Below are 57,671 nucleotides of genomic sequence, written 5' to 3'. Positions count from 1 at the left end.
CACCTAGTGACATCGCTTTTCTACAGCTTTCTGGAGGAAGCACAGGACTTTCTAAACTGATACCGAGAACACATGATGAATATATTTATAGCTTGCGCAGGAGCAATGAAATATGCGAGCTAAACGAGAAGAGCGTCTATTTGGCTGTTTTGCCGATTGCGCATAATTATCCGTTAAGTTCACCGGGGGTGCTTGGCGCACTTTATGCTGGTGCCAGGATTGTTCTTTCATCTGGTCCGAGTCCGGATGAGGCCTTTCCACTGATTGAAAAGGAGAAAGTAAGTATTACAGCACTTGTTCCGCCACTAGCAATTATCTGGCTGGAAGCTGTCAAGACACGGTCTTACGATTTCTCCAGTCTTCAGGTTATTCAAGTCGGTGGTGCACATTTCAGTTCAGAAACTGCTAAAAGGATACGGCCAGCATTTGATTGCAAATTGCAGCAGGTATATGGGATGGCTGAGGGATTAGTGAATTATACCAGGTTAGTTGATCCCGATGAAATTGTCATCCATACCCAAGGGCGCCCGATGTCCCCTTACGATGAAATCCGGATTGTTGACGAGGAAGATCGTGAAGTAGCACAAGGAGAAGCCGGAGAATTGTTAACTCGTGGCCCATATACAATCCGGGGATATTATAAAGCAGATCAACATAATGCAAAAGCATTTACTTCAGATGGATTTTACCGTACAGGGGATTTAGTGAGTTTAAATGAAGCAGGATATATCGTTATGGAAGGCCGTGTCAAAGATCAAATTAACCGTGGTGGTGAAAAAATAGCAGCAGAAGAAGTGGAAGATCATCTGATTGCACATCGTCATGTATTAGATGTCGCGATTGTCTCCATGCCCGATAAATTTCTCGGTGAGCGGTCTTGTGCATTTATTATCCCTTTTGAGCAAACACCGTCTGCCGCTGAAATAAAGGCGTTTCTGCAAAAGAGAGGGATTGCAACTTATAAAATTCCTGATCGAATCGAGATTGTTAATTCCTTTCCGCAAACACCTTTCGGGAAAGTCAGTAAAAAAGCTTTACGTAAGATGATTACAGAAAAATTAGCAAATGTATAAAATCAAAAATATGAAAGGAAGTGTTTTAATGGGTATTCCTAAGATTCCATCTTATTCAATGCCGAATGTATCGGATTTTCCAGAAAATAAAGTTTCATGGCAGGTGAACCCAGACCGGGCTGTTCTGCTTATTCATGATATGCAAGATTACTTTTTAAATTTTTATGACAGAGGTCAATCACCGGTAACGGAGCTGGTAGACCATATTGAATTACTGAAAGCACAATGTAAAAAACAATCTATTCCAGTAGTTTATACAGCACAGCCAGGTGATCAGAATCCAGAGGATAGGGCACTGTTAACAGATTTCTGGGGTGAAGGGCTTTCGGATGATCCAGCGCAGACTAGCATTATTGATGCACTCACACCCGAGGAAAATGATTTAATGCTTACGAAATGGCGGTATAGTGCATTTAAAAGATCAGACTTTCTGGATATTATACAGAAACAAGGGCGTGACCAGTTAATTATTTGTGGTGTTTATGCACATATCGGATGTCTTCTAACTGCAGCTGAAGCATTTATGTATGATATACAGCCTTTCTTTGTTGCTGATGCAGTTGCAGACTTTTCATTGGATGAGCATAAAATGGCGATCGAATATGCAACAAAACGATGTGCAGCTACAACTTCTACTGCTGACATACTGCGAGAATTGCAAGTGAGTGAGGGGAGCTATACAAAGGAAGAAACACACATGACAGGATCATTTACTTTTGAAGCAATGCGCCAACAAGTTGCCGAACTTCTGGATTTGGAGGCTGAAGAACTTTCAGATACAGATGATCTGTTCGATCTAGGGCTCGATTCCATTCGGCTAATGAGTTTGGTTGAGTCGTGGAGACAAAAGGGGTTAGAAGTTAATTTTATCAGGTTGGCAGAAAAAGGTAACTTATCAGCATGGTGGAATTTAATCGACAGGGTAAGAGACAAGGTATAAATGAAAAAGGAGGTTTAAAGATATGCCTAGATCGATAGTGGCGCATCATTCATTGACTGGTGCTCAAGCCGGTATTTGGTATGCACAACAACTGGAACCGGAGAATCCTATTTATAATACGGCTGAATATGTTGAGATTAACGGTAGTCTACAGCTAGAACACTTTGAAAAAGCACTACGGCAGGCAATCGAAGAGGCAGATTCGCTACATACCAGGTTTGGAGAGAGTGAAGAAGGACCATGGCAGGAAGTTCGTGAACAGAGAGATTTTTCCTTTCATTTTATAGATGTAAGTGGGGAGAAAAATCCGCGACAAGCTGCTGAAAGTTGGATGAAGGTCGACCTTGCAGAAGCAATTGATCTGACACAAGATTTTCTGTTCAAGCAAGCCTTATTTAAGGTGAGTTCGGATCAGTATTTCTGGTATCAGCGTATTCACCATATTGCTGCGGATGCATATGGATTTGCGCTCATAGCACAGCGAGTAGCAGATATTTATACATCACTTGTATATCAGCATCCTGTTGTAGACAAGCTGGGGTCATATCAAGATGTGTTAGAGGAAAATGAGGCATATCTAACTTCGGAGAAATACATGCATGATCGCACTTTCTGGATGAACCGTTTTAGCGATCAACCCGACGTAGTAAGTTTCGCAGATACTTCGTCACGATTATCAAACCAGATTATCTATCAGACAGGCTATGTCCCAACTGATACAGTGGATCAATTGAAACAAATGGCCAATAGAGGAAGTTTGTATGAAGTAATTGTTGCGGCTGTAGCCGTTTATATGCAGCGGTTAACTAGTGCTGAAGATGTTGTTCTCTGTTTACCGATGATGTGCCGTATGGGCACATCATCGGTAAAGGTACCTGCAATGGTAATGAATTTGCTGCCATTACGTCTTGCGGTGCGTCCTAGTATGACTTTTTCAGAATTAATGCAGCAAGTGCAGCGAGAAATGCATGAAGTTCGTTTGCATCAGAATTACCGACATGAAACATTACGTCGAGACCTGAAATTGGTGGGTGGAAATCAGCGATTATTCGGTCCGCAAATTAATATGATGCCGTTTGATTATGAATTAAATTTTGCTGGAAGTATAGGGAAAACGCATAAGCTTCATACAGGACCAGTGGATGATCTTTCTCTAAATATTTATGATCAGCGTGATGGTAAAGGGCTAAGAGTCGATCTTAACGCGAATGCAGATATTTATAGTGAACAGGAAATAGAACTTCATCTCGGGCGTCTTTTACATGTAATAGAAAATATTGCAATGACAGAAGCAGATGTGAATGTTTCGGAAATGAATGTCCTTTTACCAGAGGAAAAAGACAATGTCTTATACAGATGGAATCGTACTTCGTTAGAGCAGGAGCAAGTAACTGTACAGGAAATATTCGTAAGGCAGGCGATATCTACACCGAAGGCTCAAGCGTTGAGATTTAATGAAAAGACGCTTACGTATTCTGCATTGAATGAGCAAGTTAATCGTCTTGCCCACTTACTAAAAGAACATGGGCTGGGACCTGAGAAATTTGCTGTATTAGCACTGCCGCGATCAGAAGATATGGTTATTGCCATCTTAGCTGTTCTAAAAACGGGAGCAGCCTATTTACCGATTGATCCGGATTACCCATCTGATCGTATTGCTTATATGCTGGATGATGCCAAGCCTATGTGTATACTGACACATCAGTCAGTACAGTATGATTTGCCAGAAAGTGAAGTTCCGAATCTCGTGTTAGATGATTTAGTTGTTCAGGAAAGGTTAGCTGCCTATGCTAATATCGATTTTCCTTGCGTACCAATAGCATCTCATCGGCCAGCATATATGATCTATACATCTGGTTCGACTGGTCGGCCGAAAGGGGTTGTTGTGACCGCGGAAGCCTTGATGAATTTCCTTCATTCGATGCAAAACAGATTTAAATTAGGGAAAGAGGATCGATTTTTAGCTGTTACAACAATCGCTTTTGATATATCGGCACTGGAAATATTTCTCCCGCTTATTAGCGGATCAAGTTGTGTTATTGCAGAAAAGGAAGTAGTTAAAGATCCCGTTTTATTAGCGCATCTGATTGAAGAAAACAGTATTACTGTCATGCAGGCAACACCAACTCATTGGCATGCCCTCGTCTCGTCATTCCCGCAAAAATTACGGGGACTACGGGTGCTTGTCGGTGGAGAGGCGCTTACAGCTAATCTAGCAGAAGCGCTTAATGAACTTGATTGTGAAGTAACAAACCTTTATGGTCCGACAGAAACAACGATATGGTCTACAGCGATGACCCTTAATCCGAAGCAAACAGGTATTCCTTCCATCGGGAGCCCGATTGGAAATACACAGGTATTTGTGCTGGATTCCAGCTTGCAGCCTGTTGCCCCTGGAATGAGCGGAGATTTATATATAGCTGGAAAAGGACTGGCACGAGGATACTTTAACAGACCTGATTTAACTGCGATAAGCTTCATTGCCAACCCATATGGGTCACCAGGAGATCGAATGTATCGGACTGGCGATGTTGTCCGTTGGGGAGCAGAAGGCAGGCTTGAATATATAGGTAGATCAGATCATCAGATTAAAATTAGAGGTTTTAGAATCGAGCTTGGAGAAATTGAGGCTTTTCTTGCAAAAGACTGCACTGTTAATCAAGTAGTAGCTGTCGTTCGGGAGGATGAGTTAGGGGATAAACGCTTAATTGCTTATCTTGTACCAGAGATAGGAGAAGAAATTGATCTAACTGAACTTCGCCAATCTGCACGAAATAAGCTGCCTGCCCATATGGTTCCTGCCGCATTTGTTATATTAGATGCCTTGCCATTAACGCCTAATAAGAAAATTGATCGAAAAGCGTTACCGGAACCGGATATCATGAAAGGCGATCAAAGCCGAGAACCAAGAACCCCACAAGAAGAAATATTATGTGATCTATTTAAACAAGTTTTAGGTGTTTCGGAAATAGGGATTGATGATAGTTTCTTTGATCTTGGTGGACATTCGTTACTTGCTGCCCAGTTAGTTAATCGAATTCGTGAAGTTTTTGAAGTTGAGGTCGGCATTGGAAAGATTTTCGAGACTCCGACTATTGCAACTCTTGTTAAGCAGCTGGACAAGGGTAAGCAAGTAAGACCACCTATTGAGAAGGAAGAAGTTCAAGAAATGATTCCATTATCATTCGCGCAACGACGTTTATGGTTCCTATACCAGCTGGAAGGACCTAGTCCAACTTATAATATCCCGGTTGTCGTTCATTTAAAAGGAACATTAAATTACGCTGCATTACGGGATGCGCTGGTGGATGTGGTTGAGCGACATCAATCATTAAGAACAATTTTTCCGGAACAAGCAGGGGCTTCCCAACAGCTTATATTGGATACCGAGGCGGCCAAACCTGTACTGCATGTGCATCAAATTGAAGAAGCGAAATTAAATGATCAATTGAACAAAGCTGTAAGGTATTGCTTTAACTTGGCAAAGGAGCCGGCGTTTCGGGTTGAGCTTTTTGAATTAGAAGCGGACAAGTATGTGCTTGTCTTATTACTGCATCACATTGTAGGTGATGGATGGTCGCTGACGCCTTTAACAGAGGATCTAAAGCGGGCATATGTTAGTCGTTGTCAAGAAGAAGCTCCAAAATGGACAGCATTACCCGTGCAGTATACAGACTATGCGCTTTGGCAAGAAAAACTGCTAGATAACAAGCAGGATACCAAACCTTTAGCTGATGAACAGCTTGCTTACTGGCAAGAAACATTAGCAGACTTGCCTGACCACCTAGAATTACCGACAGACTATTCCCGCCCATTGGAGTCAAGCTATCAGGGAGAGACATACCAATTTACGATTCGCCCGGAACTGCATCAGCAGTTGCTGGATATGGCTGCACAAAACGGAGTCAGTTTATTTATGACATTACAAGCAGGGCTGACAGCATTGCTGACACGACTAGGAGCAGGAACTGATATACCTTTAGGAAGCCCAGTAGCGGGAAGAAATGATGATACGCTAACCGATCTTGTTGGTTTATTTATTAATACATTGGTGTTGCGTACAGACACATCTGGTGATCCAAGCTTCCGGAAATTGCTCGACAGAGTGAGAAAGATCAATATCAATGCTTATGAAAACCAAGATCTACCGTTTGAAAGATTAGTAGAGGTACTAAATCCAGTTCGTTCGAGATCAAAGCATCCATTATTTCAAATTATGCTCGCACTACAAAATACAACTGCTCCGGACCTGGATTTACCTGATCTAGAGAGTGATTTATCGATTTATAGTGTAGGAGCAGCTAAGTTTGATTTTACGTTAGAGTTTCGTGAACGTTTTAATGACATTGGAAATGCAGATGGTTTAGATGGTTTCCTAGAATTTAGTACGGATCTTTTTACGGAAGAAACGATCGTATTGATGGTAAGACGGCTTATTCTGTTATTAGAATCAGCTGTGAAGGATCAGGAGCAACCGATTGGACGTCTTGAAATATTGGAACAGGAAGAAAAGCAAAAGTTGCTGACACTTGGAAGTGCAAATGAAGATATGCAAGAGCTGTCCTTGCCATCGCTATTTGAAAAGCAAGCGATGCTTCATCCAGAAAATATTGCACTAGTAATTGAAAACGAAAAAATGAGTTACCAAACATTGAATCAGAAAGCGAATCAGCTTGCACATTTATTAATAGCTGAAGGTGTTGGCCCGGAGCAGTTTGTCGCACTTGCTCTACCAAGGTCATTTGAAATGATAATCGGTTTATTAGGGATATTGAAGGCTGGAGCAGGATATGTACCGCTCGATCCGAATTATCCAAGTGAACGTATCGCATTTATGCTAGAAGATGTAAAGCCGAAGTTTATCATTACAAATGAAGCATATGCTGCCAAACTTCCGGAAACGGATGTGACTCCAAGTATTGTCTTGGACAAAAAAGAAATTGTAGAAAAGTTAAATGAAAATAAGGTTACAAATCCGACAGATCATGAACGAGTCCAGCCGTTGATGCCGCTTCATCCAGCTTACATTATTTATACTTCCGGCTCAACGGGTCTTCCAAAAGGGGTTGTTATTCCTCACCAAAATGTTCATCGTTTGCTTACGGCAACTGATCAATGGTTCCAATTTAGAGCAGATGATGTATGGACGCTGTTTCACTCTTATGCATTTGACTTTTCTGTTTGGGAAATGTGGGGTGCTCTATTGTATGGCGGGCGTCTTGTTATTGTACCGCATACGATTAGCCGTTCACCTGCTGACTTTCTGCAGTTACTTGTTCAAGAAGGAGTTACCGTATTAAATCAGACACCTTCCGCATTTTATCAGTTAATGCAGGCAGATCGGGAACAGGAAGTAATCGGGCAGAATCTAGTATTAAGGTATGTCATTTTTGGAGGAGAAGCACTCGAATTAAGTCGATTGGACGATTGGTATGAAAGACATGCTGATGATGCACCGAAGCTAATCAATATGTATGGTATTACAGAAACAACTGTTCATGTTACGTACATGGAGCTTAGCGAGAGGACTTTGTCAGCACGAGCAGCTAGTATCATTGGCCAAGGTATACCTGATCTTGATGTATTTGTATTGGATAATTTTCTCCAGCCGGTTCCATTAGGTGTCGTAGGGGAATTGTATATATCCGGTCCTGGATTAGCGAGAGGTTATTTTGGCCGAGCCGATCTGACTGCAGGTCGCTTTATAGCTAATCCCTATGGGGAGAGTGGTACAAGAATGTACCGCACAGGTGATTTAGCTTGTTGGAAAGACTACGGAGTGCTGGATTATTTAGGTAGAGCCGACCAACAGGTTAAAATAAGAGGATTCAGAATTGAGTTAGGAGAGATCGAACATGTGCTTTCGGAACACTCTCAAATAGATCAAGCAACAGTGATAAGCAGGGAAGATCAACCTGGTGATCAACGGCTTATAGCTTATGTTGTCTTAAAGAGAAACGAAAATGGAGAGCGTGTTGATTTACGGCACTGGGTTGCAAAACGCTTGCCTGATTATATGGTTCCATCAGCGTTTGTAGTGATCGACGAATTTCCATTAACACCTAATGGCAAACTCGATTACAAGGCATTGCCTCAACCTGAATATACAGTAGAAATGACTGGACGTGGGCCAAGAACACCACAAGAAGAAGTCCTTTGTAACCTATTTATGGAAGTACTTGAAGTGCCTTATGTTGGGATCGATGATGAGTTTTTCCATCTTGGTGGTCACTCTCTGCTTGCTGTACAGTTGATGACGCGAATTAAAGAAACGTTCGGTATAGAGCTTAGTATTGGTAATCTCTTTGAATCTCCGACTGTTGCAGGGCTTGCTGAACGATTGGAAATTGGTGATGATCATAGTGCACTTAACGTGTTGTTACCACTGCGTAGAAGCGGTAGTCTTCCACCGATATTCTGCGTACATCCTGCAGGAGGGCTTAGTTGGTGCTATGCGGGGCTGATCAAAGCATTAAGGAAGGACTTTCCGATATACGGCTTGCAGGCACGAGGAATTTCGGAGCCAGGCAACTATCCGAAGTCTTTGGATGAAATGGCTGCGGATTATATTGAGCAGATACAAAGTGTTCAGCCTGAAGGTCCTTATCATCTGATTGGATGGTCATTAGGTGGGAATGTTGTTCAAGCAATGGCAGCAAAACTTCAACAACAAGGGGAAAAGGTTGCACTTGTTGCTATGCTGGATGCATATCCAAATCATTTTCTTCCGATAAACAATATGCCTAACGAATCAGAAGCGCAGATTGCTTTACTTGCCTTGGGAGGATATGATCCTGAAAGTTTTGGGAAGAAGACATTGGAATTGGAGGATGTAATCGAGTTGCTTAAGAAAGACGGTAGTGCATTAGCAAGCCTTGATGACGCTGTGATTATGAACTTGAAGAAAACATATGTACAGTCTGTACATATTTTAAGCAAATCAGAACCGGAAATATTTGTTGGTGATATTCTCTTTTTCCGGTCGACTATTATTCCAGAGTGGTTTGACCCGATACATGTTAACGCATGGGAATCTTATATTCATGGGAATCTTGAAGCGTATGATATTCATTGTCGTCATAAGGACATGTGTCAGCCGGAACCTTTGGCGGAAATCGGAGAAATTATTTCTAAAAAGCTAAACAGTATGTATGGACGTACCTTAATAGATTCATAGAGGAGAGATAGATGATGAGCAATCCTTTCGAAAATCCGGATGGGATTTATGTAGTCTTAATCAATGAGGAAGGCCAGTATTCACTCTGGCCCGACTTTCTGGATATACCATCAGGATGGGAAAATGTTTACGGAGCAGACAATCGCGAAAAGTGCCTGGATTATATTAAATCACATTGGCATAATCAGATGCCAAATAGTTTGAGAGTATCTGAAAGCATTGGTTCTAGGGCTTAGGAATGAAGCAATATTTTAATGCTAGAGTAGCAGTAGTCATTGTTTATGTACTCGCTATGTTTATGTCTGCTCTTGATAGTACCATTGTTAATGTTGCGTTACCGTCAATCGTGGAAGCGTTCGACGTTCCCCCTGCTGCTACAGGGACGATCAATATCGGTTATCTCATTAGCTTAGCGATGTTTCTTCCAGCAGCTGGTTGGTTTGGAGACCGTTTTGGGACGAAACGTGTATTTTTAGCCGCGCTTGCAATATTTACGATTGCGTCGGCATTATGCGGAATAGCTCACAATATGTTTACATTGAACCTGTTTCGAATTTTGCAGGGCATAGGGGCAGGTTTTCTTACCCCTGTTGGTATGGCGATTTTATTTAGAACGTTTACCCATGAAGAACGACCAAAGCTTTCACGTATACTTATTATACCGATTGCACTTGCACCTGCACTTGGCCCGGTAATTGGCGGATTGCTTGTAGATGTTCTTTCCTGGCGATGGATATTTTATATAAATATTCCAATTGGCATATTGGCCTTAGTAATAGGGAAGGTATACTTGCAGGAACATCTGGAGGAAGCGGTAGGTAAATTTGATTATAAAGGTTTTTTACTGTCGCTATCAGGTTTTTCGATGTCAATTTATGCACTCACACAAGGTACGATAAAAGGTTGGACTTCTCCGGAAATTCTAATTACTGGTCTTGTCGGTATTTCTTTAATGATTGCGCTAGTTCTTGTAGAACTTCGTATCGATAAACCGATGATCAATTTAAGCCTCTTGAAAGATCCGATGTTTCGCACAATGAGTCTAATCAGTCTCTGTTCAGCGGCTGGTTTATTGGGGATGCTCTACGTATTTCCGCTCATGTACCAAAACGCATTAAATGTAAGTGCTTTACACACAGGACTAACGACATTTCTAGAAGCGCTTGGATTAATGGTAGCTTCTCAGATCATGCCTTGGACGTTGAAAAAACTTGGATTGCAGCGTCTGTTAATCTTTTCTCTATTAGGCACCATTATTGTATTTATACTCATTGCACTATCCGCATTATCTAATCCATGGTTGCTGAGAGTATTGATGTTCGGGATAGGGTTTTTCCTAGGCCAGACCGTAGGAGCTGCACAAATTTCTGCATTTAAACATATTGATTCTGCTTCTATGAGCAGGGCGACGACATTATTTAATATGCAAAACCGACTTGGCTCTGTACTTGGTGTAGCTATATTGGCCAGTGTACTAGGTGCAACGGATGCAGTAGAGGGTGAACATATTGGATTATTGACCTATCAGTATGCATTGTTCGGCGCTGCTTTATTTCTAATTATCGCATGGATCATTGCAATGAGATTTAAAGAAACGGAAAATAAGCGCAAGCCACAGTTGAGATTGGATGATGTGGAAAGGAGCAAAGGGATTGGTTGAAGTTTTTATTTGCCGATTACCCGAAGAAAAAAGCCAATCGGATTTAACATCATTGCTGACATATGTATCTGACGAGAGCCAAAAGCGAATACTGAAATTCTTTCACCTTGCTGATGCTTACCGGACATTGGTCGGTGAACTGTTGATTAAGCATGTACTTTATAAACAGACAGGGAAGCGAGTGAAGGATATTACTATAGGAAAAAATGCATATGGTAAGCCATATTTTCCAGATTATCCTTCTATACAATTTAATATTTCTCATTCTGGTGATTTTGTTGTCTGTGCGGTGAACGATCAGCAGGTCGGTATTGATGTAGAAAAGGTAAAGGCATTCGATTTATGTATGGCTAAGCAGCTTTTTACCGAGTTTGAATATTGGGAAATACTTGCTGCAGAGAATAAAAGTCTTGCATGCTATGATTTTTGGACAATGAAAGAAAGTTATGTGAAGGCATTAGGAAAAGGGTTGGCTATTCCGCTTCACTCGTTTCGGGTGAAAAAAACAAAGGTGGACCACTTCGTTATTATAGATATGGATAGAAATGAAGAGGTTAAGGACTTCATGCTAAAGCAATTCACAATTGCAACAGGCTACAAGCTTGCTGTCTGTGCGCGAGATGCAAGTGAATATAACTTTTGTAAGCATCCTGATCAGATAAGTTTTAACCACTTATGTAACGCTGTTATTTAGAAGTTAAAAACTTTGGATAAGGTTAACCTGGTATAATAAAATGCAATTTGTTTTTATAAATTAATGAAACGTGAGCGGTGGTCCTCCACTGTTCACGTTTTTTTTGGATGAAGTGCTTCCGACTAAGCATACTCTAAGATTCTATTGGTTCTTTAGTTGTTTTCATCGACTGCCTCCAGTTTTATCACCTCTCTAGAAATGTTCGACCTATCGAACCCCAAAAATACTGGGGCAGTCCGTTCTTCGCTAACTGGTCCTTCTCCGCTTTTGTTCTTTAAAAATAAATCATTTCATAGTATCATGAACAATGGCTAAAAAGTACGTACTAGGAGGAAGCGTCGTGAAAAATTTAATCGTTACGCTATCTGTAACAGCTTTAGCTATTATATTGCTCGCTGGATGTGGACTTAAATCAGAAGAAGAAGCATTAGCAGATGCAACAGAAGCGGCTGAAGCGGTATTTTATAGCGAGACACCGATTGAAACAAATTATGAAATGGAAAGTAATTCTATTTATATACCTGATCGTGTAGACGTAGAGAGCAAAGATGAAAGTAATTTGATTCTTGTTGATGGGAAGCAAACATATATCGTTTTTTATAACGAATTTGAACCCGCTTCAAGTGAGTTGAATTACGATGTTGCTCAGTCTGATCAAGCACTTGTGCTGGATTCGTACAGTGATGATGATAAATTTGGGTATATACGGATTCTTCCTGACGATGGAGAGGGCTACGAATTACAAATTGGCATTGGTGGCGCTAAAATCACCACATATACCCAAAAGTCTAGAATTGAGAATGATGCAAGTGAGTTAATGAACATTGCAAAATCAATTGCTATCGAGCAGTAGAGCATAGAGTAATCACATGTTTAACCCTTGATAATTGAATCATACTTGAAACAAAGCTATGATAGAAAAGGAAAGGGAGTTGAGACGAAATGAAACAGTTAGAAACAGTTGAGCAATTTAATGATTTAAAAGATAATGAACGCGTTATTTTTATGTTTTCCGCTGGATGGTGCCCGGATTGTCGGGTTATTGAGCCGATATTACCTGAAATTGAACAAGCCTATTCACAGTATCAATTTGTCGAAGTAAATCGAGATAACTTTATTGAACTTTGTCAGGAACACGATATATATGGCATTCCAAGCTTCTTAGCTTTCGTAAATGGTAAGGAAGCTGGACGTTTTGTTAGTAAGGATCGGAAAACAAAAGAAGAGATCGAGCAATTTATTGACGGATTATCGGCATAAGCTCAGGTAGCACAGGAGGTGACGATTACATGAAAATGACGAGCTTTAAAATGAAAAAAATATTGGAAGAACGGTTTGCGAATGCGGATTTTAGGACTTCGTTTAATCGTGATAAAGATACTTTCCGAGTAGAATGGAAGGAATCGAACCAAGGAATTACGATTACATTACCGAATGTTATTGTAAAATACAATCAGCGTGGAGAAGTCGCTATCGATGAGCTGGAGGAGCATGTGAAAGAAGCGCTCCGAATTATGAATGAGGAGCATCAGCTGGCAGGGATGGAGAAACATATATACCCTGTAATGCGCTCCCCGTCCTTTCCAACGGAAACCAAATCTGGTGCAAAGCTTGTCTATAAAGATCATACAGCTGAAACGCGTGTTTTTTATGCGCTTGATTTAGGGAAGTCCTATCGATTGATTGATGAAAAGCTTCTCGAACAAGAAGGTTGGACCGCTTCACGTATTGATGAAATAGCAACATTTAATGTACGTTCCTTGAGCCTTGATTATAAGCATGATCAGGTTGCAGATAATGATTTTTATTTTGTTGCAACGCAGGATGGCTATGATGCAAGCAGAATATTGAATGAAGCTTTCTTAGAAGAGATGAAGGCGAATGCGAAAGGCGATTTAACCGTAGCTGTTCCCCATCAAGACGTGTTAATCGTAGCTGACATTCAGAATAAAATGGGGTATGATGTTTTAGCGCAGATGACAATGAAGTTTTTCGCGGAAGGACGTATTCCAATTACCTCTCTTCCATTTATTTATGAAGATAAGAAATTGGAACCAATCTTTATACTTGCAAAAAACAGACCTGAAAAAAGCTAGAAAGGATGATAATAATGGATGTTTTTTACAACCCAGATGGTATTGGTGACGTATTACTGATTCCAATCAAAGAGGGTGACCGTTATGAAATCGAACACGAAACATTCGGTTCAATTACAAAAATAACGTCAAAGGCTGGAGAGGTGCTTGGCTACAATATATTTGAAGCATCGAAGCATTTCGATTTAATAGAAAAAGGAAAGATAAAGCTGACGGAAGCTTTATTACAAGAGATTAAGCAATTATTCGCGGTAAATCAATTGAATGATCAGCTTGATTTTGACTTGAGTCCAAAATTTGTTGTTGGCTATGTAACAAGTAAGGATGGTCATGAAAATGCGGATAAATTAAGTGTTTGCCAAGTTGATGTTGGCAATGAGACCTTGCAAATTGTTTGCGGGGCACCAAATGTGGATGCAGGTCAAAAAGTAGTCGTTGCCAAAGTTGGCGCAACAATGCCAAGTGGTTTGAAAATTAAACCGTCTGAATTACGTGGGGTGCCATCGAATGGTATGATTTGTTCGCAAAAGGAATTAGGACTCCCGGATGCTCCAGCGGAAAAAGGAATTTATGTATTGGATGATTCTTATTCAGTAGGAGAAGAATTTATAGTTTAAATGAGACAAAAGGACAACCTTTCACATCAGTGCAGGGTTGTTCTTTTTTTCACCTGCTCGTCCAACTCTAGTGACTAGGTGTGCGTTTAGAAAGATAAAATGCATCGAATTTACATCAAGTTCCTCATCTTCCTTGAGTTACATAGACAATCTCCATTGCTCGAGACCTATAATAGATGGCGGTAAACCAGGTAATTCAACTTATGTTTTCTTACATACGTTTCAAAAAATCATAAAAACTGCTAGAATAGAAAATGATTGACTTTATCATTGCAAGAATATGTAATTTATAGAATGTATTAGTTCAATCCTATTGTGTACGTGTGATACGTGCACATTGTTTTCAATGAAAAGAAAGAGTGATTATATGTGGGATCAATGGAAGAAACGAATTAAAAACATTTTTACCGAAGAAGTTGAAGTGGAAGTAGAAGAAGTTGTGGAAATCAAGGCGAATCATAGCCTTCAAAATAAGGAAAATAAACAAGTTGAAGCAAGAATGATGTATCAGTATCCAGAACGAAATTCTTTTCGATTCCCTGTGATACCTGATGAGCAAACTAAAAAGCCAGCTAATCGACCGCCTAAAAGGCAAAATGATCGTGAAAAGCCAGAAATTAAGAAGCAAGAGAAAAAGCGACCAGAAAGAATGTACGAAGAGCCAATTAGGCAGGATCGGAAAGTATACAAAAAGGATCCAGATGTTCCATTCCAGCCGACAGACGTACCATCACCGATTTATGGATTTCAAAAAAGGCAGCAAGAGAAGGAAATCGAAAATGTCCCAGCTTTTAAACGGAAGGATCAAATACAGGAAGAGAAGCTCAATGAAGAGCAATCTTCAGTCCTATCCAGAGCAGAGGAACGAGCGCGAAAAGCTGTAACACCAATCGAAGAGCAAAGCAAGGAAGTTGAAAGCCTTACGATAGCATCTACTCCTATGACTGAAGAGACAAGCACTGTAATAGAAGCAGAAAAAGAGGTCGCAGCGACACAAGCACCTGCTGAAAATGAAGTAAAGACTGAAAAAGTACGATCAGAAGAGCGGGAAAGAACTAGAAAAGAAAAAATTAATCCGCTTAGTACACAAGAGTCTCGTCAAGTATCGGAAAGAAGAAGTGAACGTAAGTCGGATCCATTCAATGTTATCATGACGCCAAGAGATAAGAAGCGGCTTTATGATCGAAAACGCAATGAAGCAATGCAGCAGCAACAGACTACAGAGGTTGACGGACAGTACGAAAGCGCACCAGTGAATCAACAAGAAGTAGTTGAACAAGAAGTTATCGATTTAGTCCAGCAACAGGAGCCTGTGCGCGAGATTCCAGTTCACTTACTCAATGATCCAGTAGAAAAAAACAATGAAGATCAGATTTGGGTAAATAAACAGCAGCAACTGCTGGAACAAACATTAAAATATTTTAATGTACGTGCACGTGTCGTTAAAGCGACACAAGGTCCGTCTGTTACGAGATTTGAAGTTCATCCGGAGCTAGGAGTAAAGGTAAGTAAGATTAAAAATCTTTCCGATGATTTGAAATTGAATATGTCTGCACGAGATATCCGTATTGAAGCACCGATTCCGGGGAAAAATACGGTTGGAATCGAGATACCCAACCCGAAAGCAGAAATGGTAGGCTTACAACGTATTTTTGAAACAAAGGAATTTAAAGAAAGTGAATCGCCACTAAGCATTGCACTCGGACTAACGATTGAAGGTAATCCAAAGGTGACGAATATCCAAAAAATGCCACATGGATTGATTGCAGGTGCAACAGGGTCAGGGAAGAGTGTTTGTATTAACACGATCTTAATTAGTCTTATCTACAAGGCAAATCATGAAGATGTTAAATTCTTGCTTATTGACCCAAAAATGGTTGAGCTTGCACCTTACAACGGCATCCCGCATTTAGTTGCACCAGTCATAACAGATGTCAAAGCTGCAACACAGAGTCTGAAGTGGGCGGTTAATGAAATGGAAGACCGTTATGAGAAATTCGTCCAAGAAGGTGTCAGGGACATTGAACGTTATAATCAGAAGGTGACGAAACTTGGGCGCAGCAGTGCAAAAATGCCTTTCATCGTTATTGTTATTGATGAGCTTGCTGACTTAATGATGATGTCACCGCAGGATGTCGAGGATTCCATTAGTCGAATTGCTCAAAAAGCGAGAGCATGTGGGATTCATTTGTTATTGGCTACACAGCGTCCGTCTGTTGACGTAATTACAGGTCTTATTAAAGCGAATATCCCAACCCGAATTGCTTTTAGTGTATCGTCACAAATCGATTCGCGGACGATTATTGATTCAAGTGGAGCGGAAAAACTTCTTGGAAGAGGCGACATGTTATTCGTTGAGAACGGTGCTGGACAAAGCGTTCGCTTACAGGGCCCATTTGTCTCCGATGAGGAAATCGAACGAGTCACAAGTTACGCGCGGAGTTTAGCAGAACCGAACTATCTATTTGAACAGGAGCAATTGCTGGAACAAATCACGCTGGACGAAGATGCAGATGAATTAATGGACGAAGCAATTCAATTCGTCATGAACCATAAAAGTGCAAGCACATCGCTCTTGCAGCGTCATTTTAAAATCGGCTACAACCGAGCGGCGCGTTTGATTGATGCATTGGAAGCTCGAGGGATTATCTCCGGACAGAATGGAAGTAAACCACGAGAAGTATTAATTAGTCCATCCCAACTAGATGAAATGTAATTTATTTGTCTAGTTGGTAAAATTTCTATATGATAAAAGAACGAATTGTAACCGATAAGGAGATCTATGATGAAAGAAATCGAACAAAAGCTAACAGGCAAAATAAAACGTTTAACGAACAAAACATTTAAATTTGATGAACGTATCCAAGAGGGATGGTTTTCAGCTGTTTATTTTTTAAAAACGAAAAAGATTGCAGAGGAAAAATTAGCGAATAATTATGTAACGATGCAGTTTTTTCAGAAGGAGCACGCAGTACTGTGCGGAACAGATGAAGTAATTGCATTGTTACATACGTTTGCGGACCGTCCAGAAACATTGGAAATCCACTCGTTAAAAGATGGAGATAAAATTAGTCCGTATGAAACGGTTCTAACTATTTCTGGGTCTTATCAGCAATTTGGCTATTTAGAAGGAATTATTGATGGAATCCTTGCAAGAAGAACATCTGTCGCGACAAATGTATACAATGTGGTAAAAGCTGCACGAACCTCCGGGGAGCAAAAGCCAGTTGTTTTTATGGGAGATCGTGATGACCATTATACGACCCAGGCAGGGGACGGATATGCTGCATTTATCGGTGGGTCCACTGCACAAGCTACCCATGCCATGAATGAATGGTGGGGGAAAGAAGGAATGGGAACAATGCCACATGCATTGATTCAAATGTTCCGTGGAGATACGGTAGCAGCTGCTAAAGCCTATCACGAACTATTTCCAGAAGACGATCTGGCAGCGCTTGTTGATTATAATAATGATGTGATAACAGATTCATTAAAGGTTGCTAGAGAATTTGGAGATGCATTGAAATCCGTTCGTCTTGATACATCACGTACATTAGTTGATAAATACTTTTTAAGAAACCATCATTTAATGGGAACATTTGACCCAAGAGGTGTAAATCCCGAATTACTTTTTGCGTTACGAGAAGCATTGGATGATGATGGGTTCCAGCATGTTAAAATTATGGTTACGGGTGGATTCACGGAAGAACGGATTACCGAATTTGAAAAAGCCGGAGTACCTGTAGATATGTATGGTGTCGGAAGAAGCTTACTCAGGCTAAATATCGGGTTTACAGGAGATTTAGTACTGCTTAATGGAAGTCCAGAAGCAAAAGAAGGGCGCAGGTTTAGACCAAATCCACGATTGGAAAAGGTTGAATATAACGCTCCGAATGAATGATTCAGGCTTGATTTTGTAAATCAGAGAAAAGTGTTTGAATCTATATCAATTTTTGCTATAATGAATCGGTGTGAATATCCTTTCATACAATTATTTGCAGATGTAACGTTTGTATGAACAAGTTGGAGGTTCGTTTATGACAACTTACCATTTTATTGGTATTAAAGGGACAGGAATGAGTGCTCTTGCGCAGATCCTTCATGATTCGGGTGAAAAGGTGCAAGGGTCTGACTATGAGAAAAAGTTTTTTACGCAGGAAGCACTTGAAGAAAAGCAGATTCCAATTCTTGCATTTTCTGAAAGTAATATTAAAAAAGAGTATACCGTTATTGCCGGAAATGCATTTTCAGATGAGCATATAGAAATCCAGGAAGCGAAAAGATTAGGTTGTACATTTTACAGATATCATGAATTCCTTGGCGAATGGTTAAAGCAGTATACAAGCATTGCCGTGACAGGTGCTCATGGGAAGACATCAACTACTGGGTTGTTAGCCCATGTATTGGATGAAACATTCCCAATTTCTTATTTAATAGGTGATGGTACAGGCAATGGTCATGTTGACAGCCAGTACTTTGTGTTTGAAGCCTGTGAGTACCGCCGTCATTTCTTAAGCTATGAGCCTGATTATGCGATTATGACGAATATTGATTTTGACCATCCGGATTACTTTACGAGCCTTGATGATGTAGTAGATGCGTTTCAATCGATGGCCGACCGAGTAAAAAAATGTATTATTGCATGTGGTGATGATGAAGAGCTGCAAAAGATTCATACGAAGGTTCCCGTCATTTATTACGGGTTTGCCGCAACAAATGATTTCCAAGCACAGAATGTACAGGAAACGAAAAATGGAACACAATTTGATGTGTTCGTTAGAAATACGTATTACGATACATTTACGATTCCAATGTATGGGAACCACCATATTTTAAATGCACTATCTGTTATTGCAATTTGCCATTATGAAGGTATTCAAGCAGCGGACATTAAAAATCTATCTACTTTCAAAGGGGTTAAGCGTCGCTTTAGTGAAAAGGAAATTGCTGGTCAAGTAATTATTGATGATTATGCACATCATCCAAGAGAAATTACGGCGACAATTGAGTCTGCGAGAAAGAAATATCCGAATAAGCAAGTTGTAGCTGTTTTTCAGCCACATACATTCACAAGGACGAAAACATTCTTGCAAGAGTTTGCTGATAGCCTAAATGAAGCGGATTCTGTTTATTTATGTGATATCTTTGGTTCAGCTCGAGAAGAATCGGGTCAGCTGACGATCAATGATTTACAGCAATTAATTTCAGGAAGTGAAATCCTGGAATTAAGTCAAACAGAAGTGTTACAACAGTATAAAGACAGTGTTGTCATTTTCATGGGCGCTGGAGATATTCAAAAGTTCCAAAAAGCGTATGAAGAGACGCTAAAAAACTCAATAAACAACTAATATAGTAAACCATCAATTCCAGTAATTGATGGTTTATTTTTGTGTGCAGAAATAAACCAAATTATTTCAATTTAAGCTCGTTCCTATAATACAGCGAATGTACCTTTAACAGGAAATAAAAAAATAACTTAATTAAGTCGTTTATGTTTACTTAATAAATTATATGGGAAAACAAGCTATACAATCAGCTACTTTTTTCTCGCTACTAGGCAGGAATTCTATCATATTTGTCGAAATTGTTAAGGGAAAGGGGTATACTATAAGGGCAAAGGAATGAAGAGGCGAGAGCCACTGCGTAGCAAAGGTTTATTACATCATACAGTGTATTTCTTCGCTCATACATAGGTTTATCCTTGAAAATTTAGGGTATTATTTTAAGAAGTGTATGATTGTAATTAATAAGGAAATGCTCTTGTTTAAACCAACACAATAGCCATACTACACTTAAAAGGAGCTGATTTTAGAAATGGAAGTTATGTTATATATTGCCGCACTGCTTGCAGTAATTGCATTTATCGTGCTGGTAGTATATGTAGTTATCACATTAAAAGCAACAAAAGAAACACTGAACAACGTATCAAACACAATGCAAGGACTTGAAAAGCAGATGCAAGGTGTAACAACGGAAACAACGCAGCTTTTGAATAAAACAAATCGTTTAGCTGACGATATCAATCATAAATCTGCAAAGTTAGATGGCCTATTTGAAGGTGCTAGAGGTATTGGTGATACAGTCAAAGATTTCAATCAAACATTGAGGCAACTTTCCAGTACGATTTCCCGATACTCTAAAGAAGATCAAGAAAAGGCTGCACAAGCAGTTAAATGGGGAGCTTCCATACTGGAATATTGGAATAAAAGAAAAAGAAAATAATTAAATCTAGGAGGAATAAGGATGGCAGAAAATAATATTAATACAAAGGATTTTATTATTGGATCACTCGTGGGAGCTATTATTGGTGCATCAACAGCATTACTCTTCGCACCGAAATCAGGAAGAGAGTTAAGAAGTGATATTAACCAAGGTGCAACACAAGTAAAAGATCGTGCAAGTGAATTCAAGGATGTTGCACAAGAGAAAGGGATCGAACTGAAAGATAAAGCGATCGCAACGAGTGCTGATTTAACAAAGAAAGCTGTCGATACGACATCACAACTTTCTAAAAATGTTGCACAGAAATCTCAGGAGTTAAAAGAGAACGTTACACAAAAATCACAAGAATTAAAAGAAAATGCTTCCCAAAAGGCAAATGAAGTGAAAAAAGAGGCTACGGAGAAAGCAGAAGAAGTAAAAGCGGATGCCGAGCAGAAGACAAAAGAAGTAAAGGCAGATGCAGCAAGTAAAAAAGAGGAAGTAAAACAAACTGCAAAAGCAGCAACAAAATAAGGTGAAAAAAGGCTGTCGATGTGACAGCCTTTTTTGTGCTTTTTAAAAATTAGAGTGGAGCTATTTTTAGTCTTCCCAACGGATTTCTAGCTTATCTCCTGAGATGATTACATCATCAAACGAGGTAGGGCTATTATTCTTCAACAACTTAAACTTACCGTTTGCTTGTGACAAATCGATATGCACATAACGAAAAACATCCTGAAAAATAAACGACTCTAGTTTCTGCTCTTTGAGATCGAGTATGTCGTGAGGTTGTAAGTGGTCCTCAACATGTAATATATCCTGCTCTCGCTTGATTGTAACAAGTGGTTGTGTCATTGTAACCTTTTCTCCATTAAACGTGACAGTGACCTTATTTGAAGCATTTTTATCAAGTTGCTGTAATAAGTCACGGACAGTCGGTTGCTTTGCTATCATAACTTCTATTCGGTCGTTCGACTTTAAGATGTCATCTAATGCTGCTTCCTCATTGTTGACAAAGGTTTTAGTTGTCCCAGTTGTTATCGTAATCGATCGGTTATTGACTCGTATTGTAAATGGTTTTGTCGTGATGCTCGTAATTAACTTCTGATCTTGTAAAAATGCGCGAATTGTTTTTGTTTGTTTCCACATGATTTTGTCGCCATCTTTTATAACATAATCAGGATTTTGCACGCTTCCATTTACATATAAGTCAGTTTGCAGCTTATAAGGCTTCTTGTTATAGAAGACAGTCAACATTGGTGCATCACCGATAAGCTCCTGTAATGTTGGCTTGATAGGCTTTCCGTCAGCACCAGCAACAAATTCAATTTCATCACGATCTTTGATAAAGTCATCGACGTGTGCAATGTTGTTGTTTAAATAGATTTGCGGTGCTTCACCAAAGCTGCCTGGAAGTGTGATTTCTTTTCCATTTACCGTAACGATTGAGGCTAATCCAGGTTTTCCGTAAAGTTTATTCAATTTGATGCCAGCTTGAATTAAACAATCACCGATGGTAAGTTGCTTCATCTCAAATAGACGAATGACTTGCTTATTGACAGTTACGCTAACATAATGCACAGGATTTTGTTTGGCGGCAATTGCAATTCCAATTGGCGTAACAAAGTCAGGGCCAGTTGGCACACCCTCATGACGTAAATTTTGAATGGCATCGATTCCACGAATAGCCACGCGGTTATGTGGAAGGTCCAGTTTATCTGCAAGTGCGGTTGTTAAGTTTGGTGTTAAACTTCCACCCCCAACTAGCATGATTGCACGTGGAGCCTTTGCATTTAACTGAATGATTTCAGCAGCTATTGCTTCAGCTAGTCGCTCGACAGATTTTGCAATATCTTGAGCGAGTTTTTCATAGGTGATGATAGATTCAAAGCCTAATATATCAGCAACTGTATATTCCCCATTGTTCACGATTTCTCGTTTCGTTTCTTCGGCCTTCGGAAAATCAAGTAAGTAATGATCACTTATCGCTTCAGTTACCTCATCACCAGCAATCGGAACCATTCCATAGGCTACGACAGTACCTCTATCTGTGATTGCGATATCACTTGTTCCTGCACCAATATCAACAAGCGCTACATTCAGTCTACGCATTGATTCGGGTATTAACACATGGATGGCAGCTATTGGCTCTAGTGTCAGTGCCTCCATATCCAAGTCTGCTCGACGCAGTGCTGCTAGTAGGGATTCCACAACAACTTTCGGAAGGAACGTCGCAATAATTTCAACAGTAGCTTCTTCGCCACTTTGGTCAATGAGCGAGCCAATTTGTTCTTGGTCGAGCTTATAATTTAGAACGGAATATCCAACACAATAATAATTATTGTAATCATTATTTTTTTCTTGTTGGGCAAGGAAATGCTGCGCATGTTGTACAGCGGTAAGCTCTAAATGTTTAATTACATCTGTATCTGTAATTGGGTGATGGTGCAATGAAATAGAAGCACTTGCTTCCACCGTTTTCAGTGATCTTCCAGCAGCGGCAACACAGGTTTTTGTAAATGTGCTACCTACTTTTTCTTCAAGTTTTTCTTTCACCTCTTGAATCACTTGAGCCACCGCTACTACATTATGTATTTGCCCATCACGCATCGAGCGTTCTGTATGTTCTTTCATATAATAATCAATGACTGTGAATGTATGATCTAGCTTTTCCAATATAATGCCGGTAACGGAACGAGTACCAATATCGAGGGCAAAAATAGGATCTCCCATCGCTAAAACTCCTTCCTTTTAATAGATTATTAGAATAAGTAAAAAGATATCTATTATATTATAAACTTATTGGTGACAAATGAAAGAATTTTAGCTATAATTGTCTCTAATTATTAAAAAATGACTTCAGGGGGATTGGAAATGAGTAATGAAATGGAACAGCTTAGAGTTCAGATGGATGATGTCAATTTAGAAATTTTGGAATTAATAAACCGACGTGCGGAGATTGTTCAGCAAATTGGTCAGCTGAAAACGAAGCAAAGTATCAAACGATTTGATCCAGTGCGTGAAAGAGAAATGTTGGATAAAATCAAAGATAATAACAATGGTCCTTTCCAAAATTCGACGCTAGAACATATTTTTAAAGAAATTTTTAAAGCGAGTTTGGAATTGCAAGAAGATGATCATAGTAAAGCATTACTCGTTTCAAGAAAAAAGAAACCTGAAAATACTGTTATAGAAATTAAAGGTGCCAAAGTAGGAAATGGAAATACAAGCTATGTATTTGGTCCGTGTGCGGTCGAAAGCTATGAGCAGGTAGCTGCGGTTGCAGAATCAGTAAAGAGCAAAGGGCTTAATTTACTGCGTGGAGGAGCGTTTAAACCAAGAACTTCTCCATACGATTTCCAAGGACTTGGTGTAGAAGGATTACAAATTTTAAAACGTGTTGCTGATGAATATGATTTAGCAGTAATCAGTGAAATTGTGAACCCTGCACATATCGAAGAAGCGATTGATTACATTGATGTCATTCAAATTGGTGCAAGAAACATGCAAAACTTTGAATTATTGAAGGCAGCAGGAGATACGAATAAACCAGTGCTATTAAAGCGTGGTCTATCCGCAACGATTTCTGAATTCATTAATGCAGCAGAATACATTATCTCTCGTGGTAATGGGAATATTATTTTATGTGAACGTGGTATTCGAACTTACGAAAAAGCAACACGTAACACATTAGATATTTCAGCAGTTCCAATTTTGAAACAAGAAACACACCTTCCAGTTATGGTTGATGTTACACACTCAACAGGAAGACGTGATCTATTACTTCCAACAGCAAAAGCAGCACTTGCAATTGGAGCAGACGGTGTTATGGCTGAAGTACATCCAGATCCTGCGGTTGCGTTATCTGACTCCGCACAGCAAATGGATATTCCAACGTTCGATCAATTCTTTGAAGAGCTTAAAGGTCTCGAAAATCGCTTGAAATAAATAGTACTAGAAGAAAGGCTGAACAAATGGACAGCCTTTCTTTTTTTGTGGGAGTTTTTTGGATGCTGGCTTTTTATTTAGACTTTAGTAAGTAATAGAAGTATGCTAGTATTGTTTTTTGTTAAACCTAATAGTGGCTGTGCTCGCATTTGTGTACAATTTTAGACAATTTGCCGGTTTTTAAGATTTTTTTTGTAATTTTTTTCATCCTAGAGTATTATATAAAGAATAGAAGTCGATTTGTGATTTTATTAGGAGGTAGACTTAGATGAATATAACAATATATGACGTAGCGCGTGAGGCGAATGTCTCAATGGCTACTGTTTCTCGTGTTGTTAATGGAAACCCAAATGTAAAGCCAACAACACGTAAAAAAGTATTAGCAACGATTGAACGATTAGGCTATCGTCCGAATGCAGTGGCTAGAGGATTAGCAAGCAAAAAAACAACTACTGTGGGAGCGATTATCCCGGATATTTCGAATATCTTCTTCTCAGAGCTTGCACGAGGAATTGAAGATATCGCAACGATGTATAAATATAATATCATTTTAAGTAGTTCGGATCAGAATAAAGATAAAGAGCTGCAACTCATTAATACGATGTTAGAAAAGCAAGTGGACGGAATTTTATTTATGGGAGGAAGTATTGACGACGACCATATCCAACAATTTAAAACGTCTTCTGTACCAGTTGTACTTGCAGCTACGCATGATCCAGCAGATAAGATTCCTTCGATAAACATTGATTATGAGCTCGCTGCATATGAAGCGACTACTCACTTGATCGAGAATGGACATAAACATCCTGCGTTAGTTGCAAGTAATTTAGATTTTGGTGTAAATACATTAAAATATAATGGGTACCTTCGTGCGCTCAAAGATGCTTCTATTGAATTAAATGAGGAATTTATTTACAAAGGAGCCTATGCTTATCAAACGGGATTAGAAGCAGTAGAGTATTTCGCAAACTTGGATGAAAAGCCGACTGCTATATTTGTAACCTATGATGAGCTTGCATTAGGGGTTATCCACGGTGCCCAGGACCGGGGATTAAACGTACCAAACGATTTGGAAGTATTTGGCTTTGATAATACACGGTTATCAACAATGGTTCGCCCTACACTGACAACAGTTGTACAACCAACCTACGATATTGGTGCAGTGGCAATGCGTCTACTCACAAAATATATGAATAAAGAAGAAGTTGAAGATAATAATGTTGTATTGCCACATCGACTTGAATTAAGAAACTCAACATTAGAAAAATAATGCCGATATAAATAGTAAATTAGATAGATGTTCAAAAAGTTGCCATCAGATATGGAAGCATATGTTGTGAAATGGGTAACCTTTTGAACTCTTCTTGTTTTTAGTAATGAGACATAGGGAGCTAAATGAATATGAGAAAACGCGATTTCCTAACTCCGATTGGTATTACTTTAGGTTTTATTATGCTTATGTTGGCAATTATGACGAATAGTGGAACGGAAGGAGTTGCATCGTTTGCAGACATACCTTCCGTATTTATTGTAATCGGAGGCTTATTTGCTTCCATGCTAGTCACATTCAAAATGGATCAAATTAAGTTAACAGGTAAGATTATGAAAGAGGCATTTCATAAAAATGATATGCAGCTAGCTGAACTTATTCATCTATTTGTGCGTCTTTCAGAGCGGGCGAGAAGGGATGGTATTCTCGCATTGGAAAGTGAGCTCGAGGAGGTTCAAGATCCATTTATTAAAAAGGGTGTACTTCTTGCGGTCGATGGTATTGAACCTGAGGTCATTACCGATATTATGAATGCTGAAATTACAGCAATGGAAGATCGACATTATAAAGGAAGAGTGCTCTTTGAGAAGGCAGGGGATTATGCACCTGCATGGGGAATGATTGGAACATTAATTGGACTTGTTCTTATGCTGAATACGTTAGAAGATCCTGGGACATTAGGTCCGAGTATGGCTGTTGCGCTTTTGACAACCCTTTACGGTACAGTGCTTGCCAACTTGTTCTTCCTTCCAATGGCGAGCAAGTTAGAGGCTAAGACAGAGGAAGAGGTTTTTACGAAACAAATTATTATTGAAGGTATTATTGGTGTTCAATCTGGACAAAACCCACGCATTTTAGAAGAAAAACTTAGTGCCTTTCTTTCAAAAGACGTGAAAGAGAGAAAAACGATTGAAGATAAGGAAAACTATGTTGGCGAGCGTGTTAATCAGGCGTAGAAAAAAATATCAAGACCTTTATCAGATATGGAAATATGGTTACACCATATAGTCGATAAATAGTCTACTTAGAAGCTGTCTGGAACGGACAGCTTCTTGCTTGTTTAGAGGACATTTAGCTTACCATGTATCGTCTAGGGAATTGGTTTCGTATATTTTAATAGACTTTTTAATAATTGTTCATTTTTCTCGGTAATTTCAGCTTTTCTAGGAATCTCTGGAATAGCTTCTATACCATCATGCCAATTGGTTGGTAATTCAACAGGCGATTCTTCTTGCCACTTCTTGATCCATTGAACAGGAAGTGCTCCTCTTGCTGGTCCGCCATTTTTCATCACATTCCATATTTGAGCCCAGGCACGAGGAACAACTCGCCACATATCATAGCCGCCTCCGCCAATTGCAATCCATTTTCCATCGCAATATTGGTGTGCTAATTCATGTGCGACGGATGGGATTCTTTCATAGATCGCCATTGTGCCACAAAGATGTGTTAATGGATCAAAGCAATGGGCATCAGCACCATTCTGTGTCACAATCACATCTGGCTTAAAAAAAGCTGCAATTTCTTTTGCGGCAGTTTCATAGACATGTAGAAATGATTCATCTTGTGTGAAGGCATCAATGGGAAGGTTAAAGGAATAGCCATGACCTTCCTTAATACCACGCTCATTCACATTTCCTGTCCCTGGGAAAAGGTATCTCCCCGTTTCATGAATAGAAAAGGTGCATACATTTGGATCATCATAGAATGCCCATTGTACGCCGTCACCGTGGTGAGCATCGGTATCAATATACATTACTCTCAGATTGTATTTTTTGCGAATGTATTTGATTGCAACAGCACTATCGTTATAAATGCAAAATCCAGAAGCTTTTCGTTGGAAGCCGTGATGTAAACCACCACCAAGATTTAGCACATGATCCCTTTTACCACTGATCACTTCATCGACAGCGGTTAATGTACCGCCGACTAAAAAACTGCTTGCCTCATGCATATTTTTAAATATCGGTGTGTCTTCCGTTCCTAAACCGTACTCCTGTCCAAATTTTTCGTTTAATCCGCCTCTACCAGCTCGTTTTACTGCATCGATATAATCATAATCATGAAATAGAGCAAGCTCTTCATCCGTTGCCATCCTTGCAGGAATAATATCTTGGTTTGTTAAAGCACCACTCATTTCCAATAATTCCTTCGCTAATTGCACCCGTTTGTGATTAAAGGGATGATCCTTATGGAAATGGTAGGATAAGTAATCATTGGAAAAAACAAAAGCTAAATTGTTGCTCATATTATGTCAGTCCAATCCTGTTGTTTGGCCACAGTAATTCATAGCCAGCGTTACGGAGATCCTGAATGATAGGCATTGGATTCATCGTTTGAATACGGAATACTAGAACTTTGTAAGTTAAATCATTTTTGTACGGATAAACTAAGACAGAGGCAATGTTCGTCTTTCTCTTTCCGAAAATAGCTGTAACTTCAGGAAGAATACCGGGTCTGTCAGGAACTTTTACTTCAATTAATGAGCTTTGAACATGCGTGCCTGTTAATTGGATCAGTGTATAAAGCATGTCTTTTTCTGTGACGGCACCAACTAAACGATTATTACGGACAACTGGAAGACAAGCGATTTCTTTTTCATAAAAAATCGATGCGACTTCTTCCACAAAATCCATTGGATGAATCGTAATCACAGGGTGACTCATAATCGTTTGGATTTCATTTTGCAATTCACTGTTGTCTGCATCTTTAATAAATGTCGACGGACTAGCATCACGTACATCGCGGTCGGAAACGATTCCAATCACCTGGTTAGCGTCATCCACGATGGTAATATGGCGGATGCGGTGTTGTTCCAACAGTTCTAATGCATTTGCAATCGTTGCTCCTGGCTTCAGGGTAACAACATCCTGTTTCATAATCTCTTCAACATGCATACTACAAACCTTCTCTCATGTCTCGATATTTATTCCTTGCCAAAAATCGAAGTTTATCGAATTGTTGAATGGATTCTTCATGAACATTTTTTCCGATTCGAACCATTAGACAATTTGCGGGGTGAGAAATAATCTCGGGATCATCTGTCGGGGCAGGGAGTAAACCACCTGCAGCCATCATTTTTTCCATAACTTTACGGTAATTCCAGATGCTTAATTTTGTCCCTTCCAAATCCCAGTGCCAATAATACTCCGTAGAGATAATTATATAATTCTCCATATACTCGTCCATCATGGAAACCTTTAATAAGTTGGATGCAACTCTTTCCCCACGATACGCAGGAATCATTTCTATTGCACCTAATTCTATTAAATCCTCCATATTAAACGTTGACCATCTTTCCAGTGGGTCGGGGTGTAAGTAGGTGACATAGCCGACAATTGTATCTGCTGTTCTTGCGACAAGGATTCTTCCTTCTGGGAATTCTGCTATCTCAAGGAGAGCCTCGAATTGCTTTGCTGCAGGTCGGAAGGCGGTCAGTTGTTCATGGAAATGGTACTGGCTTAACTCCGATGCAGGTAATGGTCCTTCAATAACAATGGTTCCTTGAGCGGTCTCGTATGATAAGCTGTGAAAATTTTTTACATGCTCCATTTGTTCACCACCTGTATTTAATCCGCTTTCATATCTTTATTATACAGGATTTCTGTAGTTATTTTTAGTATTTTGTGAAAGTTCCTTGAAAAGGGTAGGCTGAATGTAACCACGTGAGTTGCGAAGAGGAGAGTACAGCCAAAAAAAAGAGGGAGCTACAAATCCCCCTCAAAGATACATCATGTATTATTCATCGTCGTCATTTGATTTGTTGTTGTCATTACTGTCATTTTTTTTATCGGATTTCTCATCTTTTTTTTCTTTATTATCCTTGCTTTCTTTTTGTTTGTCATCCTTTTTATCGTCGTCTTTATCCTTATTGGATGTATCCTTATTCTTTGGTTTATTACCAACAATTACTTCAGACGATGCTTTGGATTCATTTCCAAAGTAGTCGACAGCTTTTACCGTAAAAACAGCATTTTCATTACCTATATTATATTCGGATTTGCTGGAATTGCCGACTAGCTTAAAGTCCCCACCGGAGGAACTAGCGCGGTAAATTCGATAACCAACAACATCGTTACTGCCAGGCTCATTCCAAGTCAGCTTATTGCCTGACTTTTTGACAGATGTTGGCGCTCCAGGAGCTTTTCCATCATCTTTGATTGAGCTTCCAGCAGACCCGCTAGGAATTCCGATTTTCTTCCATTTCTCAGCATCCTCACCTCTTGTTGGGTAGAGGACGGAAAGGTCACTGAGTTTATCATATCCATTTCTTTTTAACCATTCGGGGTTAAAGGTAATCCCATTGCCGTTTGTAAATTCACTCGGTGTATTGGAACCAGCTTTTACCGCTTTTCCATCAACAAGAACTTGGTTTCCGGAAATAAGACTGTCATCCTTTTCTGTAGGTACGAATTTTTCATTAAATAAATCGGTTTTAACTAAACCTGCCTTTTCGCATAAATCCGATGGTAGCATACCAGAAATCGAACAATAGCTACGCTCAACAATTCCGCCTGGACGTTCAAATTTTTGCTTAGGTGCTACAAGTTCTGGTTTAATATCGGATGCAGCATTAATAAATTCCGACCAAAGCTTCATGTTTCGCTGACTATAGCTAAGGGAATGGCTCGCATCATAAATGGAAGCTGGTGTCTTATATCCCATCCATGTACCAAAGGTTACATTTGGATTTACTGCAACAAACCAGGCATCTTTATAATCATTTGATGTACCAGTTTTACCTGCCCAATCGACGCCCCCATGTTTTAATTGCGAGTTTAGATAAGCCCCAGTACCTGATGAAATCACATCACGCATCATATCGAGTGTTAAATAACTCGTCTGTGGTGAAAATACTTCTACAGGATCCGATTGATGTTCATAAAGGACATCTCCACCTTTTGTTACGATTTTTTCAATCATATAACCATCGGCAAAGTTTCCGTTATTACCAAGCGTACTAAAGGCATTGATATTCTCTTCTACGGTTACACCTCGATCCATCCCTCCTAAGGCGAGAGAAGGTTGAATCTGGTCGCCTGCTGTTAACGTTGTAATACCCATTTTCTCTAAATATTCCTTAGCAGGATTATCCTGAATGATTTTCATATACGTATCAACTGCTGGGATATTATAAGAACTAGCCAATGCTCTTCGTGCAGAGACCATTCCATACGTACCGCCACCATAGTTGCTTAAATTATAAGGTTCTGAACCAGGGTTCGGAAAGGTTCTTGGGTAATCCGCTATTGGTGTTCCCGGTTGAACGACACCTTTTTCCATTGCTGGAGCATAATCGAGTAGAGGTTTAATCGTACTACCATTGGAACGAACCGCCTTTGTAGCATAATTATAATGATTATCTACACTTCCCGCACGGTTACCGAAGAAGCTAATAATTCTACCTGATTTGTTGTCGATTAGCATTCCAGCAGCTTGTACTTCCTCTGTCCAGCTCGTTGTTTCACCTGTTTCGTCATCTTTTACAGTAAACGTATGGTCGCGGCCATAGTTCTGATAATTTTTACCGATTTCCTGGAAAGCATCGTAAATTTCCTTATCAATCGTTGAATGAATTTCATACCCATTGTTTCTTAAAGCTCGTGATGCAAGTTCTTCATATTCCTTGTTTAAAGCTTCATTTTTATTAAGATCCCCTGATGTATATCCGTCCTCTTCAGCGAGGATTTTTTTGATGATTTTGGTCGCTCTTTCCTCGATTTCAAAGGTTAATACCGGATATGTTTCCCTTGATGATGGCGTTTCTTCCGTGAAATCTGCTGCAATATCATAATCTAAAGCTTCTTCGTATTCTTCCTTTGTAATGTATTCCATATCGTACATGCGATAGAGCACGGTTTTCATTCGATTTATTCCTGGTTGAATACCTGCTTCATCTTTTAGACCACCACTATTGACAAATGGGGTATAGGCAGAAGGGCTTTGAGGCAGTCCAGCGAGATATGCGGCTTGGGGAAGATTAACGTCACCCGCATCGGTGCCAAAGATTCCCTGTGCGGCGGTTTGAACTCCTGCGATATTTCTACCAGATGCATCTCTACCATAAGGTACAATATTTAAATAGGCTTCTAGAATTTCCTCTTTTTCAAAGAATCTTTCTAAACGAAGTGCGAGCAGCATTTCAACTGCTTTTCTTTCAAAAGAAACCTCATCGGTAAGTATTTGGTTTTTTATCAATTGCTGTGTTAGTGTACTCCCACCAGTTTGAACTGAAGAATTCGCTACTTCCTGAATCATTGCACGAAAAATTGCTTTTGGTACAATCCCTTTATGTTCATTAAAATATTCATCTTCTGTAGCGATAACTGCTTGTGTTAATATTGGTGAGATATTTTCTAATGTCGTTTCTTCGCGATGAATCTCGGAGTTGATGTCACCAAAGTAAACATCATCAGCAAAATAGAGCTTTGATGTTTCTGAGTAGTCATAAATATCCTGAGCCATCGTCTCGTAGCTTCGAATAGGTTCATCCTTTACAAGCGATGCGAAATAGCCTGCCCCAATAGCCCCTGCAAATATAAATCCAATAAAACCTATAACAAGAACGAATAAAATAACATTCCAGACAACATCATAGGTAATCCGTGATGACCGTTGGATTTTCCCTGTTTTCCATAGGGTCGACAGTTTCTTCTTATATTCGAGCATTTTTTCTTTAAATTCCATTTGTGAACCCCCTAAATTTCATATATATTATAGCATAAGTGCGTTTTTTGTTGTATCATATTTCTAAATTAAATATTGCATTTACGTTACAGATGTGTTATGAATGTATATAATAAATTTTATTACATATTATGTGATGAAGGATCGCAGTAGCTTAGCAAATCACTATTCGAAGAGAGCTGGCGGAAGGTGCAAGCCAGTATATATTTGCAAGTGAATTACAGTCTGGAGCATTTCTTTGGTAGATATACCGAAAGAACGGTGGAGACATCGTTAACAATCCCAAGTGGCTAATGATTTAGCAACAAGGGTGGTACCGCGTGTTCAACTCGTCCCTTTTTTTTGAGGGGGCGAGTTTTTTGATTTTAAAAAAGTATTGGAGTGTGGAGAATGGATATTTTACAAGATCTTGAAAACCGTGGTCTGGTTCACCAAGTAACGGACCGAGAAGGATTAGAAAAGCATTTGAAAGAGAATCAGATTACTCTATATTGTGGATTTGACCCAACTGCAGATAGTCTGCACATTGGACATTTAGTGCCACTGACAATGTTAAAAAGATTTCAACAAGCGGGACACAAGCCAATTGCGCTTGTAGGTGGAGGAACTGGAATGATTGGTGACCCAAGTGGAAGATCCAGTGAACGTTCGTTAAACACAAGCGAGGTTGTCCACGGGTTTACAGAGAAAATCAGAGAGCAAATTAGCAAGCTGGTTGATACCGATCAAGGTGACAATCCAGTACAATCAAGAAATAATCACGACTGGCTTGGCAATATGACAATTATTGATTTTCTGCGAGATGCAGGAAAACATTTTGGAATCAACTACATGCTAGCAAAGGAATCTGTTTCTGCCCGAATTGAACAAGGGATTACATTTACAGAGTTTAGCTATATGATTTTGCAGTCGCTTGACTACCTGAAATTGTACGAGCAGGAAAACTGTACCTTGCAAATTGGTGGAAGTGACCAATGGGGAAATATTACTGCAGGTATGGAGCTTATTCGTCGTTCAAGAGAAGATGAAGATGAGCAAATTAAAGTATTTGGTCTTACTGTACCGCTCATTACAAAAGCAGACGGGACTAAATTTGGTAAAACAGCAGGAAATGCAGTATGGCTAGATCCGGAAAAAACAACCCCATATGAATTTTACCAGTTCTGGATCAATACGGATGACCGTGATGTTGCTAAATTCTTACGCTACTTCACATTCTTATCTGAAGTGGAGATTACAGAGCTTGAGCAAGAAGTAGAACAGCGTCCAGAAAATCGCGTTGCCCAAAAACGACTTGCTGAAGAAATGACGCGAACGATTCATGGGGAAGCAGCATTGGAGCAAGCAATTAAAATATCCGCAGCATTATTTAGTGGTGACTTGAAGCAGTTATCTGCAAGTGATATTGAACAAGGCTTTAAGGATGTACCAACATATGAGGCGCAAAAAGAAGATATTAGCTTAGTGGATCTATTAGTACAGGCTTCCATTTCTTCCTCGAAACGCCAAGCAAGAGAAGACATTGGCAATGGGGCTGTATCTATTAATGGCGAAAAACAACAAGATGTGAATTATGTTGTAACAGCTGATGATCGTATTGAGGATCAGTTTACGATTATTAGACGCGGGAAGAAGAAATATTTTCTTGTACAATTTTAAAGAGAACGAACACCAGGCACGAATGTTATAACATTCGTGCCTTATTTAGTTTAGTTTAAGTGGTTTATTTTTCAAAAAATTCCTTTATAATGAGTAGAACGAATGGAGGGATTCGATGAATATGGAGGCTATTTACAGTGATTTGCCAAGAATTGAAACAGAACGTCTCCTACTTAGAAAAATAACGATGGAAGACGCGCGAGATATGTATGCATACTGTTCAAACTCAGAAGTAACAAGGTTTGTAACGTGGGATGCCCATCAATCGCTAGCAGATACAGAAGCGTTCGTCGAATTTATCTTAAATAATTATAAAAAGAAAGATCTATCACCATGGGGGATGGAACATAAAAAGACAGGAAAGATTATCGGGACGGTCGATTTGGCTTCGTGGAATCCAAAACATCAAAGTGCAGAGATTGCATATTGTATTCACCAAGATTATTGGGGAAAAGGTTTGACAACAGAAGCAGCTAAGGCAGTCATAGCATTCGGATTTTCTAACATGCAATTAGTCCGTATTCAAGCGAGATGCTTTGTCGCGAATATCGGTTCTGAGCGCGTAATGGAAAAGGTAGGCATGACGTTTGAGGGGATTATTCGTAAAGGGATGCTTGTAAAAGGGAGACATGAGGATTTAAAGCTGTATTCGATTTTGAAGGAAGAATTCGAATCATTATCAATTAATAGAAAGCTGGGGTAGTATTCAGTAACAGGGCCAATTGTAAATGATACGAAATATATTCATATTCATGTAAAATGTGCGTACGGAGCGATATATTTTGGAGGAGGAAGTCCAGTTGAGTATTCGATTTCAAGTGCATCGAACCATTCATGCACCGAAAGAAATAGTATATGAAAGTCTGATTAACCTAGATGATGCAAGAGAATGGATGCATGGCTTTGAAGGAATGGAACGACTAGATGAGGGACAAGTTCAAGAAGGAAGCCAGTGGCTCGAAACAAGAAAAATGTTCGGACAAATGGCGACAGAGCACTTTGAAGTTGTTCAGCTGGTACGTCCTGAGAAAATTGTTCTTAGCTGTGATGGAACAAAAGGAACAACGGGAAAGGGAGAGTTTATTTACACGTACAATCTCTCTTCAACAAATGATAAGGATACGGATGTCACGTTGTCTGGAGAAATAAATGAACTAACTGGCATGGCAAAATTCTTCGGTAAAATGATCGCGGGAACGTTTAGAAAAGCCTGTGCGAAAGATTTGGATGCATTGAAGCAATATATTGAAAGTGGAAGAGATGGTTAATGTAAAAGCATGTTGTATGTAATGCTTGAAGAAGTATGAAAGGACGATTAATAAATAGACCTCAAAATCTTGGTAAACAAGGATTTGAGGTCTTTTGCTGTAGGGGAATCTAAAATCATCAAAATAAATGGAATGTTTAATTCTCTGTAAAAATAATATAATCGTGTTAAACAAATTTTGAAGATATACGATATAGAAAGAAGGGGCTAAATATTTACCTCGTTGATATTGGAGAAGAGAGTCAACTGGGGGATTTTTAATGCTACTATTTCTATAGAATGGAGTATCAACATGAAAAAGTCTTCAAACCTATTAAGTTTTAAAAGTTTACGAGCTAAGATTTTATTTTGCTTTTCGATAGTTATTGTATTAACCATCGTTTTAAGTGGTTTTACTATTTATTCGATTAATAAAATGAACAGTGATTTAGAAGGAATGATAGATACTGAACTCGAGTTATTAATTGTAGATGAGGAATTAGCCTACGATATGACCCAACGTGAAAGCTTAATTAGAGGGTACCTACTATTTGAAAACCAACAGTATAAAGATGCATTTCAAAATGGAATTGGGTCAAGTATTGCCCTGGAAAACCGCGCTTTGGAATTAAGCGATTCTGATGAATTACGAGCATTAATCGATAAAAAAATAGAGTGGGGCACGTTAACCGATGATGTTTTTTCTGAGTTTGAAAATGGAAATGAAGAAAGAGCAAAGGATATAATGGAAACTTCCGTACAACCACTAGGTAATGATTTAACCGCTGGTTTTAGTGAATTGGCAAGTGAAAGAGAAACGATCATACAAGAATTAGGAGATACGGTAAAAGCTAATGGGGAATTAATCATGATTCTTGGTATTATTATTTCCGTATTTGTTATCGTGTTAGGTATTATAGTTGCTATTATTACAGCAACTTCCATTACAAGACCTATACGAATGGTTATGGATCGCATGCAGTTAATTGCTACTGGTAACTTAAATCAAGAACCACTTCAAGCGAAAACAAGTGATGAGATTGGTCAACTTGTCGCGGCTACCAATGATATGAATCGAGGTATGCGCGATATTATGGTTAAAATCAACGATGTATCTACTACAGTATCTGCTCATAGTGAAGAACTTACGCAATCAGCGAATGAAGTACGCTCAGGTACGGAGCAAATATCTACCACGATGGAGGAACTGGCATCAGGTTCAGAAACGCAAGCAAATCAGTCAGGCGAGTTATCTAGCATGATGGCAACCTATACAAAGCAACTAGAAGAAGTAAATGAAAATGCAGAACATGTACAAAACGAGTCTGGCCAAGTATTTGAGATGACAAGTGAAGGCTCTACATTAATGGACTCTTCCATGAATCAAATGGAAAATATTGATACCATTGTTCAAGATGCTGTACAAAAAGTACAAGGTTTAGACGTTCAATCCCAAGAAATTTCAAAATTAGTAGTTGTGATTAAAGACATTGCGGATCAGACGAATTTATTAGCTTTAAATGCAGCTATTGAAGCGGCAAGAGCTGGGGAACAAGGTCGAGGGTTTGCTGTTGTTGCTGATGAGGTTCGAAAGCTTGCAGAACAAGTTGCACATTCCGTAACAGATATCTCGGGTATCGTTGATACGATTCAAAATGAATTTAGCGTAGTTGCGAATTCGCTAAATAATGGATATGAAGAGGTTAAACATGGAACGACACAAATTCGACTAACAGGAGAAAAATTTACCGGTATTCGAAATTCAGTAACCGAAATGGTGGATAATATTAATAACATTACTGCATGTAACTGAAATAGCTTCAAGCAGTCAGAAAATGAATCATGGCATTCAAGAAATTGCGGCCGTTTCTGAAGAATCCGCAGCTGGCATCGAACAAACGTCAGCCTCTTCGCAACAAACAAGCAGTTCAATGGAGGAAGTTGCAGGGAGTGCAGATGAATTAGCTAGGTTAGCAGAGGAATTGAATGGGGTGGTAGGGCAGTTTAAGCTTTAAATGTCTATGTGATACAGGGTAGTTCTATTATAGAGCTATCCTGTTTTATCGAATATATATTTGTAAATGAAAAATAGTTACAATGATCATTCCCCTTTGGCATTACAATATAGTTTATTTCGTAATGACGATAGCGATGGGAAATAATCTATATCTGTATATTGCAATTAAAATTGAAGCAAGAATGTATTTTATCGAAATATAATATATGAAGGAGGAGATGTATATGAATTCCGGATGGACAAATAAAGATTGGAAATGGCTAACAAGTATTCTCGTTACAGTTATTATACTTTCTTTTTCTTTTTGGCTAAGTGATTACAGTATTAATTTTAATATAATTTCCAGTTCTGTGTCTATAGCTTTAGCTATAATTGCTATATCAATGTCTATGCAACAGAGTAAAGATAATCAGCGTACTTTAACATCTGTAACTAATATGAGAAATGAAGTTATAAATCATATAAAAGATGTAGGTGTAAAGGTAGACAAAATATCGATGACTGATATAACAGATTTGGTCCAAATTCTGGATGAGAAAAAGAAAGAAGAAAGTGATAAGGGAAAACAAAACGAACAAGAAAACGTAGTGCAAGGAGAAACAGTAAAAACATCAAAAGAGGAAGAGGAGAAAATAAAATTATATAATAAGTTTCTAGAATTTAGTACATTAGGGGAGAGTAACCGCAAGTATAAATACCAAATTAAAATTCGAGTAGAAAATAGCGAAGAAACAATGGAGTTTATAAGTAAAATTATTGCTAAACATTTCAAAGGGGAAAACATCCTATACAACAAAGTGGGAAAATATGAATATGAATTTGTTTTTGTTTCAGATATTCCAGAATTATATTTGCAAGGTGACTGGATAAAAACTGTATTACAACATCAAAGTGCAGAAGTATTAGGCATCTTTCAAATAGGATAACTTAAGACACCTTAAAAAGAGGTTTTTTTATTATGTATAAAGGGGAGATTGTCTATTTTTATTAACTTTGTGGTAATAAAGTCTATTCTGTTATGATTGGTTAATCATTGACGAACATTTTCAAGTGTTTTATTATATCGTTCAATAAAAATAAGAAAAACCCTAGAAATAGCGCTGATACAACGCTATTTCTAGGGTTTGAAAAACTACTATTTATTATACACTTCGCTTAACGAGAGTAGAACTCAACGATAAGTTGTTCGTTAATTTCTGCTGGAAGTTCAGAACGCTCAGGTAAACGTGAGTAAGTTCCTTCCATTTTCTCAGCGTCAAATGTAGTGTACTCAGGTACGAAGTTATTCACTTCAATTGCTTCTTTAACGATATCAAGCTTTTGTGATTTTTCACGTAAGCTGATTGCTTGACCTGGTTTTACAGCGTATGATGGAATGTCTACACGGCTACCATCAACTAACACATGACCGTGGTTAACTAGCTGACGTGCTTGTCTGCGTGTACGAGCAAGTCCAAGACGGTAAACTAAGTTATCTAGGCGAGATTCAAGTAAAATCATGAAGTTTTCACCATGAATACCTTTCATTTTACCAGCTTTGTTGAATAGGTTACGGAATTGACGTTCGTTTAATCCGTACATGAAGCGAAGTTTTTGCTTCTCTTGCATTTGCATACCATATTCAGAGATTTTTTTGCGTTGTGTTGGTCCATGTTGACCAGGTGCGTAAGGGCGTTTATCTAATTCCTTACCAGTTCCAGTTAATGAAATGCCAAGACGACGTGATTTTTTCCAGAGAGATCCAGTATAACGTGACATAGGAAATCTCCTCCTTTATGTTTTATTTGCATAAAATAAAACGAGCGTGTCCGGGTCGTTGTTCATTTTGTTTTCATGTACCATCGCTCCAGCAGCAGAGAGTTACACGATACACCTTGGGGGCTAGTGCCACCGCGAAGGAACAAAATGAGTGCAAGCGTCGGTTCACTTAGGCTACTTAATTATTTTACACAAAGGATAGTATATAATTTTTATGAATGAAAGTCAAGGAGAAATTGCGAGTCATTTCATAAAGGGACAAATGAAAAGCTTAATCATCCTATACAAATGATGAAGTAAACGATTTTTGACGAGTGGAGTGCATATATAACAAAACTAGCAGCTTTGATTCGCTGCTAGTTTTGTTATACTAGGTTGGACTAGTTATTATTGTAGATGTTTTTCTAAGACAGCTACAAATTTCTCTAGGTAGGTTTGATCGGTTTCATCAAATCGATTTTTGTTTGGGCTATCAATATCAAGCACTCCATATACTTGATCATTGATTAGGATTGGAACTACGATTTCCGATTGGCTGGCACTATCACATGCGATATGTCCTGGGAATTGATGGACATCGGCAATGCGTTGTGTTTGTTTTTCTTTTACAGCAGTACCACAAACGCCTTTACCATAGCCGATACGAATACAAGCTGGGAGTCCTTGGAATGGGCCGAGTACGAGCTCATCATCCTTCCAAACGTAAAAACCAACCCAGTTCACGTCTGTTAGGAATTGATTTAATAGTGCTGATGCATTGGATAAAATGGCAACCTCATCCTTCTCACCATCTGTTAAAGCATCTAATTGTTTGATTAATAGTTCGTAACTTTTTACTCTGTCGTCTGAATAAGTTGTAGCCTGAAACAAAGTAAATTCCCCCTTTCTTAATTTAAAATGCAAGTTGTTTATTTCGACATACATACGGTTTTTGTCGAGCGAAAATTGCAGGAAACCATAGGTTCTTTGTCGTATTACTGATGTAAGGAGATGAGAAACAATGAAAAAGAACCCAACCAAGCAAAAAGTGATTGATGCAGCGTCTTCCCTGTTTTTCCAAAAAGGTTTTCACGGAACGTCCGTACGTGATATAGCAGATAAAGCAAGTGTTAACGTGTCATTGATTAGCTACTATTTCAAAAGCAAGCAAGGACTTTTGGAATATGCAGTAACCAATTATTATGAAGAATACTTGAAAACAGTTGAAGAAGCATTGGAATATACAGCTAATTTATCTCCGTTAGAAAAACTTAATGAACTAATTTTTACTATTATACAGTATAAACAAACAAATCATCAATTGACATGTTTTATTCAGCGTGAGCTTTCTCTGGATTCGGTCTTCGTTCGAGAAATGGCTGTTACGTACTTGGCAAAAGAAAATTATTATATCAAGCAAACGTTCTTTAAAGCGTTGAATGGTCGGGCAAAAGGGGATACACGGGAATACATGCTGATGCAATTGAAGGGGTTATTAATAACGCCTTACATTTTACATAGTGATTGGAAAGAACAAATTGTAGGGGAGTATTCGCATCAAGTTTTTGTACGAAAATACGTCAAAACGATACAAAACTGGCTTGATTTTATAATTGGAAAAGGATCTTCCTCAGAACGAAATCAATTTATAAAATAAAAGTCCTAAATCAACCCTGTTTTTTCATTTCATGTGATAAAATGAAAAAACGTGGCGAATCTGCAATTAATTTGTATTTTTTTAGCCAAAAATGCTCATTCCATGGTATCATATGTATTATATTTACGAAATTGAATATTCCTATTAAAAAAATTAGACCATTTATAAGTGATTTTTATATGAAAATAGAACTTTTGACAGGGAAACCTCTTATTGAAACTGGTTGGGAGGCATAGTATGGGGTACATCATCGGAGCGATTTTAGCAATCATCGTATTAATTATTATTGGACTTATTTACCGGAAACGAATTTATGACAGGGTGGATCAATTAGAGAGTTGGAAAATGGACATTATGGGAAGGAATGTCGCAGCCCAGCTAAGTAAAATTAAGAAACTTAATTTATCCGGAGAAACGCAAGAGAAATTCGAATCGTGGAAAGAGCGTTGGGAATACATCGTTACAAAAGAACTTCCAAACATAGAAGAACAGCTTTTTGATGCAGAGGAAGCGGCTGATCGATTCCTTGTCAAGAAGGCAAATGCAGTCTTGAATAAAGTGGAAGAGACGCTTCAAGGGATAGAAATAAGCATAGAAAGTATCTTAGGAGAGCTCGATGAATGGCTTGAAACTGAAGAAATGAGTCGGCAGGAAGTTGCTGACTTAGCACCAGTTTTGAAGGCGTTACGTAAAAAGCTTTCACAAAGTCGTTATCTATACGGAAAAGCAGAACTTCAGTTTGATAATAAGCTAGATGAGCTGGAAGACAAGTTAACTGCTTATCATGAATTGGTTGACGCTGGGGACTATATGGAAGCGAGCCAGATCGTTCAACTTGTCAAGGGTGAATTGAATGAACTGGAAGATATTTTGAATGTATTTCCGGCTGTCTATAAGAAATGTAAACACGATCTTCCATCTCAATTCGATAATTTACTTGCAGGGATAAAGGAAATGAAAGAAGACGGTTATCGAGTCGGACATCTGTCCTTAGAAAAAGAAATTTATACATATCAGGAAAGATTTTCAGATGTATTAGAACAACTGGAAGCAGGAGACATGTCTGAAGCAGAGGACATCATCTCAGAAAGTGAAGAGAGAATCAAAGAAATGTATGAGCTTTTGGAAAATGAAGCACATGCTAAAAATTATCTCGAAGCCCATATTCCTGAATATGAACATTCTCTCGTTGAGCTCGGTGAAACATTCGACGCGACGAAGCTAGAAGTGGAAGAAATAAAAAAAGCTTATTATGTTGAAAATAATGATCTAGAACGATTTTTATCAGTTGGCAAAACGATTTCTAAGCTAAGCGAACAATTGCAAGAGCTGTCTGACAACATGGAAGAAGAAGGAAAGACACATACAGAGTTACGTGAACAGGTAGAGGATGGCTTTAAGAAAATAGCTGAACTACAAGAAAAGCACAAGGAGTTTAAGAAAAGTATTCATAATCTGCGTAAAGATGAAATGGAAGCTAGAGAAAAGCTCGCTGAGATGCGAAACCAGCTTACGCATCTGAATCGTCGATTGAAGAAAAGTAATATTCCTGGTGTGCCAAACTTTATTTGGTCAATCATCGAGACGGCTGTGGCTAAAAATGATAAAGTTATTCAAACGTTAGAAAAACAGCCATTGGATATGGCGGCTGTTCAGCAGTCATTAACAGAGGCGCAAAGCTCTTTGGAACAATCCGCAGAACAGGTAGAAATTATGTTGGATCAAGCGTACTTGACCGAACAGGTCATTCAATATGCAAACAGATACCGAAGCAAAAATCCGGAACTTGCTGGAAAACTGAAAGAATCTGAGCGTCTTTTTCGTTCGTGTGAATACGAGTTATCACTGGAACATGCGGCAAGGGCTATTGAAGAGATAGAGCCAGGTGCCTTGAAGCGAATTGAGGAAAATCAAACGGCTGTAAATAGCTAATATATAGAGGGAAGTACTCTACTCTGTATTATCTTATACAATGGAGAACGAGGGCTGTCTTTAAGAAACGTTAATTTGTTTCTTTAGTCAGCCTTCCCTTTTTGTTTTTGTATAAGTTCGTAATTACCTATAGAAGTGAAAGGTATTAAGTGAGGAGTTTAATCAAATGATTTATTTAGACAACAGCGCAACAACAAAACCACATCCATCCGTGCTAGAAAGCTTTCAGCAAGTATCCAGCACGTACTTCGCTAATCCTTCGTCGATCCATCAATTAGGCGGAACTGCGGAGAAGCTGCTTTTGACTGCAAAAAAACAGGCGGCAGACATTCTTGGGATTGGTGTTGATGAGGTTATATTTACTTCTGGTGGAACGGAAGGGAATAATACAGCGGTAAAAGGGATTGCCCTTGAACATCAAGGGAGAGGTAAGCATATTATTACGTCATCCATTGAACACCCTTCGATATATGAGGCTTGTCAAAGCTTGGAAACATTAGGGTTTGAAGTTACCTATTTACCAGTTGATAAAAATGGAGTTGTATCTGTAACAGAATTGGAAAAAGCAATTCGTAACGATACAATTTTAATAAGTATTATGCATGTCAATAATGAAACAGGCTCCATTCAACCGATCGAAAAAATCGGCAAGATCGCGAAAAATTATCCGAAGCTTTTCTTTCATGTGGATGCCGTTCAAAGCATTGGCAAGGTCCCACTTCAGCTGAAAAACAGTGGTATTGATATATGCACCTTTTCCGGTCATAAAATTCATGGCTTGAAAGGTACTGGAATGCTTTATATAAACAATCGTACTAAATTATTTCCACTCTTACATGGGGGAAATCAAGAGTATTCCTTACGTTCAGGAACGGAAAACCTTGCGGGATCTGTTTCATTTGTAAAAGCATTACGCATGATGAAAGAACGCGAAAAAAATGAAATGAATCATTTGTTGAATATGAAAAGCTATTTGTATGATGCATTAAAAGCAATGGATGGGGTAGAAGTAAATACAGCAGAACATGCAGCAGCCCATATTATCAACATGTCTGTACCTGGCATTAAACCAGAAGTTATTATTCATATGCTTGGAGAGCAGGAGATTTATATCTCGACGAAATCGGCTTGTTCCTCTAAACTAAAGGATGAAAGTAAAGTGCTGGCAGCTTGCGGTTTTGGGCGTGACCGAACGACAACAGCATTACGTGTAAGTCTTTCCTATGACAATACAATGGAAGAAATGAAGCTATTCGTACAAGCATTAAAGAAAGCAATCAAACAATTTAAAGAAGCAATGGAGTAGATTATTATGCAATACGATCATATATTAATTCGCTACGGTGAAATGGCGTTAAAAGGAAAAAACATTAAACAGTTTATTATTCGCTTGCAGGAAAATATTCAAGCGAAGCTGAAAGACTATCCAAATGTGAAAGTTAAACGAACCCAAGGAAGGATGTTCGTTCTTTTGCATGGCGAGGATCCAAAACCAATTATGGACAAGCTCCAAAAGATATTTGGTATTCATAGCTTAAGCTTGGCTATTAAAGTGGACAATGATTTAGAAAAAATTAAAGAAGCTGCATTGTATGCGTTGAAAGAGAATAACAATGTTCAAACATTTAAAATGACTGTAAAACGAATTAATAAAGATTTTCCAGTACGTTCTCAGGAACTTACTCAAATTCTTGGGGGACATTTATTAAAGAACACAGAAGATATTCACGTAAATGTTCACCAACCTGATTTGGAAGTGAAAGTCGAGATTCGATTAGAAGCAACGTATATTACATCTAGTGTAATTCCGGGTCTTGGTGGACTACCTGTTGGAACATCAGGAAAATCACTATTGCTTCTTTCTGGTGGAATTGATAGTCCGGTTGCAGGTTATTTAGCAATGAAGCGCGGCGTACAGCTAGAGGCAATTCATTTTCATTCTCCACCATTTACGAGTGAACGTGCCAAGCAAAAGGTATTGGACCTTGCAAAACAGCTGACGAAATATGGTAAGGCAATCAAAATTCATATCGTACCATTTACAAAGCTGCAGCAAGAGATTTTCCGTGAGATGCCTGATGAGTATGCGATGACGATTATGAGACGGATGATGTTCCGCATTAGTGAACGTGTATGCGAACAGGAGTCGATTCTGTCACTTACAACAGGTGAAAACCTAGGTCAGGTAGCGAGTCAGACAATGGAGAGTATGCATGCGATAAACGAAGTGACAAATTATCCAATTATCCGTCCGCTAGTTGCGATGGATAAGCAGGAAGTTATTACGATTTCACAGGAGATTGGAACATATGAAACGTCTATCCTACCATATGAGGACTGCTGTACGATTTTTGTTCCAAAGTCTCCAAAAACAAAGCCGAAGCGGGTAAAAATCAATTACTATGAATCAACGCATGATTTTACTGCAACGCTTGAAGAAGCAATTGAAAATATCGAGATCGTTACTGTCTATGATAAGAAGGATATCGAAGAGTCCTTTAGTGACCTATTTTAAAGTGTAACAAATATTAGAGAAAATAACAGGAACTACCAATTTTATTTCTGCATGTTTTACCTCCAGATGAGACATTCTATAAGTACCAAGGAGGTGAACTAACATGGCGACAAGCAATTCAAACCAATTAGTAGTTCCTGGTGCTCAACAAGCGCTAGATCAAATGAAGTATGAAATCGCTCAAGAATTTGGTGTACAACTTGGTCCAGACTCAACTTCTCGTGCTAACGGTTCTGTTGGTGGAGAAATTACAAAACGTCTAGTTTCAATGGCTGAACAACAGTTCGGCGGTATGCAATAACAATAATTAAATAAAATTGGCTAGAGCTACTCTTGAATTCAAGGGTAGCTCTTAAGTTTTATAGGAAGGAATGCATGTATCTTTTGGTCGTGAAATCGAAAAATGTTGCTTGCATTTTCTGCCATCAATGCGTAAAGTTTTAGATAATCGAATATTTTTACAGTTTTAGGGGGATGAGCATGGGGGTCTTATGGTTTGGCGGACAAATTTACACTTTGGAAAATGAAGGGGAAGCTGTTGATACGGTTTATACTGAAAAAGATGCAATTAAGGCAATTGGTACATACGAATCGATACACAAACAATTTGATAAACAAATCGAGCATGAAATAAATCTTCAAGGTAAAACGATGCTTCCTGGATTTGTTGATAGTCACCTGCATATTATTGGTCATGGTGAGAAGCTATTACGCTTGGATTTATCACAAATGAAGTCAGCAAGTGATGTCAAAGCTGCATTAAAGGGGAGAGTAGCACATCTGGCTGAGGGAGAATGGCTAATAGGTGAAGGGTGGAATGAAAATCAATGGGATGAGCCAGTGATTATTCATAAGTCAGAACTTGATGCAATCTGCCCAGATAACCCAATGATGCTTACTCGTGTTTGCAGACATGCATTGCTCGCTAATTCCAAGGCGATGGAGCTTGCAGGTGTTGATGATACAACACCAGATCCGGATAGCGGAATAATAGTCCGAGACGAACAAGGGGAGGCGACCGGATATTTTCATGATGCCGCACAAGACATGATAAAAGGAATAATGCCGGAAGTAACTGGAAGTTATTTAGAAAATGTTATTAAAATAGCGGTAAATGATCTCGTATCAAAAGGATTGGTTGGCGGTCATACGGAAGATCTTTTTTATTATGGAGGCTTCCAAAAAACACTGGATGCATATTATCGTGCCCTACACACTTCCAATAAATTTAAGGCACATTTGCTTGTTCATCATGAAGTGATGGATGATTTAATAACAGCGAATCTTGGTTACCGGAGCGGAACTGATTATGTTGAACTCGGAGCCATTAAGATTTTCTCTGATGGGGCACTTGGGGGAAGAACAGCATGGCTCACTCAAAGTTACAGTGATGATCCAAAAAATATGGGTGTGCCAATGCATACGAAGGCAGATCTCGAAGTGCTTGTTGCAAAAGCGAGATCCCATGACTTACCAATTGCGATCCATGCAATCGGTGATCAGGCGCTTGAAGAGGTAATAGCTGTCATTGAAAAATATCCAATACAAGGGGAAAAGAGAGATCGGATCATTCATGGTCAAATTTTAAATGAATCCACATTACAAAGGCTTAAACGCCTTCCGGTAGTAGTTGATATCCAGCCGACATTTGTCGCCTCTGATTTTCCATGGGTTATCGAACGAATTGGGCAAGAACGACTTCCGCTTGCCTATGCTTGGAAAACATTACTCGATAATCAGATAAGATGTGCAGGTGGCTCAGATGCACCTGTTGAGCAGGTAGATCCTTTACTTGGTATAGAAGCAGCGGTACGGCGCCAGTCCACGTTTGATGGAAACATATATAACAGAGCAGAACAACTATCCGTTTTTGATGCGGTACATCTATATACGACAGGTAGTGCTTACGCTATTGGCAGAGAATCTTTGAGAGGTCTTATTAAAGAAAATTACAAAGCTGATTTCACAATCTTGGATGAAGATATTTTTCAAGTAGAGGAAGAACAGATTCATGCGATTCAAGTTGCAATGACCGTTATCGATGGTGACATTGTTTACCGCCGTACGTAACCTATCAATAAAAATCCTTCTCTGGCCTAACGAGAAGGATTTTTTTTCATCTATTATAAAAATGTTCGTTTTACCCGATCCCAATAAGAGTTATTTTTCAGTTTCACCGTCTTGATTACACAATCGTCCATCGTAACCTGAATGTTATCGATTTGACGAATTGAATGTGCTTCATTATCGAGACTAATAATTGGATAATCATTGCCTTCCTGAAGTACTTTTAATTTTAAATGCCGCCCTTTGTTTAAAATAAACGACGAGCCGAGTGTGCGATATTGGTTATTATTAAGCGATGCGACTTCTGAAATTTGGAAGCATGCTGTTAGGGGGTCAATGACAGCACCGCGAGCTGATTTCGTATAACCGGTACTACCCGTTGGGGTAGCAACAATCAGTCCATCACCACGGAATGTTTCAAAATGGGTTCCATCAATTTCTACATCCATAACGATTGTTTTTACGATTGTGGAACGAATGGTTACTTCGTTTAGGCAATAGAAAGAATTGCCATCATTAATTTGTGCCTTAATAATTGGAAAACGCCGTACCTCTAATTCATCATGCTGAAGGGAATGGAGCATTTGGTCAAAATTATCAATATTGAAATCACAATATAATCCGGATTGTCCTTCACGCGTGATTCCAGTATAGAGACAGTCCTGCCTGAAGCCTGTCTTTCGAACAGCTTGCAGGAACGCGCCATCACCGCCAATGCTCACGATAATATTGGCATCCTTGTGGTTATCGACGATAGTAAATCCGTTTTCAATAGCTAACTTTTGTAAGGTTTCTACTTTATCATCCGTTTCTCCATCTTTATGATAATAAAAAAACATGTTTCTACGATTGTCCATTAACTAACCCTCCAATAATTGCCTTTTTCTTTATCATAGCATTCCTTTTTTTAATATCCTAATAATCTGGAGTTAAAACGTTTAAAAACATTCTAATTGCTACAGACTAGTGACAAACAATAGATTGTGTAAGAGAGTTGGCACGATATGCTGCTTGTCGTTTTCTTCGTTATTATTTTATTTTTAGTGATACTATTATTTTCCAGTATCTACATTTCCATTCAGTACATTTATGAGCAGACGAAACAGCATGTGACTGTTTCTATATTTATTTTGCGAATCAAATTGTATAAAAAAAGCTACGATCTATCCAAGTTCAATGATAATTCTACTGCGAGCGGTGAAGAGAGTTTGACATTTTTTTCTGGAAAAATAAAGTTCTATTATCAAAAGTTGCAAAAAGTTAATCGTCTGTTAAATACTCTATTAAAACCCATTCGCTTGCATCAATTTAATTGGAATACAGTTGGCGGTACTGGAAATGCAGCTCTGACAGGGATCATGAGTGGAGGATTATGGACAGTTAAAAACACCTTAAGTCTCTATTTGATCAACAAATTACAAGTGAAATGTAAACCAATTGTTTACTTGGAACCTAATTTTCAACATCGATTTTTATATACAAATTTGGATTGTATGTTATCGATACGGTTAGGGAAAGCTATATACGTTTTTACAAAGCGGAAGAAGTATCTTCAAGCGATGAAGGAAGCTTTACAAACTGATGAAGGAGGAAACGCATAATGGAAGAGCATCCAATACAAGGTCTAATGACAACGGCAATGGAGAATTTGCAGAAAATGGTGGAAGTAAATACGATTATAGGAGATCCGGTGAAGTCGTTAGATGGTAGTCTGATTATCCCTGTATCAAAAGTAGGTTTCGGTTTCGCTGCAGGAGGTAGTGAATTTAGCCCCAATCATTCCGATGGAGATTCAGATGCTACATTGCCATTTGGAGGTGGAAGCGGGGGAGGAGTATCGATTACTCCAGTTGCCTTCTTAATCGTTAATGAGCAAGGAATTAAAATGGTTCACATGGATCAGCACATCCAACTATACGAAAAGATGATTGACTTCGCCCCACAGGTAGTTGATAAAGTGCAACAATTAATGAAGGAATCAGCCGAATCAAAAAAAGGTAGTGACAAGGAAGAAAAAGTGAAGGAAAAAGAAGATCGACGTCGCGATGGTCCCATTCAATTCGATATTTAATCTGAGGTTTTATCTCGAAGCTTTTTGGGTAAGTATAGGATGAATGCCTCGTTCACATAAATTTAATAGTTTTTCAGCTCGAATTATTGGACAGGCAGTGGGGATATCTTCATAATAAATGATAGGTTTGAAATAAAGGGAGGAATACAAAGAATGGTAAATGTTACTTTTAAGCAAGAGCCTGTTACATTAATTGGAACTGAAGTTAAAGTAGGAGATAAAGCTCCTGATTTTAAAGTGTTATCCAATGATTTGAAAGAGGTTACGTTAAAGGATTATAGTGGCAAAGTAAAATTAATCAGTGTTGTTCCTTCTATTGATACAGGCGTTTGTTCCGAGCAAACAAGACGCTTTAATGAAGAGGCAGATAAGTTGGATAATGTTGTCGTGTTAACGATTAGCATGGATCTGCCATTTGCTCAAAGTCGTTGGTGTGCTGCCAATGGAATTAAGAAAGTCGACACACTTTCTGATCATCGCGATGCAGATTTTGGTGAAAAGTATGGTGTGTTAATAGAGGAATTACGACTACTTGCAAGAGCAATCTTTGTTGTGGACTCCAATGATGATGTAAGACATGTAGAATATGTTGAGGAAGTATCAACACATCCTGATTACGAAGCAGCATTAAAGGCTGCAGGTGAAGCAGAATAAGGAAAGTAAAATCTCTCCCGGTTTAACGAGGAGAGATTTTACTGGTAAAGGCTTGCTCAATTGTTCACCAAATAGTTGATTTATAAAATTTAACTTTTTTATGAGGCGATTTTTTCTCGGACAAGAAAGTTATGATACAGTCCTATTTACATAAGTGCAACTCAGTATCTACCCTAATGTTATAACGAATATTAACGCTTTTAAGACAGATTTCAATTTAGTTTACATATCAATGTGTAATTTGTTACACTAGTAAAGTTGTGAAAGAATAGAATGGGGGATTGTTCATGGAAAAATCAAGTGTCGAAACGTTATTCGGCTGGTTGGATGAAACAACGACAATCATTCAGCAGCACCTAAATGAACCTTATCTTGAAAGTTTAACAATCGCGATGGAGTTCTTATTTTATGAAGGTGCACCTGAAGACATGGACGATATTTTAAATCGAAAATTACATAGCGCTTTAGCTAATATAGATTTTCATTCCTATGAAGCTGAAGATGTCCGCAAGGCAATCCAGCTTGCTATTTTAAAAGGGATGAAGGACTCTACACAGCAGCAACATGTGATGACACCGGAGTCAGTAGGGCTAATTGTCGGGTATCTTGCCGATAAACTTACAAAAGATAAAGAGGAACTGCGCGTTTTTGATCTGGTAAGTGGGACAGCGAATTTATTGACAACCGTTCTTGGGCAGTTAAAGCAAAACGTAACAGCCTATGCAAGTGAGGTTGACCCAACCTTAATTCAGTTATCGGTTATCAATGCAAATCTGCAGAAAAAGGAAATTGAATTTTTCCATCAGGACAGCCTGCGACCGTTCCTAATCGATCCAGTCGATTTAATTGTCGCTGATTTTCCTGTCGGATACTATCCAGACGAAATCGTAGCGAATGAATACCAGTTAAAAGCAGATACGGGCAATTCTTACGCACATCACTTGTTTATTGAGCAAAGTTTGCGCTATATAAAGGATGCGGGCTATCTGATTTTAGTCGTTCCAGAATTTCTTTTCGACAGTGATCAATCAGATAAGCTACATGCCTATCTTCAAGAACACGCTCATATAATTGGGGTTATTCGTTTACCTGAAACAGCATTTAAATCAGAAAAGAATGCAAAGAGCATTCTCGTTTTGCAGAAAAAATCTGCATCAACAAGTGCGCCAAAACAGCCACTGCTTGTACAAATGCCGTCCTTTAAAAATGCCAATGCGATGGCAGACATCCTTGGACAAATGAACAGGTGGTTTGAAAGTTACCAACATTAATTTTAGGAGTTGACAGCAATGAGTAATGTATTAGCAATTAATGCAGGTAGTTCATCTTTAAAGTTTCAATTGATTAAAATGCCCGAAGAAACGGTTGCAGCAATCGGGCTAGTGGAACGAATTGGAATGAATGATTCAATTTTTACAATTGAAGTTAATGGAAAGAAAGATAAAACAGTAACTGATATTCCGGATCATGGAGTTGCTGTTAAAATGCTATTGGATTCTTTAATTTCCACAAGTGTTATTCAATCGTTTGAAGAGATTAACGCTGTTGGTCATCGTGTTGTACATGGTGGAGAGCATTTCAGTGACTCTGTACTAATTACAGACGATGTGATTGCAAAAATTGAAGAAACATCAGAGCTTGCACCATTGCATAATCCTGCGAACTTAACAGGGATCCATGCATTTAAAGAAATTTTACCAAACGTACCTATGGTTGCTGTGTTTGATACTGCGTTCCATCAAACGATGCCGAAATCTTCTTATTTATACAGCTTACCAAAAGAGTATTATGAGGAATTTGGTATTCGGAAATATGGTTTCCATGGCACGTCACATAAATACGTTTCGGAACGTGCATCTGAATTAATGGGTGTCCCTCTTGATAATTTACGTTTAATTTCCTGCCATATCGGAAATGGAGCAAGTATTACAGCGATTAAAGATGGTCAGTCATTGGATACGTCGATGGGCTTCACTCCGCTTGCAGGTGTAACAATGGGTACACGTTCTGGTAATATTGACCCTGCACTTATTCCTTATATTATGGATAAAACTGGTAAAACTGCAGATGAAGTAATTAATGTGCTTAACAAAAAGAGCGGAATGCTTGCATTATCCGGTTTCTCCAGTGACTTACGTGATATTGAAGAAAAATCAGATACTGATCCACGTGCCGAGCTAGCATTGAAGGTTTTCGCAGATCGTATTCATAAATACATTGGTTCTTATGCTGCAAAAATGAACGGGGTAGACGCAATTATCTTTACTGCCGGTGTTGGAGAAAACAGTACAACCATCCGTGAGCAAATTTTAACTGGTTTAGAATTCATGGGTATTTACTGGGATCCTAAACTCAATGATGTTCGTGGGAAAGAACAATTTATCAATTACCCACATTCACCAGTAAAAGTTATTATTATCCCAACGAATGAGGAAGTAATGATTGCAAGAGATACAGTACGTTTAAGTAACTAATTGGCTTTTAAAGGCTTTGCCATAAAATTTTTATGGCAGGGCCTTTTTATTTTTTGTGTCAAATGGGTATAAGATAGGTAAGGAGGCGATGGAAATGGCAAGACATGATGATACACAAATTTTAGCCCTCAACTGCATGGTTCTTTCAATCAGCAATACACGTACGGAAAAAACAGATCAAGCAGGTAACTGCATAAGCAGAATTTTGGAGGAGTCTGGGCATCAAGTGAAATTCAAACAAATTATTAAAGATAAAAAGGAAGATATTCGCAAGATGATTGACGCTGGTGCAGAAAATCCAGAAGTTGATGCTATTATTATGAATGGCGGAACAGGGCTGTCAACGAATGACGTGACGATTGAAACGCTAGATGATATGTTGGAGAAAGAAATACATGGATTTGGCGAGTTGTTTCGAATGCTTTGTTATCAAGAAATTGCTTCTGCGGCAATTTTAGTTCGTGCAAAAGCAGGAGTAAGAAGGCATACAGCTATTTTCTCCATTCCTGGAACAGAAAATGCGGTTGACTTAGCAATGAATAAAATCATCATGCCAGAGCTTGAACATATTTGCTATGAAATAAAAAAAGACATGAACGTTGAAAAAATATAGCGCCTTGGGTTCTCCCAAAGCGCTTTTTATTTATCGAACTACTAATACGTCACATGATGCATACCTCGTGATGCTTTCAGAAACACTTCCGATTAGGAAGCGCTCAACTGCATTCATCCCAGTTGCACCGCAAATAATTAGATCGGCATTAAAATTTTCAGCAATGTCTTTCGCAATTTTAACTTTAGGAGAACCGTATTCCACACATCTAATTAAATCGTTTAGTCCAGCAGCATTCGCATTCTCAACATATGTGTCGAGTAATTCTTTAGCATATTCCTCTGCTCGCTCCGATAAAGTTCGATCATAAGCTTCTGCAGTTGCAAAGCTACGGGAATCAACTACATGTGCAAGAATCAGACGAGCATTATTGCGTTTAGCGATATCTAATGATTTTTGAAATGCCTTTTCAGCAGCTTCTGACCCGTCTACAGCAACAAGTATATTATTATATTCCATGATTCATCTCTCCCTTCTATATTTATTATATACCCTGAATACGCTGAATATAAGCGCAACAATACTAATTTGGTAATAAAAGTTATGGGATTGTTACAGATTTTCGAACATACTAGAACTATGGAGGTGATATGCGATGTCTAAGAAAGCAGGAAAACACCAGAAACTTGTTGAAGATAATGAAGGGGTTGCCGCTGTCCAGAACCAATTAAATGAAAGTTACCAAAGCGGTGTTATTGAAGATCAACTGCATAATAATAAAGGAATCTATACGTTCAATAATCAAAAAAAATAATAAAGCTAACTTATAGAGGAAGTTCAAAAATTCCGGAGATGATTCTCTTTTTTGAAACCAAGGGGAGAATGGTGGAATGCCAATTCTCCCCTAAATTAGTGCTTTTTATAGATACATTTGATACAATTAAATTAGTGATTTGTTTGGATAATTTTGACTACATAGGAAAATTGGGGGTGTGATCATGAAGATTGGAATACCAAAAGAAATGATGAACAATGAAAATAGGGTAGCCATGGCGCCGTCTGGAGTTCTCACATTAAAAAATGCTGGACATGAAGTGTATGTTGAAACGTCAGCTGGCCTTGGGTCTGGCTTTACAGACGAGGAATATGTTGCAGCTGGTGCAGTGATTGTAAACAGTGCCAAGGAAGCATGGTCTCAAGAAATGGTAATGAAAGTAAAGGAGCCACTCCAAGAAGAATTTGAATACTTTTTTGAAGGACAAATTTTATTTACGTACCTTCATTTGGCGAATGAGCCTGAGGTGACGAAGGCGTTAATTGATAAAAAAGTTGTTGGGATTGCTTATGAAACGGTTCAGCTTCCGAACCGAACATTGCCGCTATTAACACCAATGAGCGAAGTGGCTGGAAGAATGGCAACGCAAATCGGTGCACAGTTCCTTGAAAAGTCTAAAGGTGGTAAAGGAATTATTTTATCAGGGATTCCTGGGGTTAGTCGCGGTAAAGTTACTATTATTGGTGGTGGCGTTGTGGGAACGAATGCAGCGAAAATCGCCATTGGATTAGGCGCGGATGTTACAATAATTGATTTGAACCCGGATCGTTTACGTCAGCTTGATGATATTTTTGGTTCATCAATCAATACGTTGATTTCTAACTCATTGAACATTCAAGAAGCTGTGAAAAAGTCGGATCTTGTTATTGGATCTGTTTTAATTCCAGGTGCTAGAGCGCCGAAGCTGGTAACAGAAGAAACAGTAAATGAGATGGAGGAAGGCTCCGTTATTGTCGACGTTGCGATTGATCAAGGTGGTAACTTTGAAACAAGTGATCGAATTACTACACATGATGCCCCAACATTTACAAAGCATGGCGTATTACATTATACCGTTGCAAATATGCCAGGAGCAGTACCACGTACATCGACGATTGGCTTAACGAACGTTACTGTACCTTATGCTTTGCAACTGGCGAATAAAGGATTAAAACGGGCAAGCTTAGAAAATGAAGCATTGTTAAAAGGTGTCAATACATTAGATGGCTTTGTAACGTATCGAGCAGTTGCAGAAGCGCATGACTTAGCATACGAGGATGCTCGTGTATTGTTGCAAAAAAAATAAGAGCATAAAGCTCTTATGGAGCAGCATGGTCGATGGCGCCACAAATTGTGACGTCATCGACCAACTGCTTGTTACTCACCAAACTTAGAAATACCTCTACAAACGCACATCATCTAACTATCTTGTGAATTTGGAACCGTACAATGTGTTGATGGTATCTCCTGTTTCAGATAAAGCTATTCCAATGTTAAGCGTGACATGAAAGGAGTCGAAGCTATTAAGGTTACCGATTTTACGATTTGTTTCGTCTAAAATCAATATAGTAATCTGTTTAGCTTTTGCCATAATACTTCAGGTAGGATGACAACGAATTCATCTCCGCCAAGCTAGCAGGTATATTTTTCTCGCAGATAATTTTGTTAAATCAATATATTTGAAGCTGGTCCATTTAACCCAATTCAGCTTAGATAGGGGCTGGGCACGGCAATGAAGTGATAGTAAAAACGACCTTCCAATGTAGAAGGTCGTTCTTTTTATTCGATAATCTGTAGCTCTTTCGGATAAGTGGTCAAGATATCCGGTCCTTTTTCTGTCATGAAAATCATATCCTCAATACGCACTCCGCCAGAACCTGGCACATAGATTCCTGGTTCAATCGTGTAGCACATACCAGCCTTAAGCGGAAGTTCGTTATTGCTATGCATGGATGGGTATTCATGTGTTTCAATGCCAAGGCCATGGCCGATACGGTGTGTGAAATAATCACCATACCCAGCTTTAGCAATGGTTTCGCGCGCAGCTTGGTCGACTTTGCCGACTGGCGTATTCAGTTTAGAAGCGGCAATGGCATCCAATTCAGCGGCAAGCACCGTTTCATAAATTTTTCGTTGCTCATCACGAATCGATTTATAAGCAACCGTCCTAGTTATATCGGAACAGTAGCCTTCAAAAATAACACCGAGATCAAACAGTATGAGATCTCCTGGTGCAACCTTAGTGGATGCTGGTGTTCCATGCGGAGAGGCTGTTTTTGCTCCAGCAAGCGCCATGGTCGTAAATGACATTTCTCGCACACCTTGTTTTTTCAACTCATACTCTATTTTAGCTACGAGTTCGAGTTCGGTTACTCCTTCAGCAATCGCTTTAACACCTGTTTCAATACCGAAGTCAGCAAGTGCAGCTGCTTGTTTTAATAACGTATATTCCTTTTTGTTTTTGATGACACGTAAGTTAGCCATGATTTTCTGTGCATCAACAATTGCGGTATTCGGTAAAATTTGTTTTATTGCGCTTGACCGTTCTAATGTAATGTGATCATGCTCGATTGCTATTGAACCAGGCACCTTATTGTTTTTATGCAAGTAATCGGAAAAAAGCTGCCATGGATCTTCGTGGTCATAGTAGCTAATAATAACACTGGACCAGCCTGCAGCCTTCGCATCTTCCTCTTCCATCTTAGGCACGATCAGAACCGGATCAAGATCACCACTAACATATACACCAATCAAACGTTCGTGGGGATCGGTATAATAATTACTTAAATAATAGAAGTTTGCTTTTGATGTAATTAGCGCACTATCTATTTGCTCTTGTTTCAATACGTTTAATAAATTACTTAATCGTTCATTCATTTCTGTTTCACCTCGAAAAATAGACTATCCTTAGTATAGCAGTCCGTAAATGCGTGTTCAAATGAGGGGATAGATAACCAATGCAAAAATGAAAAAAATCTGCATTGCGATGAAACTTTTTAACCGTTTAACTCGTATTACAAAGGGAAGAGGTAAAAAAATAGATCCTTGGAGCGGTATATGGCAGGTGTGATCCTCACTGGATCAATGCATAGAAACATTCGCCTCACTAACCTAGCGAATGTGAAGATCTTAAAAAAAATGGTAAGATTATTGTAGCAAGTATATATTTTAAAAGGAGGAATTCTCATGTTTAAATTTTTTAATCGAATCAAGACAGTCGTTAGCTCAGAATTAAATGCAATGCTTGATAAAGCTGAGGATCCGGTGAAAATGCTTGATCAATTTATGCGTGACATGGCAGCGGATATACAGGAAGTGGAAGCTGCGGTTGCCAAACAAATTGCAAGCGAAAAAATGCTCAAACGTAAAGCAAATGACGCAGAAGCAATGATTGAAAAGCGGATGCAACAAGCAGAACAAGCGATTGAAGCAGATAATGATGATTTAGCCCGTCGTGCTATTGAGGATAAAAAAGCACATGAAGCAACATTTAAGACATTAAATGAATCATGGGAACGTACAAGTAAAGATGTTGAAGTATTAAAAGAAAAATTAACCGAAATGAAAAAAGAATATCAAGAAATGAAACTGAAAAAGGATACATTAAAAGCACGAGCAGAATCTGCGAAAACAAGAACAAAAATGAACCGTACGATGTCTTCGATTGGAAACGACGAATCGAAACGTGGTTTTGAGCGGATGGAAGAGAAAGTGATGCAGTATGAAGCAGAAGCTGAAACATCCGAAGATTTAGCTCAGTCTGCTCGAACGTTAGACGATGAATTCAAGGAGTTAGCAAATAATGAAGTGGACGATGAGCTTGCGGCCTTGAAGGCGAAGTTAGGGAAATAGCATCAAGGGGGAGCAGAGCATTCTGCTCTTTTCTAATGGTGTAAAAAATGTACCAAAAGG

49 protein-coding genes and 1 other annotated feature (1 of these 50 running past the window's edge) are annotated in these 57,671 nt (G+C 38.8%); of the genes, 39 read left to right on the top strand and 10 right to left on the bottom strand.

From position 1 onward, the window contains the following. The 15 genes from F1560_RS15950 to F1560_RS15880 all read left to right on the top strand — a co-directional run. Positions 1-1,073, top strand: partial view of a (2,3-dihydroxybenzoyl)adenylate synthase gene (locus tag F1560_RS15950; protein WP_210095911.1) — the 3' portion only. Its footprint begins 541 nt before the window's first position; the window shows 1,073 of its 1,614 coding nt (coding positions 542-1,614); its start codon lies beyond the left edge, outside the window; it ends in the stop codon at positions 1,071-1,073. A 28-nt stretch (positions 1,074-1,101) separates the two neighbouring features. Further along, positions 1,102-2,013: an isochorismatase gene (locus F1560_RS15945; protein ID WP_149475639.1), complete on the top strand. Its 912-nt coding sequence runs from the start codon at positions 1,102-1,104 to the stop codon at positions 2,011-2,013. Between the two features lie 22 nt (positions 2,014-2,035). After that, positions 2,036-9,190, top strand: coding sequence for an amino acid adenylation domain-containing protein (locus F1560_RS15940; RefSeq protein WP_149475638.1), 7,155 nt, complete (start codon positions 2,036-2,038; stop codon positions 9,188-9,190). A gap of 14 nt (positions 9,191-9,204) precedes the next feature. Beyond that, positions 9,205-9,426, top strand: coding sequence for an MbtH family protein (locus F1560_RS15935; RefSeq protein WP_245347693.1), 222 nt, complete (start codon positions 9,205-9,207; stop codon positions 9,424-9,426). Positions 9,427-9,428: 2 nt separating this feature from the next. Beyond that, entirely contained in the window at positions 9,429-10,850 is a 1,422-nt protein-coding gene (locus tag F1560_RS15930) for an MDR family MFS transporter (protein WP_149475636.1), read from the top strand. Beyond that, entirely contained in the window at positions 10,843-11,544 is a 702-nt protein-coding gene (locus tag F1560_RS15925) for a 4'-phosphopantetheinyl transferase family protein (protein ID WP_187773750.1), read from the top strand. The genes F1560_RS15930 and F1560_RS15925 overlap by 8 nt, the downstream gene beginning before the upstream one ends. A gap of 340 nt (positions 11,545-11,884) precedes the next feature. Continuing rightward, a complete protein-coding gene (locus tag F1560_RS15920) occupies positions 11,885-12,397 on the top strand; it encodes an LptM family lipoprotein (RefSeq protein ID WP_149475634.1) in 513 nt (170 codons plus the stop codon). Between the two features lie 89 nt (positions 12,398-12,486). Beyond that, complete coding sequence (locus F1560_RS15915) at positions 12,487-12,804, top strand: thioredoxin family protein (RefSeq protein ID WP_149475633.1); 318 nt, start codon at positions 12,487-12,489, stop codon at positions 12,802-12,804. A gap of 29 nt (positions 12,805-12,833) precedes the next feature. After that, positions 12,834-13,640, top strand: coding sequence for a DUF1444 domain-containing protein (locus tag F1560_RS15910; RefSeq protein WP_149475632.1), 807 nt, complete (start codon positions 12,834-12,836; stop codon positions 13,638-13,640). 14 nt (positions 13,641-13,654) lie between these two features. Continuing rightward, positions 13,655-14,257 (top strand): YtpR family tRNA-binding protein, encoded by a 603-nt coding sequence (gene ytpR, locus F1560_RS15905; RefSeq protein ID WP_149475631.1) that lies wholly within the window; start codon positions 13,655-13,657, stop codon positions 14,255-14,257. Positions 14,258-14,624: 367 nt separating this feature from the next. Beyond that, entirely contained in the window at positions 14,625-16,973 is a 2,349-nt protein-coding gene (locus tag F1560_RS15900) for a DNA translocase FtsK (protein ID WP_149475630.1), read from the top strand. Between the two features lie 69 nt (positions 16,974-17,042). Further along, positions 17,043-18,158, top strand: coding sequence for a nicotinate phosphoribosyltransferase (locus tag F1560_RS15895; protein WP_149475629.1), 1,116 nt, complete (start codon positions 17,043-17,045; stop codon positions 18,156-18,158). Between the two features lie 136 nt (positions 18,159-18,294). Further along, positions 18,295-19,605, top strand: coding sequence for a UDP-N-acetylmuramate--L-alanine ligase (murC, locus tag F1560_RS15890; protein WP_149475628.1), 1,311 nt, complete (start codon positions 18,295-18,297; stop codon positions 19,603-19,605). A gap of 466 nt (positions 19,606-20,071) precedes the next feature. Next, a complete protein-coding gene (locus F1560_RS15885) occupies positions 20,072-20,479 on the top strand; it encodes a DUF948 domain-containing protein (protein WP_149475627.1) in 408 nt (135 codons plus the stop codon). A 21-nt stretch (positions 20,480-20,500) separates the two neighbouring features. Then, positions 20,501-20,992, top strand: a complete 492-nt coding sequence (locus F1560_RS15880; protein ID WP_149475626.1) for a YtxH domain-containing protein — start codon at positions 20,501-20,503, stop codon at positions 20,990-20,992. 66 nt (positions 20,993-21,058) lie between these two features. Here the strand turns inward: F1560_RS15880 and F1560_RS15875 are convergent, their stop codons facing one another. After that, entirely contained in the window at positions 21,059-23,191 is a 2,133-nt protein-coding gene (locus F1560_RS15875) for a cell division protein FtsA (RefSeq protein ID WP_149475625.1), read from the bottom strand. Positions 23,192-23,332: 141 nt separating this feature from the next. Here F1560_RS15875 and F1560_RS15870 point away from each other — a divergent pair, with 141 nt between their 5' ends. From F1560_RS15870 to motP, 3 genes are all read left to right on the top strand, one after another. Then, positions 23,333-24,406 (top strand): bifunctional 3-deoxy-7-phosphoheptulonate synthase/chorismate mutase, encoded by a 1,074-nt coding sequence (locus tag F1560_RS15870; RefSeq protein WP_149475624.1) that lies wholly within the window; start codon positions 23,333-23,335, stop codon positions 24,404-24,406. A 268-nt stretch (positions 24,407-24,674) separates the two neighbouring features. Beyond that, positions 24,675-25,676: a catabolite control protein A gene (ccpA, locus tag F1560_RS15865; protein ID WP_149475623.1), complete on the top strand. Its 1,002-nt coding sequence runs from the start codon at positions 24,675-24,677 to the stop codon at positions 25,674-25,676. Between the two features lie 131 nt (positions 25,677-25,807). Then, positions 25,808-26,632, top strand: coding sequence for a flagellar motor protein MotP (motP, locus tag F1560_RS15860; RefSeq protein ID WP_149475622.1), 825 nt, complete (start codon positions 25,808-25,810; stop codon positions 26,630-26,632). Positions 26,633-26,766: 134 nt separating this feature from the next. On the opposite strand, the gene F1560_RS15855 is transcribed toward motP, so the two are convergent. The 4 genes from F1560_RS15855 to F1560_RS15840 form a co-directional block, all read right to left on the bottom strand. Continuing rightward, positions 26,767-27,924 (bottom strand): acetoin utilization protein AcuC, encoded by a 1,158-nt coding sequence (locus F1560_RS15855; RefSeq protein WP_149475621.1) that lies wholly within the window; start codon positions 27,922-27,924, stop codon positions 26,767-26,769. Between the two features lies 1 nt (position 27,925). Next, positions 27,926-28,573, bottom strand: a complete 648-nt coding sequence (locus F1560_RS15850; RefSeq protein WP_149475620.1) for an acetoin utilization AcuB family protein — start codon at positions 28,571-28,573, stop codon at positions 27,926-27,928. Position 28,574: 1 nt separating this feature from the next. After that, entirely contained in the window at positions 28,575-29,228 is a 654-nt protein-coding gene (locus F1560_RS15845; RefSeq protein ID WP_149475619.1) for a GNAT family N-acetyltransferase, read from the bottom strand. A 186-nt stretch (positions 29,229-29,414) separates the two neighbouring features. Next, positions 29,415-32,363 (bottom strand): transglycosylase domain-containing protein, encoded by a 2,949-nt coding sequence (locus F1560_RS15840; protein WP_149475618.1) that lies wholly within the window; start codon positions 32,361-32,363, stop codon positions 29,415-29,417. Positions 32,364-32,490: 127 nt separating this feature from the next. Next, positions 32,491-32,703, top strand: a binding site (T-box leader). A gap of 50 nt (positions 32,704-32,753) precedes the next feature. Here F1560_RS15840 and tyrS point away from each other — a divergent pair. The 6 genes from tyrS (at position 32,754) to F1560_RS15815 (ending at position 38,211) form a co-directional block, all read left to right on the top strand. Then, complete coding sequence (gene tyrS, locus F1560_RS15835) at positions 32,754-34,022, top strand: tyrosine--tRNA ligase (RefSeq protein ID WP_149475617.1); 1,269 nt, start codon at positions 32,754-32,756, stop codon at positions 34,020-34,022. A gap of 115 nt (positions 34,023-34,137) precedes the next feature. Then, positions 34,138-34,725 carry a GNAT family N-acetyltransferase gene (locus F1560_RS15830; protein WP_149475616.1) on the top strand — a complete coding sequence of 196 codons (588 nt, stop codon included), beginning with the start codon at positions 34,138-34,140 and terminating at the stop codon, positions 34,723-34,725. A gap of 97 nt (positions 34,726-34,822) precedes the next feature. Next, the gene (locus tag F1560_RS15825; protein WP_149475615.1) at positions 34,823-35,290 is read left to right on the top strand and encodes an SRPBCC family protein; all 468 of its coding nucleotides are present in this window, start codon (positions 34,823-34,825) and stop codon (positions 35,288-35,290) included. Between the two features lie 291 nt (positions 35,291-35,581). After that, the gene (locus F1560_RS15820) at positions 35,582-37,081 is read left to right on the top strand and encodes a methyl-accepting chemotaxis protein (protein ID WP_245347682.1); all 1,500 of its coding nucleotides are present in this window, start codon (positions 35,582-35,584) and stop codon (positions 37,079-37,081) included. Positions 37,082-37,103: 22 nt separating this feature from the next. Beyond that, positions 37,104-37,283, top strand: coding sequence for a hypothetical protein (locus tag F1560_RS22450; RefSeq protein WP_245347683.1), 180 nt, complete (start codon positions 37,104-37,106; stop codon positions 37,281-37,283). 226 nt (positions 37,284-37,509) lie between these two features. After that, positions 37,510-38,211, top strand: coding sequence for a hypothetical protein (locus tag F1560_RS15815; RefSeq protein ID WP_149475614.1), 702 nt, complete (start codon positions 37,510-37,512; stop codon positions 38,209-38,211). Between the two features lie 229 nt (positions 38,212-38,440). On the opposite strand, the gene rpsD is transcribed toward F1560_RS15815, so the two are convergent. Beyond that, a complete protein-coding gene (rpsD, locus tag F1560_RS15810; RefSeq protein WP_149475613.1) occupies positions 38,441-39,043 on the bottom strand; it encodes a 30S ribosomal protein S4 in 603 nt (200 codons plus the stop codon). A gap of 387 nt (positions 39,044-39,430) precedes the next feature. Further along, a complete protein-coding gene (locus F1560_RS15805) occupies positions 39,431-39,913 on the bottom strand; it encodes a GAF domain-containing protein (RefSeq protein WP_149475612.1) in 483 nt (160 codons plus the stop codon). A 130-nt stretch (positions 39,914-40,043) separates the two neighbouring features. Here F1560_RS15805 and refZ point away from each other — a divergent pair, with 130 nt between their 5' ends. From refZ to F1560_RS15775, 6 genes are all read left to right on the top strand, one after another. Next, positions 40,044-40,679 carry a forespore capture DNA-binding protein RefZ gene (gene refZ, locus F1560_RS15800; RefSeq protein ID WP_149475611.1) on the top strand — a complete coding sequence of 212 codons (636 nt, stop codon included), beginning with the start codon at positions 40,044-40,046 and terminating at the stop codon, positions 40,677-40,679. A gap of 237 nt (positions 40,680-40,916) precedes the next feature. Next, on the top strand, positions 40,917-42,611 hold the full coding sequence (ezrA, locus tag F1560_RS15795) for a septation ring formation regulator EzrA (RefSeq protein ID WP_149475610.1): 1,695 nt from the start codon (positions 40,917-40,919) through the stop codon (positions 42,609-42,611). A gap of 166 nt (positions 42,612-42,777) precedes the next feature. Continuing rightward, positions 42,778-43,917, top strand: coding sequence for a cysteine desulfurase family protein (locus F1560_RS15790; RefSeq protein WP_149475609.1), 1,140 nt, complete (start codon positions 42,778-42,780; stop codon positions 43,915-43,917). Between the two features lie 6 nt (positions 43,918-43,923). After that, positions 43,924-45,126 carry a tRNA uracil 4-sulfurtransferase ThiI gene (gene thiI / locus F1560_RS15785; protein ID WP_149475608.1) on the top strand — a complete coding sequence of 401 codons (1,203 nt, stop codon included), beginning with the start codon at positions 43,924-43,926 and terminating at the stop codon, positions 45,124-45,126. Between the two features lie 103 nt (positions 45,127-45,229). Next, positions 45,230-45,427 (top strand): alpha/beta-type small acid-soluble spore protein, encoded by a 198-nt coding sequence (locus F1560_RS15780; RefSeq protein WP_149475607.1) that lies wholly within the window; start codon positions 45,230-45,232, stop codon positions 45,425-45,427. 179 nt (positions 45,428-45,606) lie between these two features. Continuing rightward, on the top strand, positions 45,607-47,196 hold the full coding sequence (locus F1560_RS15775) for an amidohydrolase (RefSeq protein WP_149475606.1): 1,590 nt from the start codon (positions 45,607-45,609) through the stop codon (positions 47,194-47,196). A 53-nt stretch (positions 47,197-47,249) separates the two neighbouring features. Here the strand turns inward: F1560_RS15775 and F1560_RS15770 are convergent, their stop codons facing one another. Beyond that, complete coding sequence (locus tag F1560_RS15770) at positions 47,250-48,050, bottom strand: NAD kinase (RefSeq protein WP_149475605.1); 801 nt, start codon at positions 48,048-48,050, stop codon at positions 47,250-47,252. A gap of 147 nt (positions 48,051-48,197) precedes the next feature. Between F1560_RS15770 and F1560_RS15765 the strand changes: the two genes are divergently transcribed. The 6 genes from F1560_RS15765 (at position 48,198) to F1560_RS15740 (ending at position 53,005) form a co-directional block, all read left to right on the top strand. Then, on the top strand, positions 48,198-48,794 hold the full coding sequence (locus F1560_RS15765) for a DUF2953 domain-containing protein (protein ID WP_149475604.1): 597 nt from the start codon (positions 48,198-48,200) through the stop codon (positions 48,792-48,794). Next, positions 48,794-49,264, top strand: coding sequence for a GerW family sporulation protein (ytfJ, locus tag F1560_RS15760; RefSeq protein ID WP_149475603.1), 471 nt, complete (start codon positions 48,794-48,796; stop codon positions 49,262-49,264). Before F1560_RS15765 ends, ytfJ begins: the two co-directional genes overlap by 1 nt. Positions 49,265-49,417: 153 nt before the next feature. After that, positions 49,418-49,918 (top strand): thiol peroxidase, encoded by a 501-nt coding sequence (gene tpx, locus F1560_RS15755; RefSeq protein ID WP_149475602.1) that lies wholly within the window; start codon positions 49,418-49,420, stop codon positions 49,916-49,918. Positions 49,919-50,205: 287 nt separating this feature from the next. Next, entirely contained in the window at positions 50,206-51,189 is a 984-nt protein-coding gene (locus tag F1560_RS15750; protein WP_149475601.1) for a class I SAM-dependent methyltransferase, read from the top strand. Between the two features lie 18 nt (positions 51,190-51,207). Next, positions 51,208-52,392 (top strand): acetate kinase, encoded by a 1,185-nt coding sequence (locus F1560_RS15745; RefSeq protein ID WP_149475600.1) that lies wholly within the window; start codon positions 51,208-51,210, stop codon positions 52,390-52,392. Positions 52,393-52,486: 94 nt separating this feature from the next. Continuing rightward, positions 52,487-53,005: a MogA/MoaB family molybdenum cofactor biosynthesis protein gene (locus tag F1560_RS15740; protein WP_245347684.1), complete on the top strand. Its 519-nt coding sequence runs from the start codon at positions 52,487-52,489 to the stop codon at positions 53,003-53,005. Between the two features lie 30 nt (positions 53,006-53,035). Here the strand turns inward: F1560_RS15740 and F1560_RS15735 are convergent, their stop codons facing one another. Then, on the bottom strand, positions 53,036-53,464 hold the full coding sequence (locus F1560_RS15735; RefSeq protein WP_149475598.1) for a universal stress protein: 429 nt from the start codon (positions 53,462-53,464) through the stop codon (positions 53,036-53,038). A gap of 136 nt (positions 53,465-53,600) precedes the next feature. On the opposite strand from F1560_RS15735, the gene F1560_RS22190 reads away from it, so the two are divergent. Continuing rightward, a complete protein-coding gene (locus F1560_RS22190; RefSeq protein ID WP_187773748.1) occupies positions 53,601-53,759 on the top strand; it encodes a hypothetical protein in 159 nt (52 codons plus the stop codon). 184 nt (positions 53,760-53,943) lie between these two features. Next, positions 53,944-55,065, top strand: coding sequence for an alanine dehydrogenase (gene ald, locus F1560_RS15730; RefSeq protein WP_149475597.1), 1,122 nt, complete (start codon positions 53,944-53,946; stop codon positions 55,063-55,065). Positions 55,066-55,538: 473 nt separating this feature from the next. On the opposite strand, the gene F1560_RS15725 is transcribed toward ald, so the two are convergent. Further along, on the bottom strand, positions 55,539-56,636 hold the full coding sequence (locus tag F1560_RS15725; RefSeq protein ID WP_149475596.1) for a M24 family metallopeptidase: 1,098 nt from the start codon (positions 56,634-56,636) through the stop codon (positions 55,539-55,541). 309 nt (positions 56,637-56,945) lie between these two features. Here F1560_RS15725 and F1560_RS15720 point away from each other — a divergent pair, with 309 nt between their 5' ends. Next, complete coding sequence (locus F1560_RS15720) at positions 56,946-57,611, top strand: PspA/IM30 family protein (RefSeq protein ID WP_149475595.1); 666 nt, start codon at positions 56,946-56,948, stop codon at positions 57,609-57,611. Positions 57,612-57,671: the final 60 nt, after the last annotated feature.

The organism is Oceanobacillus polygoni, from assembly GCF_008304605.1.
GTDB classification, from domain to species: domain Bacteria; phylum Bacillota; class Bacilli; order Bacillales; family Amphibacillaceae; genus Oceanobacillus; species Oceanobacillus polygoni.
This window is presented reverse-complemented; position numbering and strand designations above follow the sequence as displayed.

Excerpts from the sequence above, each read along its gene's own strand:
- F1560_RS15885 (WP_149475627.1), top strand. The coding sequence starts at position 20,072 with ATGGAAGTTATGTTATATATTGCCGCACTGCTTGCAGTAATTGCATTT.
- F1560_RS15880 (WP_149475626.1), top strand. The coding sequence starts at position 20,501 with ATGGCAGAAAATAATATTAATACAAAGGATTTTATTATTGGATCACTC.
- F1560_RS15895 (WP_149475629.1), top strand. The coding sequence starts at position 17,043 with ATGAAAGAAATCGAACAAAAGCTAACAGGCAAAATAAAACGTTTAACG.
- F1560_RS15855 (WP_149475621.1), bottom strand. The coding sequence starts at position 27,924 with ATGAGCAACAATTTAGCTTTTGTTTTTTCCAATGATTACTTATCCTAC.
- F1560_RS15940 (WP_149475638.1), top strand. The coding sequence starts at position 2,036 with ATGCCTAGATCGATAGTGGCGCATCATTCATTGACTGGTGCTCAAGCC.
- F1560_RS15720 (WP_149475595.1), top strand. The coding sequence starts at position 56,946 with ATGTTTAAATTTTTTAATCGAATCAAGACAGTCGTTAGCTCAGAATTA.
- F1560_RS15930 (WP_149475636.1), top strand. The coding sequence starts at position 9,429 with ATGAAGCAATATTTTAATGCTAGAGTAGCAGTAGTCATTGTTTATGTA.
- ytpR (WP_149475631.1), top strand. The coding sequence starts at position 13,655 with ATGGATGTTTTTTACAACCCAGATGGTATTGGTGACGTATTACTGATT.
- F1560_RS15745 (WP_149475600.1), top strand. The coding sequence starts at position 51,208 with ATGAGTAATGTATTAGCAATTAATGCAGGTAGTTCATCTTTAAAGTTT.
- F1560_RS15725 (WP_149475596.1), bottom strand. The coding sequence starts at position 56,636 with ATGAATGAACGATTAAGTAATTTATTAAACGTATTGAAACAAGAGCAA.
- ald (WP_149475597.1), top strand. The coding sequence starts at position 53,944 with ATGAAGATTGGAATACCAAAAGAAATGATGAACAATGAAAATAGGGTA.
- F1560_RS15910 (WP_149475632.1), top strand. The coding sequence starts at position 12,834 with ATGAAAATGACGAGCTTTAAAATGAAAAAAATATTGGAAGAACGGTTT.
- F1560_RS15775 (WP_149475606.1), top strand. The coding sequence starts at position 45,607 with ATGGGGGTCTTATGGTTTGGCGGACAAATTTACACTTTGGAAAATGAA.
- F1560_RS15845 (WP_149475619.1), bottom strand. The coding sequence starts at position 29,228 with ATGGAGCATGTAAAAAATTTTCACAGCTTATCATACGAGACCGCTCAA.
- F1560_RS15830 (WP_149475616.1), top strand. The coding sequence starts at position 34,138 with ATGAATATGGAGGCTATTTACAGTGATTTGCCAAGAATTGAAACAGAA.
- F1560_RS15820 (WP_245347682.1), top strand. The coding sequence starts at position 35,582 with ATGAAAAAGTCTTCAAACCTATTAAGTTTTAAAAGTTTACGAGCTAAG.
- F1560_RS15900 (WP_149475630.1), top strand. The coding sequence starts at position 14,625 with ATGTGGGATCAATGGAAGAAACGAATTAAAAACATTTTTACCGAAGAA.
- F1560_RS15850 (WP_149475620.1), bottom strand. The coding sequence starts at position 28,573 with ATGCATGTTGAAGAGATTATGAAACAGGATGTTGTTACCCTGAAGCCA.
- F1560_RS15840 (WP_149475618.1), bottom strand. The coding sequence starts at position 32,363 with ATGGAATTTAAAGAAAAAATGCTCGAATATAAGAAGAAACTGTCGACC.
- F1560_RS15875 (WP_149475625.1), bottom strand. The coding sequence starts at position 23,191 with ATGGGAGATCCTATTTTTGCCCTCGATATTGGTACTCGTTCCGTTACC.
- thiI (WP_149475608.1), top strand. The coding sequence starts at position 43,924 with ATGCAATACGATCATATATTAATTCGCTACGGTGAAATGGCGTTAAAA.
- murC (WP_149475628.1), top strand. The coding sequence starts at position 18,295 with ATGACAACTTACCATTTTATTGGTATTAAAGGGACAGGAATGAGTGCT.
- F1560_RS15915 (WP_149475633.1), top strand. The coding sequence starts at position 12,487 with ATGAAACAGTTAGAAACAGTTGAGCAATTTAATGATTTAAAAGATAAT.
- ezrA (WP_149475610.1), top strand. The coding sequence starts at position 40,917 with ATGGGGTACATCATCGGAGCGATTTTAGCAATCATCGTATTAATTATT.
- F1560_RS15780 (WP_149475607.1), top strand. The coding sequence starts at position 45,230 with ATGGCGACAAGCAATTCAAACCAATTAGTAGTTCCTGGTGCTCAACAA.
- F1560_RS15815 (WP_149475614.1), top strand. The coding sequence starts at position 37,510 with ATGAATTCCGGATGGACAAATAAAGATTGGAAATGGCTAACAAGTATT.
- motP (WP_149475622.1), top strand. The coding sequence starts at position 25,808 with ATGAGAAAACGCGATTTCCTAACTCCGATTGGTATTACTTTAGGTTTT.
- F1560_RS15870 (WP_149475624.1), top strand. The coding sequence starts at position 23,333 with ATGAGTAATGAAATGGAACAGCTTAGAGTTCAGATGGATGATGTCAAT.
- refZ (WP_149475611.1), top strand. The coding sequence starts at position 40,044 with ATGAAAAAGAACCCAACCAAGCAAAAAGTGATTGATGCAGCGTCTTCC.
- F1560_RS15750 (WP_149475601.1), top strand. The coding sequence starts at position 50,206 with ATGGAAAAATCAAGTGTCGAAACGTTATTCGGCTGGTTGGATGAAACA.
- ccpA (WP_149475623.1), top strand. The coding sequence starts at position 24,675 with ATGAATATAACAATATATGACGTAGCGCGTGAGGCGAATGTCTCAATG.
- tpx (WP_149475602.1), top strand. The coding sequence starts at position 49,418 with ATGGTAAATGTTACTTTTAAGCAAGAGCCTGTTACATTAATTGGAACT.
- rpsD (WP_149475613.1), bottom strand. The coding sequence starts at position 39,043 with ATGTCACGTTATACTGGATCTCTCTGGAAAAAATCACGTCGTCTTGGC.
- F1560_RS15765 (WP_149475604.1), top strand. The coding sequence starts at position 48,198 with ATGCTGCTTGTCGTTTTCTTCGTTATTATTTTATTTTTAGTGATACTA.
- F1560_RS15740 (WP_245347684.1), top strand. The coding sequence starts at position 52,487 with ATGGCAAGACATGATGATACACAAATTTTAGCCCTCAACTGCATGGTT.
- F1560_RS15945 (WP_149475639.1), top strand. The coding sequence starts at position 1,102 with ATGGGTATTCCTAAGATTCCATCTTATTCAATGCCGAATGTATCGGAT.
- ytfJ (WP_149475603.1), top strand. The coding sequence starts at position 48,794 with ATGGAAGAGCATCCAATACAAGGTCTAATGACAACGGCAATGGAGAAT.
- F1560_RS15935 (WP_245347693.1), top strand. The coding sequence starts at position 9,205 with ATGAGCAATCCTTTCGAAAATCCGGATGGGATTTATGTAGTCTTAATC.
- tyrS (WP_149475617.1), top strand. The coding sequence starts at position 32,754 with ATGGATATTTTACAAGATCTTGAAAACCGTGGTCTGGTTCACCAAGTA.
- F1560_RS22450 (WP_245347683.1), top strand. The coding sequence starts at position 37,104 with ATGAATCATGGCATTCAAGAAATTGCGGCCGTTTCTGAAGAATCCGCA.
- F1560_RS15770 (WP_149475605.1), bottom strand. The coding sequence starts at position 48,050 with ATGGACAATCGTAGAAACATGTTTTTTTATTATCATAAAGATGGAGAA.
- F1560_RS15790 (WP_149475609.1), top strand. The coding sequence starts at position 42,778 with ATGATTTATTTAGACAACAGCGCAACAACAAAACCACATCCATCCGTG.
- F1560_RS22190 (WP_187773748.1), top strand. The coding sequence starts at position 53,601 with ATGTCTAAGAAAGCAGGAAAACACCAGAAACTTGTTGAAGATAATGAA.
- F1560_RS15735 (WP_149475598.1), bottom strand. The coding sequence starts at position 53,464 with ATGGAATATAATAATATACTTGTTGCTGTAGACGGGTCAGAAGCTGCT.